51 protein-coding genes and 1 pseudogene (2 of these 52 only partly in view) are annotated in these 57,671 nt (G+C 56.5%); 37 read left to right on the top strand and 15 right to left on the bottom strand.

Annotation, left to right across the window (positions count from 1 at the left end):
• From ppk2 to lpxD, 6 genes are all read left to right on the top strand, one after another.
• Positions 1–529 carry the 3' portion of a polyphosphate kinase 2 gene (gene ppk2 / locus NXF97_RS01560; protein WP_022372316.1) on the top strand. It extends 542 nt beyond the left edge of the window, so 529 of the gene's 1,071 nt are visible here — the last part of the coding sequence; the start codon falls outside the window, past its left edge; its stop codon occupies positions 527–529.
• Between the two features lie 261 nt (positions 530–790).
• Positions 791–1,966, top strand: a complete 1,176-nt coding sequence (locus tag NXF97_RS01555) for a 1-deoxy-D-xylulose-5-phosphate reductoisomerase (RefSeq protein WP_274956715.1) — start codon at positions 791–793, stop codon at positions 1,964–1,966.
• A gap of 40 nt (positions 1,967–2,006) precedes the next feature.
• Complete coding sequence (rseP, locus tag NXF97_RS01550) at positions 2,007–3,362, top strand: RIP metalloprotease RseP (RefSeq protein WP_274956212.1); 1,356 nt, start codon at positions 2,007–2,009, stop codon at positions 3,360–3,362.
• Positions 3,363–3,467: 105 nt separating this feature from the next.
• Entirely contained in the window at positions 3,468–5,768 is a 2,301-nt protein-coding gene (bamA, locus tag NXF97_RS01545; RefSeq protein ID WP_274956211.1) for an outer membrane protein assembly factor BamA, read from the top strand.
• Positions 5,769–5,900: 132 nt separating this feature from the next.
• Entirely contained in the window at positions 5,901–6,404 is a 504-nt protein-coding gene (locus NXF97_RS01540) for an OmpH family outer membrane protein (protein ID WP_274956210.1), read from the top strand.
• Positions 6,405–6,494: 90 nt separating this feature from the next.
• Complete coding sequence (lpxD, locus tag NXF97_RS01535; RefSeq protein ID WP_274956209.1) at positions 6,495–7,568, top strand: UDP-3-O-(3-hydroxymyristoyl)glucosamine N-acyltransferase; 1,074 nt, start codon at positions 6,495–6,497, stop codon at positions 7,566–7,568.
• 76 nt (positions 7,569–7,644) lie between these two features.
• Here the strand turns inward: lpxD and NXF97_RS01530 are convergent, their stop codons facing one another.
• A complete protein-coding gene (locus NXF97_RS01530) occupies positions 7,645–8,235 on the bottom strand; it encodes a thioredoxin fold domain-containing protein (RefSeq protein ID WP_274956208.1) in 591 nt (196 codons plus the stop codon).
• A gap of 376 nt (positions 8,236–8,611) precedes the next feature.
• On the opposite strand from NXF97_RS01530, the gene NXF97_RS01525 reads away from it, so the two are divergent.
• From NXF97_RS01525 to NXF97_RS01510, 4 genes are all read left to right on the top strand, one after another.
• Positions 8,612–9,628, top strand: coding sequence for a LysR family transcriptional regulator (locus NXF97_RS01525; protein WP_274956207.1), 1,017 nt, complete (start codon positions 8,612–8,614; stop codon positions 9,626–9,628).
• Positions 9,629–9,733: 105 nt separating this feature from the next.
• Complete coding sequence (locus NXF97_RS01520; RefSeq protein WP_274956206.1) at positions 9,734–10,849, top strand: porin; 1,116 nt, start codon at positions 9,734–9,736, stop codon at positions 10,847–10,849.
• Between the two features lie 72 nt (positions 10,850–10,921).
• On the top strand, positions 10,922–12,307 hold the full coding sequence (dcuC, locus tag NXF97_RS01515; protein WP_274956205.1) for a C4-dicarboxylate transporter DcuC: 1,386 nt from the start codon (positions 10,922–10,924) through the stop codon (positions 12,305–12,307).
• A 127-nt stretch (positions 12,308–12,434) separates the two neighbouring features.
• Positions 12,435–13,811, top strand: coding sequence for a lyase family protein (locus NXF97_RS01510; RefSeq protein WP_274956204.1), 1,377 nt, complete (start codon positions 12,435–12,437; stop codon positions 13,809–13,811).
• A 182-nt stretch (positions 13,812–13,993) separates the two neighbouring features.
• Here NXF97_RS01510 and NXF97_RS01505 read toward each other — a convergent pair whose 3' ends face one another.
• Both NXF97_RS01505 and NXF97_RS01500 read right to left on the bottom strand, forming a co-directional pair.
• Positions 13,994–15,526 (bottom strand): alanine/glycine:cation symporter family protein, encoded by a 1,533-nt coding sequence (locus NXF97_RS01505; RefSeq protein WP_274956203.1) that lies wholly within the window; start codon positions 15,524–15,526, stop codon positions 13,994–13,996.
• 127 nt (positions 15,527–15,653) lie between these two features.
• Positions 15,654–17,300 (bottom strand): formate--tetrahydrofolate ligase, encoded by a 1,647-nt coding sequence (locus NXF97_RS01500; protein ID WP_274956202.1) that lies wholly within the window; start codon positions 17,298–17,300, stop codon positions 15,654–15,656.
• A gap of 352 nt (positions 17,301–17,652) precedes the next feature.
• On the opposite strand from NXF97_RS01500, the gene NXF97_RS01495 reads away from it, so the two are divergent.
• Both NXF97_RS01495 and NXF97_RS01490 read left to right on the top strand, forming a co-directional pair.
• Positions 17,653–18,402 (top strand): electron transfer flavoprotein subunit beta/FixA family protein, encoded by a 750-nt coding sequence (locus NXF97_RS01495; RefSeq protein ID WP_274956201.1) that lies wholly within the window; start codon positions 17,653–17,655, stop codon positions 18,400–18,402.
• Positions 18,403–18,420: 18 nt separating this feature from the next.
• Positions 18,421–19,362 (top strand): electron transfer flavoprotein subunit alpha/FixB family protein, encoded by a 942-nt coding sequence (locus tag NXF97_RS01490; RefSeq protein WP_274956200.1) that lies wholly within the window; start codon positions 18,421–18,423, stop codon positions 19,360–19,362.
• A gap of 431 nt (positions 19,363–19,793) precedes the next feature.
• Here the strand turns inward: NXF97_RS01490 and NXF97_RS01485 are convergent, their stop codons facing one another.
• Complete coding sequence (locus NXF97_RS01485) at positions 19,794–21,068, bottom strand: ammonium transporter (RefSeq protein WP_274956714.1); 1,275 nt, start codon at positions 21,066–21,068, stop codon at positions 19,794–19,796.
• Between the two features lie 30 nt (positions 21,069–21,098).
• On the bottom strand, positions 21,099–21,437 hold the full coding sequence (locus tag NXF97_RS01480) for a P-II family nitrogen regulator (RefSeq protein WP_274956199.1): 339 nt from the start codon (positions 21,435–21,437) through the stop codon (positions 21,099–21,101).
• A gap of 274 nt (positions 21,438–21,711) precedes the next feature.
• Between NXF97_RS01480 and NXF97_RS01475 the strand changes: the two genes are divergently transcribed.
• From NXF97_RS01475 to NXF97_RS01460, 4 genes are all read left to right on the top strand, one after another.
• Positions 21,712–22,524, top strand: a complete 813-nt coding sequence (locus NXF97_RS01475; RefSeq protein ID WP_274956198.1) for a MetQ/NlpA family ABC transporter substrate-binding protein — start codon at positions 21,712–21,714, stop codon at positions 22,522–22,524.
• Positions 22,525–23,002: 478 nt separating this feature from the next.
• Positions 23,003–24,499 (top strand): anthranilate synthase component I, encoded by a 1,497-nt coding sequence (trpE, locus tag NXF97_RS01470; RefSeq protein ID WP_074009573.1) that lies wholly within the window; start codon positions 23,003–23,005, stop codon positions 24,497–24,499.
• Positions 24,500–24,502: 3 nt separating this feature from the next.
• Positions 24,503–25,081, top strand: coding sequence for an anthranilate synthase component II (locus tag NXF97_RS01465; RefSeq protein WP_074009539.1), 579 nt, complete (start codon positions 24,503–24,505; stop codon positions 25,079–25,081).
• A 48-nt stretch (positions 25,082–25,129) separates the two neighbouring features.
• Complete coding sequence (locus tag NXF97_RS01460; protein WP_274956197.1) at positions 25,130–26,434, top strand: CapA family protein; 1,305 nt, start codon at positions 25,130–25,132, stop codon at positions 26,432–26,434.
• A gap of 98 nt (positions 26,435–26,532) precedes the next feature.
• Here NXF97_RS01460 and NXF97_RS01455 read toward each other — a convergent pair whose 3' ends face one another.
• Positions 26,533–27,684, bottom strand: a complete 1,152-nt coding sequence (locus tag NXF97_RS01455; protein WP_274956196.1) for a porin — start codon at positions 27,682–27,684, stop codon at positions 26,533–26,535.
• Between the two features lie 296 nt (positions 27,685–27,980).
• Positions 27,981–29,117 carry a porin gene (locus tag NXF97_RS01450; RefSeq protein ID WP_274956195.1) on the bottom strand — a complete coding sequence of 379 codons (1,137 nt, stop codon included), beginning with the start codon at positions 29,115–29,117 and terminating at the stop codon, positions 27,981–27,983.
• A gap of 578 nt (positions 29,118–29,695) precedes the next feature.
• Between NXF97_RS01450 and NXF97_RS01445 the strand changes: the two genes are divergently transcribed.
• The 5 genes and pseudogenes from NXF97_RS01445 (at position 29,696) to NXF97_RS01425 (ending at position 33,858) form a co-directional block, all read left to right on the top strand.
• Positions 29,696–30,259: a hypothetical protein gene (locus NXF97_RS01445; protein WP_274956194.1), complete on the top strand. Its 564-nt coding sequence runs from the start codon at positions 29,696–29,698 to the stop codon at positions 30,257–30,259.
• A 57-nt stretch (positions 30,260–30,316) separates the two neighbouring features.
• Positions 30,317–31,273 carry a Mu transposase domain-containing protein gene (locus NXF97_RS01440; protein ID WP_274956193.1) on the top strand — a complete coding sequence of 319 codons (957 nt, stop codon included), beginning with the start codon at positions 30,317–30,319 and terminating at the stop codon, positions 31,271–31,273.
• A gap of 9 nt (positions 31,274–31,282) precedes the next feature.
• Positions 31,283–32,053: an ATP-binding protein gene (locus tag NXF97_RS01435; RefSeq protein WP_274956192.1), complete on the top strand. Its 771-nt coding sequence runs from the start codon at positions 31,283–31,285 to the stop codon at positions 32,051–32,053.
• A gap of 220 nt (positions 32,054–32,273) precedes the next feature.
• Positions 32,274–33,563 (top strand): annotated as a pseudogene (locus tag NXF97_RS01430) (AAA family ATPase).
• Positions 33,556–33,858, top strand: coding sequence for a hypothetical protein (locus tag NXF97_RS01425; protein WP_274956191.1), 303 nt, complete (start codon positions 33,556–33,558; stop codon positions 33,856–33,858). Before NXF97_RS01430 ends, NXF97_RS01425 begins: the two are co-directional and overlap by 8 nt.
• On the opposite strand, the gene NXF97_RS01420 is transcribed toward NXF97_RS01425, so the two are convergent.
• Complete coding sequence (locus tag NXF97_RS01420; protein ID WP_274956190.1) at positions 33,846–34,322, bottom strand: TIGR04076 family protein; 477 nt, start codon at positions 34,320–34,322, stop codon at positions 33,846–33,848. The two genes, NXF97_RS01425 and NXF97_RS01420, sit on opposite strands and share 13 nt — an antisense overlap.
• A gap of 130 nt (positions 34,323–34,452) precedes the next feature.
• Between NXF97_RS01420 and NXF97_RS01415 the strand changes: the two genes are divergently transcribed.
• From NXF97_RS01415 to NXF97_RS01385, 8 genes are all read left to right on the top strand, one after another.
• On the top strand, positions 34,453–35,973 hold the full coding sequence (locus tag NXF97_RS01415) for a flavocytochrome c (protein ID WP_274956189.1): 1,521 nt from the start codon (positions 34,453–34,455) through the stop codon (positions 35,971–35,973).
• Positions 35,974–36,357: 384 nt separating this feature from the next.
• Complete coding sequence (locus NXF97_RS01410) at positions 36,358–36,921, top strand: helix-turn-helix domain-containing protein (protein ID WP_274956188.1); 564 nt, start codon at positions 36,358–36,360, stop codon at positions 36,919–36,921.
• Complete coding sequence (locus NXF97_RS01405; protein WP_274956187.1) at positions 36,851–37,459, top strand: IS630 family transposase; 609 nt, start codon at positions 36,851–36,853, stop codon at positions 37,457–37,459. Before NXF97_RS01410 ends, NXF97_RS01405 begins: the two co-directional genes overlap by 71 nt.
• A gap of 19 nt (positions 37,460–37,478) precedes the next feature.
• Complete coding sequence (locus tag NXF97_RS10760) at positions 37,479–37,646, top strand: ATP-binding protein (protein ID WP_423767305.1); 168 nt, start codon at positions 37,479–37,481, stop codon at positions 37,644–37,646.
• A 374-nt stretch (positions 37,647–38,020) separates the two neighbouring features.
• The gene (locus NXF97_RS01400) at positions 38,021–39,082 is read left to right on the top strand and encodes a hypothetical protein (RefSeq protein WP_274956186.1); all 1,062 of its coding nucleotides are present in this window, start codon (positions 38,021–38,023) and stop codon (positions 39,080–39,082) included.
• Positions 39,083–39,158: 76 nt separating this feature from the next.
• A complete protein-coding gene (locus tag NXF97_RS01395) occupies positions 39,159–39,623 on the top strand; it encodes a hypothetical protein (protein WP_274956185.1) in 465 nt (154 codons plus the stop codon).
• A gap of 13 nt (positions 39,624–39,636) precedes the next feature.
• Complete coding sequence (locus NXF97_RS01390) at positions 39,637–39,963, top strand: DUF6804 family protein (protein ID WP_274956184.1); 327 nt, start codon at positions 39,637–39,639, stop codon at positions 39,961–39,963.
• A gap of 27 nt (positions 39,964–39,990) precedes the next feature.
• The gene (locus NXF97_RS01385; RefSeq protein ID WP_274956183.1) at positions 39,991–40,401 is read left to right on the top strand and encodes a copper resistance protein NlpE N-terminal domain-containing protein; all 411 of its coding nucleotides are present in this window, start codon (positions 39,991–39,993) and stop codon (positions 40,399–40,401) included.
• Positions 40,402–40,533: 132 nt separating this feature from the next.
• Here NXF97_RS01385 and NXF97_RS01380 read toward each other — a convergent pair whose 3' ends face one another.
• The 3 genes from NXF97_RS01380 to NXF97_RS01370 form a co-directional block, all read right to left on the bottom strand.
• Complete coding sequence (locus NXF97_RS01380; protein ID WP_274956182.1) at positions 40,534–42,537, bottom strand: autotransporter outer membrane beta-barrel domain-containing protein; 2,004 nt, start codon at positions 42,535–42,537, stop codon at positions 40,534–40,536.
• A gap of 303 nt (positions 42,538–42,840) precedes the next feature.
• Positions 42,841–43,404 (bottom strand): adenine phosphoribosyltransferase, encoded by a 564-nt coding sequence (locus tag NXF97_RS01375; RefSeq protein WP_274956713.1) that lies wholly within the window; start codon positions 43,402–43,404, stop codon positions 42,841–42,843.
• Positions 43,405–43,516: 112 nt separating this feature from the next.
• The gene (locus NXF97_RS01370) at positions 43,517–44,929 is read right to left on the bottom strand and encodes an ATP-binding protein (RefSeq protein WP_274956181.1); all 1,413 of its coding nucleotides are present in this window, start codon (positions 44,927–44,929) and stop codon (positions 43,517–43,519) included.
• A gap of 445 nt (positions 44,930–45,374) precedes the next feature.
• Here NXF97_RS01370 and NXF97_RS01365 point away from each other — a divergent pair, with 445 nt between their 5' ends.
• The 7 genes from NXF97_RS01365 (at position 45,375) to NXF97_RS01335 (ending at position 52,490) form a co-directional block, all read left to right on the top strand.
• Positions 45,375–46,142: a molybdopterin-dependent oxidoreductase gene (locus NXF97_RS01365; RefSeq protein WP_274956180.1), complete on the top strand. Its 768-nt coding sequence runs from the start codon at positions 45,375–45,377 to the stop codon at positions 46,140–46,142.
• Entirely contained in the window at positions 46,118–47,896 is a 1,779-nt protein-coding gene (locus tag NXF97_RS01360; protein ID WP_274956179.1) for a molybdopterin-dependent oxidoreductase, read from the top strand. The genes NXF97_RS01365 and NXF97_RS01360 overlap by 25 nt, the downstream gene beginning before the upstream one ends.
• A 12-nt stretch (positions 47,897–47,908) precedes the next feature.
• Positions 47,909–48,493: a 4Fe-4S dicluster domain-containing protein gene (locus NXF97_RS01355; protein WP_274956178.1), complete on the top strand. Its 585-nt coding sequence runs from the start codon at positions 47,909–47,911 to the stop codon at positions 48,491–48,493.
• On the top strand, positions 48,490–49,371 hold the full coding sequence (nrfD, locus tag NXF97_RS01350) for an NrfD/PsrC family molybdoenzyme membrane anchor subunit (protein ID WP_274956177.1): 882 nt from the start codon (positions 48,490–48,492) through the stop codon (positions 49,369–49,371). The genes NXF97_RS01355 and nrfD overlap by 4 nt, the downstream gene beginning before the upstream one ends.
• 286 nt (positions 49,372–49,657) lie before the next feature.
• Positions 49,658–50,056, top strand: a complete 399-nt coding sequence (locus NXF97_RS01345) for a hypothetical protein (RefSeq protein ID WP_274956176.1) — start codon at positions 49,658–49,660, stop codon at positions 50,054–50,056.
• 184 nt (positions 50,057–50,240) lie between these two features.
• On the top strand, positions 50,241–50,906 hold the full coding sequence (gene purN, locus NXF97_RS01340) for a phosphoribosylglycinamide formyltransferase (protein ID WP_022373329.1): 666 nt from the start codon (positions 50,241–50,243) through the stop codon (positions 50,904–50,906).
• A gap of 24 nt (positions 50,907–50,930) precedes the next feature.
• Positions 50,931–52,490, top strand: coding sequence for an RsmB/NOP family class I SAM-dependent RNA methyltransferase (locus NXF97_RS01335; RefSeq protein ID WP_274956175.1), 1,560 nt, complete (start codon positions 50,931–50,933; stop codon positions 52,488–52,490).
• A gap of 159 nt (positions 52,491–52,649) precedes the next feature.
• Here the strand turns inward: NXF97_RS01335 and NXF97_RS01330 are convergent, their stop codons facing one another.
• The 4 genes from NXF97_RS01330 to NXF97_RS01315 form a co-directional block, all read right to left on the bottom strand.
• The gene (locus NXF97_RS01330) at positions 52,650–53,741 is read right to left on the bottom strand and encodes an ABC transporter ATP-binding protein (protein ID WP_274956174.1); all 1,092 of its coding nucleotides are present in this window, start codon (positions 53,739–53,741) and stop codon (positions 52,650–52,652) included.
• 2 nt (positions 53,742–53,743) lie between these two features.
• On the bottom strand, positions 53,744–55,411 hold the full coding sequence (locus NXF97_RS01325) for an ABC transporter permease (RefSeq protein ID WP_274956173.1): 1,668 nt from the start codon (positions 55,409–55,411) through the stop codon (positions 53,744–53,746).
• Positions 55,412–55,498: 87 nt separating this feature from the next.
• Positions 55,499–56,491: an ABC transporter substrate-binding protein gene (locus tag NXF97_RS01320; RefSeq protein ID WP_022373325.1), complete on the bottom strand. Its 993-nt coding sequence runs from the start codon at positions 56,489–56,491 to the stop codon at positions 55,499–55,501.
• Between the two features lie 229 nt (positions 56,492–56,720).
• On the bottom strand, positions 56,721–57,236 hold the full coding sequence (locus tag NXF97_RS01315; RefSeq protein ID WP_274956172.1) for a hypothetical protein: 516 nt from the start codon (positions 57,234–57,236) through the stop codon (positions 56,721–56,723).
• A 174-nt stretch (positions 57,237–57,410) separates the two neighbouring features.
• Here NXF97_RS01315 and NXF97_RS01310 point away from each other — a divergent pair, with 174 nt between their 5' ends.
• On the top strand, positions 57,411–57,671 hold the start of the coding sequence (locus NXF97_RS01310; RefSeq protein ID WP_274956171.1) for a hypothetical protein. 303 nt of this gene lie beyond the right edge of the window; 261 of the gene's 564 nt are visible here — the first part of the coding sequence; it begins with the start codon at positions 57,411–57,413; the stop codon falls past the right edge of the window.

Raw genomic sequence — 57,671 nt, 5'->3', positions numbered from 1 at the left:
GTGGTTCTTTCAGCGGTACGTCAATCAACTCCCGAGCCCCGGGGAAATCGTCTTTTTTGACCGCTCCTGGTACAACCGGGCCGTGGTGGAACCCGTCATGGGCTTTTGCACCAAGGAGCAGACCGAGCTCTTTTTACGGGAAGTTCTGAACTTTGAAAAGAGCCTCGTCGATAACGGCATCCAGCTTTTTAAGTTTTGGCTTGATGTGGGCCGTAAGGAACAGAAGCGCCGGTTTAAGCAGCGCAAGATCGATCCGCTGCGCCGCTGGAAGCTTTCGCCCGTGGATTTGGCGTCGCTTGACAAGTGGGACGAATACACCGCCGCAATTGAACGGATGTTCCGCACGACGGAAGCCCCTTACGCACCCTGGACCATTATCCGCAGTGATGATAAGCGCCGGGCGCGGCTTAACGCCATCCGCGTGGTGTTAAATGACTCGGACTACGGTGAAAAGCGCACGGACTTTGTCGAGCGCATCGACGGGCGGATTGTGCTTTCGGTGCCGGAGTATCTGAGGCTTAAAGCATAAGACGAGGGCAGGTAGCGAGAACGGAAATCCGCCCGGTGCCGGCTTTGCTTGCGGTATTCCCAAAAGGCTTCCTTCCGGAGAAGTCAGAGCGCCTTTGAAATTCTAACTTTCAATGCTTTGCTGGAAACTGCCTTTGATTTTTAAGGAAATTATCGCTCGGCCGCATCGTCTACAATGTACCCGCTCCGCAACTTTCACTGCGGTTGTCTCAGGGGCCGGCAGGACCAAGAGGTCTGAAGGCTCCTCCCATCTATGACGTCACTGACAAACATCGCCATTTTGGGCGCTACCGGTTCGATCGGCCGCAGCGCGCTTGAAGTTATCTCCCGCTATCAGGAGCGCTATCGTGTGTTTGCGCTTACTGCAGGGTCCAACGTGGAAAAGCTCGCGCAGCTTGCAAGCGTCTGGCGTCCCTATATCGTCGCAATTGCCGATGAATCACGCTATAAGGCCCTTGTTGAGGAGATGCGCAAACTCGGCATCACCGGCGTGAGCGTGGCGGCGGGCGCTGACGCGATCAGCGATATTGCCGCGATGCAGGATGTGGACGTCGTGGTGCAGGCCGTGGTGGGGGCCGCGGGCGTTGCGCCGAGCTTTGCGGCGGCCAAGGCAGGGAAGCGCCTTTTACTTGCCAACAAAGAAAGCGTGGTGTGCGGAGGGGAGCTTCTCATGCAGACCGTGCGTGAGAATAAGGCGCTCCTTTTGCCTGTTGACAGTGAACACAATGCGGTAGCGCAGTGCCTGGCATCGGCTGACGACGAGGCCAAACGTGACGCCGTCATTTGGCTTACCTGCTCAGGGGGCCCCTTTCACCATCAGAAGTCCCTGGAGCTCTCGGAGGTGACCCCGGATATGGCCTTGGCTCACCCCACATGGCACATGGGCGCCAAAATTTCCATTGACTCGGCAACCCTCATGAATAAGGGGCTTGAAGTCATTGAAGCGCATCACTTGTTCGGGGTCCCCGCGGAGCGTATCCGCACCGTCATCCATCCGCAGTCGGTGATTCACTCGATGGTGCAGTACGGGGACGGCGCGGTCCTCGCGCAGATGGGGCCCGCGGACATGTGTATGCCCATTGCCTGGTGTCTGGGGTATCCGGAGCGTTTGGACGGCGGCGTGGACCGCCTCGACTTCACAAAAGTGAGTGCCCTGACGTTTGAAGAGCCCGACACCGAGCGCTTCCCGCAGCTTTCCTACGCCTATGAGGCACTTAACATGGGCGGGATTTCCTCGATCGTGTTAAATGCCGCCAACGAAGTGGGGGTAAGGGCGTTTCTGGACGGCAGAATCCGTTTCACCGACATTGCCAAACTCTGCTCGGTGATGATGAGCAAGTTCCAGGGTGAGGCGCCCGCGTCGCTCGAAGAAATTTTGGCTGCCGACAAAGAAGCCCGGCAGAGAGCTCAGCGCTGGGTCACTCAGAAGTCACGCTGATACCCAACAATCTGCAACCGCCATCTATTAAGACGGGAACATGCTCGGAATCATTGGTTTTGTCCTCACGGTAGGGATCATTGTCGTCATTCACGAATGGGGACACTACATTGTCGCCCGCATGGCGGGCGTAAAAATCCTCGCGTTTTCATTTGGCTTCGGTAAGGTTCTTTTAAAGAGAACCGATAAGCGCGGCTGCGAATGGCGGCTTTCGATGTGGCCCCTGGGGGGCTACGTCAAGATGCTTGATACGGCCGAAAAAGAGGACCTTTTAAAAGAAGGGAAGACTTTTTCGGAAGCCGACTGGGCCAATGCCTTTGACCGCAAGTCCGTCTGGCGCCGCTTTGCCGTGGTGTTTGCGGGCCCTGCGATGAACCTCATCCTGGCGGCGTTGATTTATGCCGCTTTGGCAATGCTCGGGACGTATGAACCGTCCGGGAAGATGGGCGTGCCCCCTGCCGGAACCCAGGCGTATGAATTGCGGATTGACGCCGGTGATTCGGTTACCCGGGTCGCAGACGTTTCGGTTAAGACCCGCAACGCCGTGCGGATGGAATTTTTAAACCACATGGGCGAAGCCGACGTTCCCGCGACGGTGACAACCGAAGGGGGCGTGCCGCGCACCGTGCGTTTTGACCTCTCCGCCTTTCACGGTGACGGCCAGACCGATCCTTTGGAGTACCTGGGCCTTATGCCCTATGCGCAGGCCGTCGTAGTGGCTGAAGTCATAAAGGGCGGGGCAGCGGAGGCTGCGGGCCTAGCCCGCGGCGATACGGTTCTCACGCTTGACGGAAAACCGGTCACGGGCGTGCAGTCAATGATTACGGCCATCCGCGCAAAGACCGGAAAAACGCTGGAGATGCGGGTTAAAAACCCCGAAGGTGTTGAGCGCACCGTCGTCACCGAAGTGCGCCCCGAGAATGTAAACGGTCAGACGATCGGCCGCATCGGCGCGAGCCTCGGCTCCGTCGGGGACTTTGTCTTTGAACACGCGGGGCCGGTTGACGCTTTGGGCATCGGGGTCGTGAAGGTCTGGGACACGATCCGGCTTACCGTGAATTCCGTCGCCGGGATGCTTTCCGGCAACGTCAGCGTCAAAAGCATTTCCGGACCCGTTGCAATCGGGGATATGGCCGGGCAAACCCTTCAATACGGGTTTGTGCCGTATGTGCTTTTCCTGGCGCTCATCTCAATCAGCATCGGTGTTTTAAATCTCCTGCCGGTGCCGGTTCTCGACGGCGGACACCTCATGTTTTATTTGTATGAAATGGTGACGGGCCGCAAACCCGCGCCGCAGGTTGCCGAGTGGGGGCAGAAAATCGGTGTTTTTCTGCTTCTTTTGCTGATGGTTTTGGCCGTGGGTAATGACATAACGCGCCTCTTCGGGCTAAACTGACGAAGTTTCTGTGCCCGATAAGCCGTGCCACACGGTTTGCGGGCGCTTCTCCCGGCGTTTTTTCACGACAACGCCGGGCCTTGTTCCATTGAATAAAGAACATAAATGACGGAAAAGTTTTTCTTGCGCAGTGCCGCCGCTGCCGTGCTCGCGGCATTTGCCGTGTCTGCGGCCGCACAGGTGTTTACCATCCGCGACATCCGCGTTGAAGGGATTCAGCGAACCGAACCGGGTACGGTGTTTTCGCATCTGCCGTTTCGGGTGGGCGATGAATACACGCCGGAACGCGGTACCGAAGCCATTCATTCGCTTTACGGCTCCGGGCTTTTCCGTGACGTCTCGGTGGGTGCCGACGGCGACGTGATCGTGATCCGCATCACCGAGCGCCCGGCTGTCGCCTCCATTGAAACAAGCGGCATCAAGGCCTTTGATAAGGACGGCGTGGAAAAAAGCCTCCGTGACGTGGGCCTGGCTGAAGGCCGCATCTTTGACCAGTCCGTGCTTGACCGGGCCGATCAGGAAATGCGCCGTCAGTACCTCTCCAAGGGCTACTACGGCGTGCAGGTGAACACCACCACGACACCGTTGCCCCGCAACCGCGTGCGCGTCACGATGAATGTGGACGAGGGAAGCGCAAGTTCCATTAAGCAGATCCGTTTCGTCGGGAACAACTTGTTTGATGCCGATGAACTCATGGACCTGATGCAGCTCAGTGAGCACAAGTGGTCGAGCTGGTACACGCGGCGCGACCTTTATTCCCGCGAAAAGCTCGCAGCCGACCTTGAAACCCTGAGAAGCTTTTATCTGAACCAGGGTTACCTCGACTTTAAGATCGACAGCGTGCAGGTGTCGGTCGCGCCCAACAAGGCTGACGTCTTTATCACCATCAACATGACCGAGGGTGAGAAGTACACCGTGAGCGGCGTGAAGCTTGCGGGCGATATGCTGGGCCTGGAAAAAGAAATTGAGCCGCTTTTGACTTTTGAAACGGGTGAGACCTACAACGCCGAGAAGGTCAACAACATCAGCCAGGCGATTGTGGACAAGTTCTCGACGCTCGGCTACGCCTTCTGTACGGCCACACCCAACCCGGTGGCAAACGCTGAAAAAGACACCGTCGAAATCGTCTATACGATCGACCCGGGGCGCCGTGCCTACGTGCGCCACGTCAACATCACCGGCAACACCCGCACGCGTGACGACGTGATCCGCCGTGAAGTGCGTCAGTACGAATCGGCCTGGTTTGACAGCGACAAAGTAAAGCTCTCCCGCGACCGCATCGACCGTCTCGGCTACTTCGATTCGGTGACCGCCGAACCCAAGCCCGTGCAGGGCACGCGCGATCAGGTGGATCTTGACATTGCCGTGAAAGAACGTCCCACGGGTTCGATTTCTCTCGGTGCCGGTTATTCCACCAGCGACGGCATCATCTTGTCCGCGGGCTTTGCCCAGGACAACGTCTTCGGTTCCGGTAAGTCGACCTCCATTGAGGTGAATACTTCAAAGAGCCAGAGAACGTACGCCTTCAGCCTCACGGAACCCTACATCACGCCCGAAGGGATCAGCCGCAACTGGGATATCTACGACCGGCGTGTTGACCTCGATGAGCTCGATGTCTCCAACGTTGCCTACGAAACGATCGGCGCGGGCATCAGCTTTGGTGTTCCTGTGACCGAACTTGACCGCATCTTCGTCGGTACCCGCTGGGAAATGACGAAGGTTGATTTAAGAGGCGGCACGGACCCGTCGCCTAAGCGCTACTGGGACTATGTGGATCAGTACGGCGATAAGCCGCAGTCACTGCTTCTGACTTTAGGTTGGTCGCGCGACAGCCGAGACAATGTATTGGCCCCCACGCGCGGGCGCTATCAGCGCTTTAACGCGGAAGTGTCCTTGCCGGCCCTCGATACGCAGTACTACCGCGCGACCTATCAGATCACGCAGTACCTGCCGATCACGAACTTCTGGACGCTGGGTCTGAACATGCAGGCCGGTTACGGCGACAGCTACGGCAGCAAGCGCTATCCGTTCTTTAAGAACTTCTACGCGGGCGGCATCGGCTCGGTGCGAGGCTACGAAAGCTCAAGCCTGGGTCCGAAGGACACGAACGGCGACAACCTGGGCGGCAACCAGCAGCTTGTTTTCTCCGCGGAACTTCTGATGCCGCTGCCGGGGGCCGACAAGACCCTGCGCGGATTGATGTTCCTGGACGGCGGCAACGTCTGGGGCTACAGCGGAAGCGGCGAAACGAACTTTGCTCTGGATGACCTCCGTTACTCCTGGGGCTTTGGTATTGCCTGGATTTCGCCCCTGGGGCCCCTGAAGTTCTCGCTTGCCTTCCCGATCAACAAGAAGGACGGCGACAAAACGCAGCGCTTCCAGTTCCAGATCGGTACGGGCTTCTAAGAGTTTCTTCCGTCCGGGCGCACAACCTGCGTCCGGACAAATTCTTAAACAACCGGCCTGGTTTGACCCAGTCTCAGACGGGTTACAATCCGGCCTATCGGTTTTCTGACACGCATTACACAGGTTTGACTCATGTTTAAAAAGGGTTTGATCGCAGCGGCAGCCGCCGCGTTTCTCGCAACCGGCGCCATGGCCGCTGACTTCAAGGTGGGGGTGGTGAATCCCGGAAAGATCCTTGCGGAATCGGCGCCCGCCGTTGCCGCGCAGAATAAGCTCAAGAGCTACTTCAAGAGCCGTGAAGACGAATTAAACCGTCGCGTGCGCGCCTTTAAGGATAAGGCGGGCAAGTTTGAAAAAGACAGCGCCGTGATGACTGAGAGCGAACGCTTAAGCAAGCGCCGTGACCTCGCCGAAGAAGAACGCGAAATCACCCGCATGCAGCGCGCGCTTCTTGAAGAGCGCAACCAGCGCGCTCAGGAAGAAAGCCAGATTATTCTCTCGCGCGCCAACCGCATCATTCAGGATCTCGCCAAGAGCCAGAAGTACGACCTGATTCTTCAGGAAGCTGTCTGGGCGAGCCCCAAGGTTGACCTCACCGACGAAGTCATCAAGCGCCTCAACAAACCGGCGAAGTAATTCTCGAGCGTTTGTTCCCGCGGTGAGTTTCAGGGGAGATCCTCTGAACGCGCCGCGGTTTGTTTTTATCTGCCCGAAAAGGGGGTACATATGTCGTTTCCCGTTGCCGCACTGACGGCTGAAATTGAAAAGCGCTCCGCCAACCGTCTCGGCTGCCGTTTTTTGGGCGGCGCCGAAAAAGTGTGCGTTGAGCGTCTTGCCCCCCTGGATCACGCGGGTCCCGAGCACGTCGCGTTTCTTGCGCAGCCGCGTCTGAGGGATGCGGCGAAGGCAAGTCATGCGGGCGTCATTGTTTTAACGGAAGCCGACGTCAAGGCCATGTGGCCCGAAGGGGCGCCCGCCGACCGGCCGCTTATTGTCTGCACAAACCCCTACGCCTGGTTTGCCTGGGCTCTACAGGTGATGACAGAACCCAAGCGCCCCACAGGCTTTATTCACCCGAAGGCCGTGGTGGAAGAAGGCGCAAAGGTCTCTCCCGAGGCTGTCATCGAAGCGGGCGCCTACGTGGGCGCGGGCGCCGTGATCGGCGCGCGCACGCGGCTTTTTCCCGGGAGTTACGTGGGCGCCGGCACCACGGTGGGCGAGGACGCCATCCTGTACCCCAACGCCGTTGTTTACCACGGCTGCACAATCGGTAACCGCGTGATTTTGCATTCAGGCAGCGTGATCGGCGCCGACGGCTTCGGGTTTGCGCCGTTTGCGGGCGAATGGGTCAAAATCCCGCAGATCGGGGGCGTAACGATTGAAGACGACGTCGAAATCGGCGCCAATACCACGGTTGACCGCGGGGCCCTTGAAAATACGGTGATTGCCAAGGGCAGTAAGCTAGACAATCAGATTCAGATCGGCCACAACGGGCGCGTGGGAGAATACACCGTGATGGCGGCCTGCACGGGTGTTGCCGGTTCCACCACAATCGGCAGCCACTGCATGATCGGGGGCGCCGCTAACATCAACGGCCACATCGCCATCCCTGACGGCAGCGAAGTGGGTCCTGCCACCTCCATCATGCACTGGCAGGAAGGCGCAAAGCAGTTGATCGGCATTTTCCCCGCGCAGGAGCGTCGCGCCTTTGAGCGTACGGCCGTTCTCATGATGCGTCTCGGGGACATGCGTAAACGCATTCAGACGCTGGAAGCGGAAGTCGAAAAACTTTCAAAGTGATGTAAGAACGCGCAGCAACGCGCAACAAAAAGCCCCGGACCGCGAAATCCGGGGCTTCGCATTTCGGGCAAAAGTGTTACTTCAGTCCGAAGATCGCCTTGAGTTCCTCGGTCTTGAGGTTTTCATCAAGCGCAATGTACTCACCCTCGGGGTTCTTATAAACCCCGAAGGGCACCGCGCGGCACCCGGAGCGGCGGGCAAGCTTCGTGTTCGTCCACACCTTGTTTCTCACGTCCTCGGGGATCTTGGCGAGGTCATAGCGGAAACCCCGGAAACCGGCGTCCCGGAAGTGCAGGTGCTGCTCCATGAACTTTTCAGCCGGGTTCTTCGCAATCAGAATCGCTGCGCCCTGGGGGTCCGAATGGATGTTTAAAAACGCAATCGGGCACCAGACGAGGTTGATGTTGTCAAGAAGCGGCGCGATGTTGTCATAAAAGCGGATGCAGTCCGGGCACTGCGTGTCAAAGGTTACATAGGCCTTGGGGCTGCCCGGTTTATGCGGGAAAGAAAAGCCCGTGCCGTCTTTTTCAAAGGTCTCCCACATCTTTTTGCCGTCCCAGATCACCGGGACATTGGCGGGTTTTGCGGCGACAGCGCCGGGGAAAACCGCGGCCGCGGCGGCTGCAGCTGTCCCGAGGGCAAGCGTTCTGCGTGAAATCTCAGCCATGATTGCAATCTCCTCACATGTTTGTTTTCATTGTGTCGAACCTACCACGCGGATCACAATAGCAGGATTAGCCGTGAGTGGCACAGGTAAATTGATTTATCATGGAAAGAAATTTTGGCAACTAATGAAGTCTGCGTCTGGCTTGCGCGGCTTATATCCCCGCCCTGAACGACGGGGCTTTACGCCGCTGTTGGTAAAACAGAGGAGGAGAATCGATTCTCATCAGAAAATCTCATTGTTCGTCGTGCACAACGAATGACGAGGTCGCAGAAACGGATACCATTCAGGCATTCGGTTGGCTTTGACTTGGCTTGAGTGATGCAGGAGTGCCTGTGAGCACTGCCGAGCGAAGCATCATGACAAGGGTCAGGATATTATGGAACAAAGCGACGATCTCAGAAGATGGCGGCTCTTTGCAACGGTTGCAAAGACGGGAAGCATTTCTTCCGCATGCACCATTTTTCAGACCGATGCGGCAAATCTTAGCCGACAGTTGGCGCAGTTTGAGAAGTCGCTTGGAGCGGGGCCCTTGCTTGATCGTTCCGTGCGGCCTCTGGTACTCACGGAAAATGGAAAGGCGGCCTTCGAGTGCGCCTTGAAAATTCTTCAGCTGCGCGACGAACTGACGCAGAATCTCAAATGTGATCCGAATGCCCTGTCAGGAGTCGTGCGCGTGGGGCTGCCTCCGATGGTGCTTCGAGATCTGCTGACACCTTTTTTGGTGTCATTTTCTGAAGCCTATCCCGACATCGATCTGCGCGTGGACGAATATACGGCAGGCCTGCCGATAAATTTCGAAAACTGGCGGGGCGATCTTTTTGATCTCGTCGTGTCCTACGGGCCGAGTCCGTCGAATCACAATGCCGTTCAGATTCGCTATGGCCAGGGTTTGTTCCTCTCTTGCGCGTCGCCGTCTTATCTTCGCCGCTTTGGAATCCCGAAGACGCCGGAGGATCTCGCGGATCATGTCGGAATCGTAGTGGCGAACGGCTTGAGGCAGGCAGCGCCTGCGCTTGTGAAGGACGGACAGTCGGTTCCCATTCACTTCAAGCGTCTCATTCGCTTCAACTCAGCGTCCGCAGCAAAGACTGCCGTTTTGCTCGGATCGGGGATTCACGTCAATCTGCCTTCGCTTCATTGCTACCGCGATGTCAGGGACGGCACGCTCGTGCCGCTCTTGAGGGGGTGGGAGCAGCCGAGTCTTCCTCTCTATATATATTCGCGACCGGAATGCGTGAAACTTGCGCGTGTACGGCTTTTTGTTCGCCGTTTCAGGGAGGTGATGTTTGACTTCCATCATCAGTGTGCCGAAGTGCTTGATCCTTGGGTGACGGATGCATCCAAGGACATTCTACGTCCGGTTCCAGTGAACTCTGACGAAGCCATCCTGTAAAAAACGACAAGATCGTATTGTTCGTTCTGCTATTTTCATCAAGTTCTTCCGCCGACATAATGGCTGAGCCTCAGTAATTATCTGAGGCGGAAAAGGAGAATCTTTATGAAAAAGGCATTGATGGCTGCGGCGCTTTTCGCTGCGGTGACCTCGGCATCAGCAACGACCGTTTCCGTCTACGGCGTCATGGACATGGGCGTTTCGGTTTCCAAGAAGAGCGGCGCTACGGGCGACAATCGCTGGAACCTGCAGATGAAGTCCGGCATGCGCAACTCTTCCCGCTTCGGTCTGAAGGGGGTTGAGGACCTTGGCAACAACTACAAAGTTGGTTTTATTCTTGAAAGCCAGTTCCAGGGCGACTCGGGTGCGCTTCAGACGTCAGGCATTCTTTGGGAGCGCGAGTCGTCGCTTTGGGTCTCGGGCGATTTCGGCAAGGTGACCGCCGGCCGAGTCGGCTATCTCAAGGGCGTGGTGGGCTCGACGGCCCTTTTGAATTCCTACCGAGTGAATCCCTTCGGCTCGCAGATGAGCAATTTCGTGACCGGCTTCAAGGCGTACACGACCGGTACGTCCTGGTACTGCAACAACGGCATCGTCTATGAAACGCCGAACATGGCCGGGCTGAAGGGATACCTTCAGTATTCGAACGGCGTGTCGAGCGAAGGTGAAAAATACCACGACAAGGATCGCTATGCGGCCGCGGCCGTGCGCTATATGAGTGGTCCGCTGCTTTTGCAGATGATTGCTGATACGACGATGCGCGGTCATCAGGAGGCTCAGTTCAGCGGCGACAAGTATCGCGATGCCATGTCTCTTGGCGTTCAGGCGGCATATGACTTTCAGTTTGTGAAGGTCTTCGGCATGGTCGAAGGCTTCAAGGACAGCGCCCTGAATACGATAGGCCAGCATCTCAGCGGCGACGGCCAGCTCTATGACGGCGCGGGAGCAACTCTTGTAGCACAGTGGCCGGTCGGCAACGGCAAGATGAAGGTGGGCGGCGGCTTCCTTAAGGCTTCTACGGTTGACGGAACGCCTGCGGACAAAGACTATGACGTGACTCGTTTCGGCGTGAGCGTGGGCTATGACTACGTGCTTTCAAAGCGCACTCAGCTTTATGCGAACTACGGTTTCGCGCAGCAGAATCAGGAGAAGACCTCCGATGATACGGTGAAGCGCAACCGCGGCATGGAATTCACGGCCGGCATGGTTCACTACTTCTGATCTTCTTATCGCTTCGGCTGACCACCGGAGACGACAAGTCCCGGTGGTGACCATTTCGCAATGGATGCTGCTATGCAGACACTTCTTCCTTATCTGGCAATACTCGTCGTGATTCTCACGGGGTGGGGTATTGCCAAAAAGCTTCAGGTTACGACGCTTCTACTTTTCGCCGGGCTTGCTCTGAATCTGCTGGCCATTTTGGCCGGCGTTGACAACATTCTTCCGCGCGGCGCAAAGACCACGGGCTGGATCGGCTTCGATCTTTTTGAACTCTTGCGTGCGCTCTCTCGCTCGCAGATCGCCTCCACCGGCTTCATCATCCTGGTGGCGGGCGGCTTTGCCACCTACATGGACAAGATCGGTGCTACGAACAAGCTTGTTGCTCTCTGCACGAAGCCCTTGTCCAAGCTTTCCGCACCGTATGTGATTCTCGGTGCGGTGTTCCTTCTGGGACATTTCCTTGGCTTGGTGGTGACGTCCGCCGCCGGCCTCGGCACGCTGCTTGCGGTTTCCGTTTTTCCGCTCCTTTTGGGCGTGGGCGTAAGTGCCGTCGCAGCGTCGGCGGCAATCGCATCGGCGCTCGTCTTTTCCTATGCTCCGTCGAGTGCCATTGCCGTGCTGGCAGCCAAGACGGCAGGCGCCGAGCCGATGACTTATCTCATGCAGTACCAGATTCCTGTGGCTATCCCGGCTGTTCTGACGGTGCTTGTTCTGCATATTCTTGTTCAAAGGTATTTGGACAAGAAGGACATGGCTGAAGGCAAAATCGAGGCTTTTGATATGGCTGAAATCGAAGCCAAGAAGACGGCTTCCGCCGATACGCCCTGGTTCTATGCTCTGCTTCCGCTCGTGCCGCTGGTTCTGCTTTTCGTTTTCAACAAGATGGTTTACAAGACCATCGTTCTTGATGTTGGCACTGCCATGTTCATTGGTTGGGTCTTCGCAATTCTGGTTGATCTAGCAACGCGCCGCGATCTTGCCAAGGTGTTTACCGACGGTCATGCGATGTTCAAGGGCATGGGCAGCATGCTGACGAACGTCGTCGGCCTGATCTTTGTAGCGGCTCTGTTTGCCGACGGTCTCAAGAACACGGGGCTCGTTGCGCTTCTGATTGAAGGAGCGAAGTCTCTGGGCTTGGGCATGTCTGGCACGGGCTTGGTTGTTTCCGCCGTGATTGCCCTGGTGACGCTTCTGACGGGTTCCGGTGTTGCGTCCTTTACCGGGCTGGTTCCGATTGCGCCGTCCGTGGCCGCCGGTCTTGGCGGCGATCCGGTCGACCTCGCCATGATGATGCAGCTCGCAAGCGAAATGATGCGTCCCGTGTCGCCTGTAGCGGGCATCGTGATCATCATGGCGGGTTTTGCCAAGACAAGTCCTCTGGCGATTGTTCGCCGTACCTGGATTCCCTGCACGGGCGGCTTGATCGTCTCCCTTGCTGCAACGATTTTGATGATGTAAGGAGTTTGTGATGACGTTGGGTTTGATGTCCACCGGCGCCGCAGGTAAGGCTGAAGATCTGCTGCCATGGCCCGGAATTCCCGGACGGGACGAGTTCTTTTGGATTACGGAAGTCAACAAGGCGACCTTGCTTACGAATTTGGCCAAGGGCCTTCTCACAGAAGACCAGGCCGCGCAATTCGGTCGTGCCGTGAAGGCGGTAGCTGAAGAATGTGCTGCAGTCGGAAGCGCTCGCCCCAAGATGTACATTCGCTACGAGCCGCTGGTTGTCGCCAAGGCGGGGCTTGAGGCCACTCTGATGCATGCCGGCCGCAGCTCGCAGGACATTCATGCAACCTTCCAGCGCGCCATTCTGCGCGACGAGACGCTGAAGCTACTCACTGCCCTGGCGTCCGTTGTGACGGGACTTCTGAAGATGGCAGAAGAAAACCGCGATACGTTGATTCCTTGCTATACGAACGGGGTCGCCGCACAGCCTTCCAATATGGCGCATGTTCTGCTGGCTCATGCCCAGGCCTTCCTGCGCGACATGGAACGTTCGCTTGCCTGCTATCGCCGCCTGAATGAATCTCCGATGGGCGCGTGCGTTCTGAACGGCACGGGCTGGCCGCTTGACCGCGACGGAATGGCTGCGTATCTGGGCTTTGACAAGCCCGTGGCCAATACATTTGATGCCGGCCAGGTTGCCGGCACCGACGTGTGCGTGGATGCAGCGCTTGAGCTTGTGCATCCGATGCTCCATGTCGGCCAGTTCATTGCTGAACTGATGCAGCAGTATGCGCAGCCGCGTCCGTGGATTCTCGTTTCCGCCACCTATGCCTCCAGCGCCATGCCGCAGAAGCGCAATCCCGGTCCCCTGATCGACATTCGCCGCGATGCCGCGGTGGTGCTCTCCGAGCTCAATTCTGTCGTGATGCGCACGCACAATCTTCCCACCGGCATGTATGACGCGAAGGATGAAAAGCTCAACCGCGAAATCGTGGGTGATGCCTCCTCTGTCGTCGAACGGTTCGCTACCGTGCTCGGCATGCTTCGCATCGACAAGAAGCGCGCGCTGGAAGAGCTCAACCTCGACTGGACGGCCACTCAGGAACTCGCCGACGTTCTGATGCGCCGCTACGGGATTCCGTTCCGCGTGGGTCACGGCTTCGCGAGTCGCATGGTGACGGTCGGCCGTTCCGAAGGCTACACGCCGAAGACCTTCCCGATCGAGAAGGCCAGGGCCATCTATGCCGAGCTTTACGCAGAGCTCAAGCAGGACGTTCCTGAACTCCCGGCGGACTTCCCGCTTGACGAAGCCGGGCTTCGTGCGGTGCTCGATCCGGCTCACATCATTCTTGAGCGCGCCGTTGCCGGCGGTCCGCAGCCGGTGGAGCTCGAAAAACTGTTCAAGGCTGTAGAGAGCGAACTTAAGGAGCGCGAATCGAACGTAATGATGTTCAAGGGCAAGATCTCTGCTGCTCAGAAGAAGCTGAATGCCGATTTTGAGGCATTGATTGCCTAACGGGAGGTGCAAATGAAGATCTCGGAAACGGTTGAATTCCTTCATGAAGTCGGAGGTGTGACGATTCGTCTCATGCTTCAGCAGGCCGGCCGGGATCTTCTGGTTCTTTTGACGCCACCTTAATGCATCAGAAAAAACGGCCGGAAATGTATCCGGCCGTGAAAAGCGCAAAACCCGTGCGGTTAATCCTTGTTGTAGAACCTCTGAATAAAGGCTCGCACGCCCCGGGAGGCGGGCTGGTTTTCCACGCCTTCGGCCTGTTCGACCGCAAGGTTTTCTTCCGCGGTAGTGCCCTGCCAGTAATCGGCGTGGGCAATGCCGAGTTTCTCGGGGTGGAAAACGGGTTCCGTGATTCCGTTTTTAAGCTGCGTTTCGTAGTCTTTGAGCGTTAAAAACGCGGTGTTGTGCAGACGCAGAATTGCAAGGATGTTCACCCAGGCCATGAGCCCGATGCCGATATCGGCACAAAGCCACACGATGCTTGAGGGCTTGATCGTGCATACGCCCACCGAGAAGATGAGAATTGCGCGTTCGATATAAAGGAGCCACGGTTTTTTAAGCGTGCGGTTGATGTACTTGATGTTGGTTTCAGCCATGTAGGCGTAGGCAAGAATCGTCGTAAACGCAAAGAAAAAGAGCGCGCACGCGACAAAGGGAGAGCCGAAATCGGGCATCACCGAGTCAATGGCTTTCTGTGCGTAAACCGGGCCTGCTTCGATACCGGTGAGGCCTGAAAACAAGGGCTTGCCGTCGGGGTTTATGACGTTGTAGCAGCCGGAGGAAAGAATCATGAGGCCCGTGGCAGTGCACACAAACCACGTGTCGATGTAGACGGAAAACGCCTGAACTAGGCCCTGCTTTGCCGGGTGCGAGACGCTCGCCGCCGAAGACGCGTGGGGACCGGAACCCTGGCCCGCTTCATTGGAGTAAAGCCCGCGCTTTACGCCCCAGCTCACAGCGGTACCCACGATACCGCCGAAAATCGAATCCATGCCGAAGGCGGACGTGAAAATCAGATGAAAGACCGCGGGGATCTTGTCGACGTTATAAAAGACCGTGATCAGAGCCACAACGATGTAGGAAAGCGCCATAAAGGGCACCACCACCGTCGTAAAGCTCGCGATACGCTTTAAGCCGCCAAACACGATGAAGCACAGCAGTGAGCAGATCACCGCCGCCGAAATCGGGGTTTCAATCCCGAAGGCACTTTCCATTGCTGCGCCGATGGCGTTACTCTGAACGCCGGGGCAGAGGACGGCGGAGGCTAAAAGCGTAATGATTGCAAACACCCAGGCAAAGAATTTGCTTCGTGCACCGTGCTCAATATAAAAGGCGGGGCCGCCCGTGCATTCGCCGTTGATGCGCTCCTTGTAGATCTGGCCGAGCGTTGATTCCACAAAGGCACTGGAGGCGCCTAAAAACGCCACCACCCACATCCAGAAAAGGGCACCGGGGCCGCCGAAACAGATGGCGGTGGCAACGCCCGCGATGTTGCCGGTACCGACGCGCCCGGCAAGCGTCATCGAAAGCGCCTGAAAGGAGGAGACGCCGGAATTGTCGTTTTTGCGCTGAAACATGAGGCGCAGCATTTCGCCCACCATTCTCAGCTGCACAAACCGCGATCTCAGGGAAAAGTAGAGCCCGGTTCCTAGAAGGATATAAACGAGAAAGGGACTCCAGACAATCTCGTAAACCTGATTGGCAAACTCAGTCACAACAAAATTCTCCGCTGTATTTTTATTCGTTTTTTTATGAGGGCACCAAGGGCAGTGCCCTTAAAAGATCAAACGGCGAAAGTGCAAAGATACTGCGCTTTCGCCGTTTGTGCGTCAGGAATTAATGTTAGGCAAGGCCCGTGATTTTGCCGTCCTTCACATCAATCTGAAGCGCGGCCGGGACCTTGGGCAAACCCGGCATGCGCATGATGGAACCCGTCGTCACAACCACAAAGCCCGCACCGGCATTAAGAATGAGGCGCGCCACCGGCAGCGTAAAGCCCTTCGGGGCACCGAGCTTTTTGGGGTCCGCGGTAAGGGAGAAGGGGGTTTTGGCGATACAGACGGGGAGCTTGTCAAAACCAAGATCCGTGATGCGCTTTAAGTCCTTCTTGGCGGCATCTGACAGCGAGATGCCTGCCGCGCCGTAAACGCGCTCGGCCACCATCTTCGTCTTGGTGACGACGTCGGCGTCTTCGGGGTAGACGTAGTTAAGGGGTTTCGGATCTCCCTCACAGGCTGCAAGCACCTCGCGGGCGAGGTCCTCGGCACCCTTGCCGCCCAAAGCAAAACCGTCGGAAAGCGCAATCCGCACGCCCTTCGCCTTGGCGCAGTCAAAGAGCACCTTGAGTTCGGCTTCGTCGTCCCCGGCAAAGTGATTCACGGACACCACAACGGCGGGCCCGAAAGCCTTGAGGTTGTCGATGTGGGCTTCAAGGTTGCAGAGCCCCTGCTTTAAGGCCTCCATATTGGGTTTGCCGATTTCAGGCAGCGCCACACCTCCGTGCCAGTGCAGCGCGCGAAGGCTGGTGACAAGCACAGCAGCAGAAGGCGTCAGGCCCGCAGCCCGGCACTTGATGTCGTAGAACTTCTCGGCACCGAGGTCTGACCCGAAGCCCGCTTCCGTAATCGCAAATTCCCCCAGCGTGAGTGCGGCTTTCGTGGCCGCGACCGAGTTGCAGCCGTGGGCGATGTTGGCAAAGGGGCCGCCGTGCACGAAGGCGGGTGTGCCTTCCAGGGTCTGCACGAGGTTTGGTTTGACGGCTTCAAGCAGCAAGGCCATCAGCGCGCCCGTGGCACCGAGTTCCTTACAGGTATAGGCCGTGCCGTCACGCTTGATGCCCACAACGAGCCGGTCAATGCGTGCGCGCAGGTCTTCTTCGCCCGCAGCAAGGCAAATCACAGCCATCAGTTCGCTAGCCGCCGTGATGTCAAAACCGGTTTCGGTGGGGATGCCGTTGGCGGGACCGCCCAAGCCGTCAACAATGTTACGGAGCTGACGGTCGTTGACGTCCAAAACGCGCTTCCAGATCACTTCCTTGAGGTCTACCTGACCCTGGTGACGGGCGTTGTCAATCAAAGCGGCCAAAAGATTGTTTGCGGCCGTGATCGCGTGAAAGTCTCCGGTGAAATGCAGGTTGATTGATTCCATCGGCAGCACCTGCGAGTAGCCGCCGCCTGCGGCGCCGCCCTTCATGCCGAAGACGGGCCCAAGTGACGGTTCTCTGAGCGCCAAAACCGCTTTTTTGCCGAGACGGTTCATGCCCTGCGCGAGAGCAATCGAAGTCGTGGTCTTACCGGACCCGGCGGGCATCCCGGACGTTGCCGTCACGAGAATGAGTTTGCCCGCTGCCTTACGGCAGGGCTTGAGGGTTACCTTGGCCTTGTCGCGCCCGTAGGGTTCGAATTCGGCATCTTCAAGGCCCCATTCGTGCGCAAGATCATCGATGCGTTTGAGTTTGGCGGCCTGGGCAATTTCAATGTCAGACAGCATGTGCTGCTCCTTTAATAACAAAATAACGAAAAAACCGAAATCTTTTTGGACGCAACCGGACGCGGGCAGGGGGGCGCTTTGCAGACAGGCACGCGTGCGGGGTCAGAGTTAATTTTCTAAGTGTGCCATAGACTGCGCCGTTTGTCTGTAGAACTTTCGGGGTACAGTGCGTTTTGTGACGCAGTTTTGCGCCCGAAATCGTGCGTTTTGCCGAGGCGGGGCGGGCGTCGGCTTCGTATAATCGCGGACAGTTTGGAAAAAAGAAAGTGTGTTTTCTTTTTTCCGGTGCGTCCTGCCGGCCGAAGTGCCGCGCCCGACACACCCGAACCTCTTTTTTGCAGCGGAGTTCTCTGTGAAAGTATTAGTGACCGTCAAGCGCGTCGTGGACTACAACGTCAAGGTCCATGCCAAGGCCGATAAAAGCGGGCCCGATATTGAAGCGGCCAAGATGTCGATGAACCCCTTTGACGAAATCGCCGTGGAAGCCGCGGTGCGTCTGAAGGAAACGGGGGCTGCCGACGAAGTGGTGGCGCTTACCGTGGGGCCCGCCAAAGCCGTTGATCAGCTGCGCACCGCCATGGCAATGGGCGCAGACCGCGCAATCCACGTAACGCTTGAAGCCGCAGCGGACCCGGCTGCCGCAGCCCGCATCATTGCGGCGGTCGCAAAGAAAGAAGCGCCGGACCTGATTCTCATGGGTAAGCAGGCCATTGACGACGACAGCGCCCAGGCCCCGGCCATGGTGTCCGCCATCCTTAATCTCCCGTTTGCGGCCTGTGCCGACGCCCTGCGCGTTGAAAACGGTACGGCCTTTGTGCGCCGGGAAACCGACGAGGGACTCATGGAAGTCTCATCGGCGCTTCCCTGTGTGGTCTCCGCGGACTTGAGGCTTGCCGAACCCCGCTACGTGACGCTCCCCAACATGATGAAGGCCCGCAAAAAGCCCGTGGAAACGCTTGATGCGGCAAGCCTCGGCGTTGATCTCACGCCCTCTGTGACGGTCATTGAGGCCGAAGACCCGGCCGCCCGCGCTGCCGGTCAGATGCTCGCAAGCGTTGATGAACTGATCGACGTTCTCAAAAACAAAGCCAAGGTTCTTTAAGACGGACGGGAAACGAAAATGACAGTACTTGTGATTGCCGAACACGATAACGCCGGTCTTAAGGGCGCGACGCTTTCTTTGGTGGCGGCCGCCAAAAAGCTCTCGGGCACCGTGGACATCCTCGTTGCCGGTACGGGCTGCGGCGCTGCGGGCGAAGCCGCAGCGAAAGTTGCTGGCGTAACCAAGGTGCTCGTGACCGATGACGCCAAACTCGCGCACTTTGAAGCCGAAGCCCTCGGGCACGCCGTTGCCGCAGCGGTGAAAGCGGGCGGCTATACGCACGTTTTGTTTGCGGCCGGGAGCAGCGGCAAAGCCGCCATGCCCCGCGCGGCGGTGGAACTTGCGGCTCCCGCCGTTTCGGAAGTAACCGACGTGGTCTCGGCCGACACCTTCAGGCGCTTTATCTACGCGGGCGGAGTGCTCGCCACCGTGAAAGTGACGGGAAGCCCGGTTCTGATGACCGTGCGCCCGACCGCCTTTGAACCCGTTGCGTCTGAAGGCGGGTCGGCTGCGGTTCAATCTTTTGCCGTAACCTTTGACGGTATTCGTCAGTTTGACTTTGTGAACCTCACGCAGACTAAGAGCGACCGACCGGATTTGGTGAGCGCCAAGCGCATTGTGGCCGCGGGCCGCGGCGTTCTGGACGAAGCCGGTTTTGCGGCGGTTGAAAAACTTGCCGACGTTATCGGTGCTGCCGTGGGTTCCACCCGTGCACTCGTTGACCAGCAGATTGCGCCGAGCGAAACCCAGGTCGGCCAGACCGGTAAGATCGTGGCGCCCGAGCTTTACTTTGCCTTCGGGATTTCCGGCGCCATTCAGCACATCGCCGGCATGAAGGACTCCAAGGTCATCGTGGCTGTGAATAACGACGCGGAAGCGCCCATTTTTGAAATGTGCGACTACGGCCTTGTCGCGGACGCCAACACCGTTGTGAAGGAACTCACAGAAAAGCTCGCTTAAAGAGCTGACGCCCGGTGTTCTGAGACGGCTGTCGCGTTGGAGTAAATCCCTGCGGCAGCCGTTTTTTCCGCTTTGCTGGTTCGATTGGAAAAGACGACGGCAAGATCGGATTTGTAGGCTCTTACAAATCGTGGCAACGCGGTTTCCGGCTTCAAAATATTTGACGTGCCGAAAAGTCTTACCGCGGGCATGTTGCGGTCTGTTAATATCCAGAGTAAGGGCGGTCAGAGACGTCTGATCGTTTTGGGCTGGTCGAAAGCCCCGGGTCCACCTGTCGGCGGGGAAGTGCCCCGCCATTTTTGTGCCTGCCGCTTTTGCGTCTGTCTCCTTCGGGCATAAAAAACCTTTCCCGCCGCCAGTGCGTTCTTCAGAACGCACCCCCGCGGCAACGGGAAAGGGGAGTAAAAGCAAGCAGACGGTTGAAAACCGGATTAACCGAGACGTTCGCCCTGCTGCGTGAGGTCAAGACCCGTGAGTTCTTCCTCTGGCGTCACTCTGAGGCCGATCGTCTTGTCGATAATCTTGAGAATCACGGCGCTCACGATGCCACCGTAAAGCAGCGTCGCCACCACGCTTGCGGCCTGGATGCCGACCTGCGTCATCATCGGGGGAAGTTCAGAACCGGTGACGGCGCTCGTCGCAAAGACGCCGGTTAAAAGCGCACCCACAATACCGCCCACGCCGTGCACGCCGAACGCGTCGAGCGAATCATCGTAACCAAGCGCCCGCTTTAAGCTCGTCGCACCCCAGAAGCACACGCACCCGCCGATCAAGCCCATCACAAGCGCAGGCATCGGCTCCACAAAGCCGGAAGCCGGCGTAATCACAACGAGGCCGCCCACGGCGCCCGAGAGCATCCCCAAAAGTGAGGGCTTGCCGCGCGCAATCCATTCGCAGGCCATCCAGGCGCAGCCCGCAGCGGCTGCGGCAATCTGCGTCACAATCATCGCCATCACGGCGCGTTCGTTGGCAGCAAGGCCTGAGCCGCCGTTAAAGCCCATCCAGCCCACCCACAGAACCGAGGCGCCGATCATCGTAAGCGTCAGGTTATAGGGGCTCATCGCTTCACGACCGTATCCCAGGCGCTTACCGATCATGATGCAGGCCACAAGCCCCGCAATACCGGCGTTGATGTGCACCACGGTGCCGCCTGCGTAATCGAGCGCTCCCATATCAAAGAAAAAGCCCCCGGCGCACCACACCCAGTGGCAGATCGGCGCGTAAACGAGAACGGACCACACGACCATGAAGATAAGCATCGCGGAAAACTTCATGCGGCCCGCAAAGGCGCCGGTAATAAGCGCCCCGGTGAGCACCGCAAAGGTCATCTGGAAAAAGACAAAAAGAAGCGTCGGAATGGACCCTGTCATGCTCTTAATGTCAATGCCCCTCAAAAAGGCCTGAGAGAAGTTGCCGATCCAGGGGTTGCCTTCGGTAAATGCCAGTGAGTATCCGACCACCACCCAGACCACCGACAGGGCGCAGCAGATGACGGAGGACTGCGCCAGAATCGAAAGAATGTTCTTTTTACGGGCCATGCCGCCGTAAAAAAGGGCAATCCCCGGAATCGTCATAAAAAGAACGAGAATCGTCGCAACGAGCATCCAGGCGACGTCGGCCTTATCAAGTGCCGGAGATGCCGCAAAGGCGCCTTCGCACGTCCCTGCAAGCACTGCCGCGGCCGCAGCGTATTTTCCCCGCATCATCATTTTCATTGTCTCCCAGTGGTTTGTTTCTTAAACAGCAGCGGCATCGGTTTCACCGGTGCGGATCCGCACGGCTGAGGCAAGATCCATTACAAAGACCTTGCCGTCACCGATCTTTCCGGTGTAGGCGCTTTTGACGATTGCTTCGACGGCGCTTTCGGCGACCGCGTCGTCAACGGCCACTTCGACCTTCACCTTGGGCAGAAAGTCCACAACGTATTCGGCACCGCGGTAGAGCTCGGTGTGGCCCTTCTGGCGCCCGAAGCCCTTGACTTCGGTGACGGTCATGCCGGAAACCCCGAGGTCGGAGAGGGCTTCACGGACTTCGTCGAGTTTGAAAGGCTTGACGACGGCAATGATGTACTTCATGGCAAATTCCCTGTTGGTTGTTTTTCTCTGAAGAACGGTTGTTCTTCTTCTGCGGGAATTAATGCAAAAAGCGTGCCAAAACGCGAAAACGCGCGGTTTCTGAAGAAGCGTGCGGATGCACCGGAAACGTGCATGGATTTGGGGAGAGGACTGCACCAAAAAGGCGCATGCGGTATTACCACGGCACAGTAACGCACTTTGCCTTAAACTCAGCCGCACACAATTGAAAACCGGGGGATGCTTCCCGGTAAACCAACATTCGGAGAAAAAGACAATGCAGCGACGCACTCTCACGGCCGCCCTTTGCGGTGCAGCCGTTCTGGCTTTCGGACTCACCGGTTGCGGGGAGAAGGCCCCTGAAGCCCCCAAGGCCGTCACGCTCACGGTGGGCGCAACACCGGTGCCCCACGCAGATATTCTCAAATTCATTGAGCCCACACTCAAAAAAGAGGGCGTCAATCTGAAGGTCGTGGAATTTTCCGACTACGTGAAGCCGAACCTCGCGTTGTCCGATAAGGAACTCGATGCGAACTTCTTCCAGCACAAGCCCTACCTTGATACGTTCTCGGCGGAGCGGGGTCTGAAGCTCTCCGTTCTCTGCTCGGTGCACATTGAACCGATGGGCGTTTATTCCCGTAAGGTGAAAAGCCTCAAGGATCTCCCCGAAGGTGCCAAGATTGCGATCCCGAATGATCCCACCAACGGCGGCCGTGCGCTCAAAGTTCTTGCTGACGCCGGGCTTTTCGGGCTCAAGGATGGCGTGGGCGTGAAGGGGACGCCGGCTGACGTCATCAACAACACAAAGAACTTTCAGCTCGTGGAACTGGAAGCCGCAACGCTGCCGAGAACACTCGACGACGTTGACGCCGCGGTCATCAATTCCAACTTCGCCATGGGCGTGGGCTTAAATCCCGCCAAGGACTCGCTTGCGATTGAAGCCAAGGACTCGCCTTACGCGAACGTTGTCGCCATCCGCACCGGGGACAACCGTCCGGAATTGAAGAAACTTGCGGACGCCCTGCGTTCGCCGGACGTGAAGAAGTTCCTTGAGGAAAAATACAAGGGTGCGGTGGTGCCGGCCTTCTGATGTGCATTCCTGCATCCAACTAAAACGCCTTAGCCTGCTTGACGAAATGCATAAACCGGCTTTAAAGCCGGTGTAAGGCGGAAAAAGGGCTCCGCGCGGGCCCTTTTCTTTGGCACAATCTGCTGACTGCGTGAGGCTTACTCGCGCTTCATTTATCAACATTTCGGACTGTCATGACCAAACTTTCCTTTGCTGAGAGTTTTACCCGGGCAATCCGTGCCGCTAAGCCTGAAGGCTGGTATGCACGGGGGGCTTGGTCATGGCGCCGCTTGTCCTGACATCTTCCTGCGCGTTGCGTGTCGTACCAGCCGCAGTGCCTGCCGGCCTTCAGGGGTTTTTGTCCCTTCGCTGCCGGCCCCGTTTTCCTCCTTTGAAAACCCATTTTTTTTCCCAGGCCGCTTTGTGCCGTTATGTCTGCCCCGTGATCCACAGAGGGGCGGACGGCGGGTGACCGAGGCGGCTGAATCGGAGAAACCCGATGCTCACAGAAAATGAACTGAAAGCGCTTGCCGACGAAGGTTACAACCGTATTGCGGTGGTGGAGCAGTGCCTCGCGGACCTTGACACCCCGCTTTCGATTTACCTGAAACTTGCCAACCGCGCAGAGAGCTTCTTACTCGAAAGCGTGGAAGGCGGCACGCGCTTTGCCCGGTACTCCTTCATTGGACTGCCTGCACGCACGAAGATCACGGTGAAACTCACCGAAACCGGGCCCGTCACCGAAGTCATAACGGACGGCAAAGTAACGGAACGCGTGACGGACACCGATCCGCTCGATTTTATTGAGGCCTTTCAGAAGCGCTTCAAAATTCATACGCCGGCCGGATTGCCGCGCTTTACCGGGGGGCTTGTGGGGTACTTCGGCTACGACACGGTGCGGCTTATTGAACCGGGGAAACTCGGTAAACCGAAGGCAGACGACTTGGGCGTCCCCGACATCGAGCTTTTGTTGTGCGATGAACTCGTGGCGGTAGATAACCTCGCAGGGCGCCTCTACTTCATTTTGAACGTGGATCCCCGTGAACCGGACGCATTTTTGAAAGCCCGCCGCCGTCTGCGCTTTTTAAAGGAAGAGCTCGCTAAGAGTGTGCAGGCCCCTTATAGCGGCGCAGGCACCGCGCACGAAGCCGAGCGCCCCTTTAAAAAGGACGACTACTTAAAGGCCGTCATCCGCGCCAAGGACTACATTGCCGCCGGGGATCTGATGCAGGTGCAGATCGGGCAGCGTATTGAGCGGCCTTTTACCGAAAACCCGATCACGCTTTACCGGGCTCTGAGAACGTTGAACCCGTCCCCTTACATGTACTACTACAACTTCGGGGACTTCTACGTGGTGGGGGCCTCGCCCGAAATTCTCGTGCGGGAGGAAAAGCGGGACGGCCGCTTCATTGCCGCCATCCGTCCGATTGCGGGCACCCGTGCCCGGGGAGCGACGCCTGAAAAAGACGCGGCGTTGGCTCAAGAACTCAAAAATGATCCCAAAGAGCGTGCCGAACACTTAATGCTTATTGATTTGGCGAGAAACGACATCGGGCGCATCGCCAAGACGGGGACCGTGCATGTGACGGAACAGTACGCCATTGAACGGTACTCCCAGGTGCAGCATTTGGTGAGCCACGTTGAAGGCGAAATGAAGGACGGCATGACCCCGATGGACGTTTTAAAGGCGACATTCCCGGCGGGGACACTCACGGGCGCTCCGAAAATCCGCGCGATGGAAATCATCGATGAATTGGAACCGGTGAAGCGCGGCATCTACGGCGGCGCCGTGGGGTACTTCTCTTACGCGGGCGAAATGGATATGGCAATTGCGATTCGCACCGCGGTGATTAAAAACAAGGTGCTTTACGCGCAGGCGGCCGCCGGTATTGTGGCGGACTCCGTCCCGGAATTTGAGTGGAAGGAAACCGAGATGAAGGCGCGCGCCGTGCTGCGCGCTGCGGAAGAAGCCGAATTCGGCCTGCAGGGGAACTAGAAAATGCTTTTGATGATCGATAACTACGACAGCTTTACCTATAACCTCGTGCAGTACTTCGGGGAGCTCGGCGAAGACGTGCGGGTGGTCCGTAACGATGCGGCAGACGTGGCGGCCCTGGCTGCCATGAAGCCGGAGCGCGTCTGCGTTTCCCCGGGGCCCTGTTCTCCGAAAGAAGCCGGCGTAAGCCTTGAGGCGATCAAATATTTTGCCGGGAAGGTCCCGGTTCTCGGAGTGTGTCTGGGGCATCAGGCAATCGGCGAGGCATTCGGGGGCAAGATTGTGCGCGCCAAGCGCCTCATGCACGGAAAGACCGACGTGATTACCGCCGACGGCAAGGGCGTTTTTGCGGGGTTACCGGAAAAAATCACGGTTGCGCGCTACCACTCACTCGTGATTGACCGCGCAACGTGCCCGGCGTGCCTTGAAATATCGGCGGTCAGTGACGATGGCGAGATTCAGGGCGTGCGGCATAAGGAACTCATGGTTGAAGGCGTGCAGTTTCATCCCGAGTCGGTTGCGAGTGAATACGGGCACGAGATGCTCGCAAACTTCCTCAAAATGACGGGCGGCACGCGTTAACCGCTTTTGCTAATCTCTTCTCTGTAGCAACACAAAGGAGAAGAGGTTATGGCTGTCCGGATCATTGCGGCGGGTGACAGTTTTATCACGCGCCGGCTGCCCGAAAAGGGTTACGAAGGGTTTGAGGAACTCGCGGGGCTCATCCGTACCTTTGACGCGGCCTTTGTCAACCTCGAGTCCACCTTTCAGTGGCACGAGGGAACGCCTGCGGCCACAAGCGGCGGCACCTGGGCGATGTCGCCGCCGGAAACCTTGGATGACATCCGGCGCTTTGGGTTTAACCTCTTTAATACCGCGAACAACCACACCGGTGACTACAGCCAGGACGGGGTCTTGGCGACGCTGCGGCACCTTGAAGAGCGCCAAATGGTCTATGCGGGCACCGGCCGCAACCTCACTGACGCTACGCGCGCAGCCATGCTTGAAACGCCCCGGGCCCGCGTTGCAATGATTGGTGTTACCGCGACCTTTGCGCCGGAAGCTGCCGCTGGCACCCAGGGGCCCGATGTGAAGGGGCGTCCCGGTTTGAATCCTTTACGCTTTAAGCGCATCCACCACGTCAATGCGCAACACTTTGCAATGGCCAAAGAATTGGCGGACGTGACGCTCATTAATGCCGCCAAAGAACTTTCGATTGCCAACGGCTACACCAATCCCTTCCCGGAAGGTTCCTTTACGCTCGGAAACATTGAGTTTCGACTGACCGACGGCGCCGAACACGTGGAGACGGTGCCAAACGCCCGGGACCTCGCACGCATTACGGCAGAAGTGCGGGAAGCAAGGCGCCAGGCCGATGTTGTACTCGTTAGCCTGCATGCGCATGAGATGCGGGCGAGAAAAAGCAACGAACCCGCAGAGTTTCTCGAAACCTTTGCACACGCCGTGATCGATGCCGGGGCAAACGCCGTTATCGGGCACGGGCCCCATGAGATGCGCGGCATTGAACTCTATAGGGGCGGCGTCATTTTCTACAGTATCGGGAACTTCATCTTTGAGACCGAGACCGTGGCGGTGCAGCCGGCGGACGCCTTCTTAAACAAGGGCTTTACGCCGGAGACGAAGGTCGGCGAATACATGGATCAGCGAAGCCTTAACGGCACGCGTGGTTACGTTGTGCAGGAAAACATTTGGCGCGCGGTGCTGCCGGGCTTTACGGTGGACAATGGGCGCGTGACGGAAGTGAAGCTCTATCCCGTGGATTTGGGGCAGAAGTTGCCTCGATCGCAGCGGGGGCTGCCGCGGTTAACCAAGGCGAGGGAACCGATGCTCTATTTGGCTGATCTCTCCAAACCTTACGGCACGGAGATCACGGTGGATGAAGAGGGCGTGGGAACCGTCAGACTCAGAAACTGACGGGCAACGAAAAAGCTCCCGAACCTTGCGGCTTGGGAGCTTTCCTTTTTAAGCTCTGTCACGAGGGGCAGGGCTTATCAGCAATCACGCAAGTCGGATTAGAACTTGTGGATCATGCCGAGCAGGAATTCAACAGAAGAGGGTTCAACATCCTGCAGGGTCTTGCGTTCCACTTTATCCTTGGTATAGCCGAGGGAGGTATACATGCTGGTACGCTTGCTGAAGCTGTAGCTGTAGCCAACAGTAGCTGTGTAACGCTTAACGCTGGCATCGTTGCCGGCGGCATCATTGTCAACGGAGTCAGCGTCCATGTAGCCGAGGTAGGCGGCAGCCGTACCACCGAAGGCGGGAACACCGACACCGAGGCCGAGACCGAAGCCATCAGCACCATTGTAGGCGGTAGCGTCATAGCCGTCTTCGAACTTACCAACACCGGCATACTTCGCCCCCACCTTTTTGGCGTTCTTGAAATACTGGCCGCCGAAGTAGACCTTAGCAACCTGGAAGTCGTAGTTACCGCCGATGGTAACCGTCAGACCATCGTCCATAGCCTGGTTGGCAGCAGTGGACGGCCAAGTGGCGTAGTTGGTGCTGTCAACGACGCCGACGAGGGTGAGGCCGGCGCCAACGAACTTGGCACCAATGCCGTAGGCACGGTCGGCGCTGGATTCGTTTTCAACACCGGCAGCCTTGTCGTCTTTCTTCGTAGTGTACTGGGCATAAACCGTCAGACCACCAAACGACGGAGTCACATAAGTGACGGCATTGTCATAACGGCCAAAACCGTTGGCAGAGACAAACTTAAGGCCGCCGGTGGCATCACCCCAACCAGTAGAGAAGGGGCCTGTCACACCGAGAAGACCGTAGGAGCCAAGGGAGCTGGCGAGCTGGCCGAAACGACCGAATGCAACGCGACCAAAGGAGCCTTCAACAAAGAGCTGGGATTCACGGTCGAAGAGACGGCTACTGTTGCCGAGAGCACCGCTATCGGCGGCGAAACCGTTTTCAAGGACGAAGCCAACCTTAACGCCGTTACCGAGGTCTTCCGTACCCTTCAGGCCGAAGCGGGAGCCGCTGTTCGCACCGCTTCTAAGCTGTGTTGAATCAGTAGCATCCTGAGTAGGAACGTCACTGTCAAGGTGCTGATAGTTCAACGAATAATCGACCAAACCGTAAAGGGTCACGTCAGCAGCGACAGCGGAACCGGCAAAAGCGCCGAGAACAGCAACTGCAGCAAGTGTCTTTTTCATTTTAGGAGATCTCCAAAATTCTTAGCTAGCCGCCGGTGTAGTCATGCCGCTTCAAACTCTTGCAGTAAAAGCGGCCGCCAGCGGGCCTTTCTAGGCATCACCATTATGTGTTTAATCATTACTGCCTACAAATATTCGCAGATTTGTTAAAACGCCTACAGTATTAACCCTGAGACACAAATTGCACTTTTCTATGAAATGCAGGCAGGGCGCGGTTTTCGGGTATTAAAAAATCCCCTCAGACGTTGTTCTGAGGGGATTGATGTTCAATTAATAGCGTCAGCTGACGCAGTTAATTAGAACGAGTGACGCAGACCAACAAAGACGTTGGTGGAAGTCGGCTTGGTGGAAGTCGTGCCGGTGTCGATCTTGTCCTGATAGTAAGCTGCAACGGCGTAAACGTCGGTACGCTTGCTCAGATTATAGTCGTAGCCGGCAGAGATACCCCAGCGGGTGAACTCAAGATCCTTCTTGGCAACCTCATCCGAGGCTTCTTCTGCATTGCCGTAACCAACAGCGAACATAGCCTTGCCTCCGGCAACCGGAGCGTCAACACCGGCCATCACGCCGTAACCCTTGGCCTGGGTGAAGTTGGCATCACCGAAGAACGTGTAGCCGTCCTTATCAACATTCTTCGTGGCACCGGTCTTATCGAACATATTGTCGAAGTACTGGGCACCGAGGTAGGCCTTGGCAACACCGAAGTCATAGGAACCGCCGAGGGTGACGGTCAGGCCGTCATCAAGCTTTTCCATCTTGCCGTTGCTGGAATTCCAGTTGTAGGAATCCACTGTACCGACGAGCTTGAGAGCACCGGCATTAAACGTAGCGCCCAAAGCGTAGTAACGGTTCGAATCACCCTTGTTTTCGGTACCAGCCACCTTCGTGTTCATGTCAGAGGAGTACTGAGCATAAACGGTGAAGCCGCCGAAAGTCGGGGTCTTATAGACAACGGTGTTGTCCATGCGGTTGTAGCCGACCATGTAGGTGGAGCCTTCAACAGAACCACCCCAGCTGGTGCCGAACGGAGAGAGGTTACCGGTCAGACCGTAGGAGCCGTTGCCGCTCGTGAGCTGGCCCATGCGGCCGAAAGCAATTTCACCGAAGGAACCGCGAACAAAGAGCGTGGACTGACGGCCGAAGAGGCGGTTGTTGTTGCCGAGAGCACCGGTATCAGCGCTGAAGCCGTTTTCGAGAACGAAACCGACTTCCACGCCGTTACCGAGCTGTTCAACACCCTTCAGGCCGAAACGGGGACCTGCTTCAGAACCGGAAGCCATCTGCAGCTTGTCGGTAGCGCCGGCAGCCGTGTCCGGATCGGAGTGGGTGTACTGCAGACCAAGGTCAACAACGCCGTAGAGCGTGACATCGGCAGCGAGAGCGGAACCGGCGAAGGCGCCGAGAACTGCAGCTGCAGCAAGAGTCTTTTTCATTTGAGGAGATCTCCAAAATATGAATTCTTTGCTATCCGCCGGTGCAGGATAAGCACAAAAGCCTTTCCTGAAAAAGCCAGCGGGCCCTTTTTCATCAGGCCCCTCATTATTAACAGCAGAACATGAGGAGACAACAAAATGTACACATGCAAAGGGATTAGGGTGGGATAACCCTGAGAAAAAACGGGGACATAGTGCGAAAGGCTTAATAGAAGTTAATAAGGAACTAACCTTATAAACAGACCGTGCTTTATTTGAAGAACGGTTCAGCTTTTTCTAATGCTCAAGCATGCATGGCGGTAAACGGCCGTTTAGCCTGTTTGTTTCCTGAACAAATAATCAAGGTTCAAAAGCATGCCGTTTAATCACACTGATCTTCTGGCTTTTCTTATTTATTGGCACGGCGCTTCTCAAACACTGGGACGGGGGTTTCTTAAAGATTGGGACAGAAGCCTAAATTTTTGATTCTTATCTACTGGGACACTGATTCTTAACCATTGGGACACAGGTACACACATTCCGTCCGCTAATGATTGATGCTAAACAAAAAGTGCTCTTGTTAACCTACAGGAGGCTTTATGCAAAAGCATCAAATTGAGCACATCAGGGCTGTCTTGCAGGCCCTTGATGAAAACATGTCCTATCGTGAGATTGAAGCATGGCTTCATATCTCCAAAACCGCAGCAGGCCGCATCAGGACGGCGGCAGTCAATTCCGGTTTGTCTACTCAAGAACTTTGCGGGCTGGATGATGAAGAACTTCAAAAGATCTTTTATCCGCCGACAGGCAAAGTACGTGTTGATCCGGACTGGGAACAGGTTCACAGCCTTCTCAAACGAAAAAAGGTCACACTTCAAATGCTTTTCGCCGAGTACGAAAAGCAGGCTGAAGGGGAAACCTACACTTACGCGTCATATTGCAGACGCTACAACGAGTGGAAGCAGGCCAACGGCATTTTCCGTATCGAAGGCAACACACAACGCTTGCCCGGCGAGAGAATGGAAATCGACTTTGTCGGTGATGACATTCCCTGGGTTGACTCCTATGGAGAGATCCACAAATCGAGGCTCTTTGTCGCGACATTGCCCTTCAGTTGCTTGATTTTCTGCAAGGCTTACCAGGATGAAACACAAGCCAGTTAGCTCGACGGCGTCATCTCAGCCTTGGAATACTTCGGAGGCTCTCCCCAGGTCCTGGTCATGGACAATGCCCGAGCCCTGGTTCAAAGAGCTCACTGGCATGAGCCTGACATCCAGCCGGCAGTGCGCTCAGTCTGCGCTTACTACTCAATGCAACCATGGGCTTGCCGGCCGGCAAGCCCCAAACAGAAGAATCGGGTAGAAGCCGCTGCCGGGGATGTTGAGCGATGGATCATCGCTCAACTGACTCTGCACCAGCCGCATATTCTGGCTCCGGATATCGATACGCTTAACAGCCTGATTCGCAGGCGCATTGATGAAATCAATGCCCAGCCGTTCAGATCCAAAGGCTCAACCGGATCACGCCTCCAGAAATATGAGGAAGAAGAACGATCCTGTATGCGGGCTCTGCCGCCGTTGCGCTACGAACTGGGGCAATGGCGCTTGCTCGTTGCTGACAAGGCACACTGCATTCGTATCTCTTCTGATGCCGGGCACCGCTACAGTGTTCCTGCCGCCTATGCGCATAAAAAAGTTGCTGTGCGCATCTGCAGTGACACTGTCGAGATTTACGATCCGGACAGCAATCAAATGCTGGGGCGGCACATTCGCTGCACGAATCAGCATGGTGAGAAAACACACATTCTTGAAGAACACCTGACTGCGGCAGAAAAGAGTTATCGAAAGACTCCGGCTGACTGGATAAAGATTTTCATCCAAAAAGGATTCTCCGAAGCCTTGGCAGATCGGCTGGTATCTGTGCTGCAGGACAAACAGGGCAAATTTCCCGGCAGCCGCACTTGTTGCGCACTTCTGAGGCTTACCAAAACCTATACGCCGGCCATTCTGCGCAAAGCCGTAGCGCAAGCTCTGGAAGACGATGTCGTGAGCTACCGCTACATAAAGCTGCTCAGTGAAAAGTACAGCGTTGCTGCGGCTACTAACCGCAGTCTCTTTGTCAAAGAAGCAGAGCCGGTTGACATCCGGCACGAAAACATCCGCAATAACTATGAATAAGGAACAGAAATGACTACGTCATTTATTGATTTGAAGCCGCTGTTTAAGCGGTTGCGCATGAGCAGTGTCTGTGAGCATGCCTGGGAACTGGACAAGGATCCCGCAACAGCCGCCCTGACACACGCTCAATGGATCGAAACCCTCTTGAGAGCTGAAATCGTCCGCCGTGAAGATAAAGCGCTCAAGCGTCGCATTCAGGATGCCCAAATTCGCTACGTCGATGCCTGCTTCAGTGACGTTGACTATGACCCCGCCAGGTGTCTGGATAAGGCATTCATTGCCCAGCTGGCCAGTTGTGACTGGATCCGGCACCACCAAAACCTCATCATCACCGGGAAAACCGGCTGCGGTAAGACATGGATGGCATCAGCCGTGACAAGGGCGGCTTGTTTAGCCGGTTTCACTGCCAGAACATACCGACTTGCTCACCTGCTGGCTGCAATTAAGGCCGGAGAAACTGCTCTTTTGGAATACAGGAAGCTCAGTAAAGAGTTGGAACAAGTAGACCTCTTGGTTCTCGATGATTGGGGAATCGGAACCGCTGACCGATCAGCTCTGGCCGGCCTGTATGACATCATAGACAAAAGGTGTCACTGTAAAAGCACGCTGGTTGTCAGTGTGCTGCCGGTAAGGCATTGGGCTGAATTTCTTAACGATGCGACACTGGCCGATTCAATTTTGGACCGACTCGTTAAATCCAGCCATAGACTGGAAATGGACGGTCCTTCCATGAGAGATAAAGCACAGTACGGAGCAATTCCAAGAATTAAACGCGACTGATTGAACCGATAACACGACTTTCCCACCGCTCTCCCGGCCTACGGCCCACTTAGTAGGGTGAGCGGCCGGGAGAGCCGTGGAAAAGTCTGCGCTGTCCGTACGCCGTCGTCCTGCGTTCCTCCAATAAAAAAGCGCCGAAGCTTAACTCGCTCGGCGCCGTAACGGACTGTCCCAATGTTTGAGAAAGGGGGGGTCCCAATGTTCGATATACACCGTCCCAATGTGTGTGAAATTCCATCTTCCGCTACTTCCCACGTTTTCCGATTTTCCGACCCTGCGTAAGGTCGGTGAACTCTACTGCGACTGCTCCGTGCAAATTGCGGAGCTTGCTGCCCGTAAACCTGGACTCTTTTATCTCGGCCGCCCGAGAATGTTCGGGCGCACGTTTCTTTTGACCACACTGAAGGCGCTTTTTAAGGAGGGTGCCGCGGTGTTTGAAGGGCTTGCCGGCGAAGGCCTCTGGCACGAGAAGCCCTGCGAAGTCGTGGAAATCCAGCATATGAGTCTGTGTGCTCATTTCTCATCAGACGAAGACTTCCGGAAAAGACTGCAGTCCTACATCCTTCGGACCTTTGAGCCGTACGGTTTTAACCGGTAGGATGACGTCGGCAGCCGCTCCTTTTGGTATGCCTTTGGACAGTGGCTCGAGAGACAACCGCCCCAAAGCATCGTGCTTCTTATCGATGATTTCGCGTTCCCGTTTATTGACACGGCTGACAGCCATGGGTTTCGAAGCGAAATAGCGTCGGAATACACGGCGTTTTTCGAATGCCTCCGAGAGAACGAAGACCGCCTGCGGTTTTTGCTGATGACCGGAACCACCCGGTACATTACGACGGGTTTTGACTGGGTGTTCCGGTGGCTTACCGACATCACGTTTGACGCGGACACAAGTGACATCGTCGGCTTTACGCGCAAAGATCTTGAAACCACTTTTTTGCCGTGGGTTCAACGGGCGGAGCAAACGACAGGCTTAACGCCGGTAGACGTCATGGATCGCCTTGAAGCCTGGTACGGAGGCTGGCGCTTTTCTTTTGAGGAAAAGCCGCCGGTGCTGTGTCCCTGGATGGTTAACTCCTATCTTCGTGATCCCCACGAACGGGTAGAGGTTGACTGGCAGTGCTACGGGCGGCAGCGCACGGTCGTTCTGAAATTTCGGGATGCCTGGCTTGAGCGCAATATCCTGACGCTCACGGACACCATAAGGCTCACGAAAAAGGAACTCACCGAGCACGAGACAGACCGCGACTTCCGCATCGAACTTCTGATGGCGCAGGCCGGGTTTTACACAATTAAAAGCGTGGACCGGGAGCGCATGGTGACGCTCAGATGGCCCAACGCCGAAGGGCGCCGGGCGATGCTGGCAAGCCGCGCCCACCGTCTGCTCGGCCGGACCATGTTTGCGGGCTGGGCTCGGGCTGAAGACGTACCGTCCGATCCCCTGGCTGCCGCCGACTACTTTTCAATGCTCATGAACGGAATTTCCCGGCAGAGGTTTTTCGGTGACTGACGCTTTTTACTGTCTGCGGTATCTCGCGGTCCTGCTTGCCGATCACGGTTTTGCCGTTGAGGTTTCAACGGACACGGATCCCATGGAACTGAGACTTGCTTCCCAAAAGCGCCCTGCCGTGTTTCTTTTTGCCTGGGCGGTCTTGGAGGAAGACGTTGAGACAGCTTTATCCGCCCTTGAACGCCGGATTGCGCAGCGGCCGGAGGAGAAAGGCGATCCGGTCTTTCCTCTCATTTGGTGCGAGGAGACGGAACGCTTTGTTTCCCGGGGTGCATCGGAGCATCAGCCCGTGTAGGCGTTGTCTTTTGTGTTGCGGCAGTTTTGCTTTGCGAGCCACTCACGCTCTTCTTCCGTTTCCGGAATATCAATGCGCTCAATTTTGAAAATCACCGGACGCGTGCCGTCGTTGCAGCAGGCGATCATCATGCGGTCGTCGTTGGTCCACTTGCGCATGATGGTCCCACCCTGAAGCGCCGCGTAGATGTAGCGGCTCACCGCGTACCAGGCTTCCGCGCACGGCCAGTTGCCGCCGCCCACGCGCGTAGCCTGACCGAGATGATAGAAGCTGTCGTTTTCCGGCGTGCGCTCAAACAGAAACTCCTGTCCGGCTTTAAAGCAGGGACAGGGGCCGCTTTCGGAATCGGCGAGAAACTTCTTCTGCAGGTCCGGAAAACACTTCGTCTCGAGGACCGTAACTTTGCATTGATACTGCAGGGTCTTTTCTCCTGTGGGTACGTTTTCCATCATCGTGCCGACCATGGCGCACTTGTGTCAAGTGAGCTTTACGGCAAAGATTTCAGGTGACATTTACCGTGAAAGCGCGTAAAACCCGGGCTACATCGTCCGCACCCCGCGTGGACACGCAAAGACAATACAGAAGGAGTCAACCATGACAGAACTCTCCCGCCGCCGTCTGATTCAGGGAGCTGCCCTGACGGCAGCTGTTGCGGCCGTCCCCGCAGCAAACGCTGCCGGTAAACCCAAGTTTGACGAAATGCACGACGTCGTTGTCGTGGGTTCCGGGTTTGCCGGGCTTGCCGCAGCACTTGCGGCCCGTGAGGCCGGCGCCGATGTCCTTGTCATCGACAAGATGGCCTTTGTAGGCGGCAATTCCTCGCTTTCAGGCGGCATGATGGCCGTGCCGGGTTCAAGCGTACAGAAAGAGCAGGGCATCGAGGATTCGCCCGCGCAACTCATGGCCGATATGACCCGCATCGGGCTGGGCTTAGGTGATCCCGACCACATCCGTTTTGTCTGCGAAAAGGCTTCAGACACCTTTGAGTGGACGCGGCGCTACATCGGCGTTGAATGGAACGAACACTTAACCGGCAAGGGCGGCCACTCGGCCTCGCGCTGCATGATCACCAAGCAGGGGACTGGCCAGGGGATCATCGTTCCGGCTGTTGCTAAACTCGAAAAGCTCGGCACCGAAATCCGTACGGGTGTTTTCATGGAAAAAATCCTTCGGTCTGACACCGGCCGCGTCACAGGCATTGAGGTCCGTGAGGACTATGAGTTCGGGGACGCCAAAAGCGGCAGGGTGAAGCGCATCGGCGCTCGCAAAGCCGTGATTCTTGCCTGCGGTGGGTTCGGTGCGGACGTCACCTACCGCAAGCGCCTTGATCCCAAGCTCGGCGAGAAGTTCCTCACTACAAACCAGCCCGGTGCGACCGCAGAAGCCTGGCGTGAAGTAAGCCGCATCGGCGCCCGTGTGATTCAGGCCGACTGGATTCAGTGTCTGCCCTCGTGTTCTCCCAAGGAGCAGGGGATGGGCATTGCCACGCACTTTGCCTCGATTTCCGCAACGCTTTTCGGCTTCTGGGTTTCAAGCCTCACAAGTAAGCGTTTTGTGAACGAATTCGGTGACCGCAAGCTCTGCACCGATGCGATTCTGAACGTCATCAATGCCGGAGGCGAAGCTTTGGCTTTTGCCGATGACGACGGTGTGCGGCACCTGGAAGTCCTCCGGCCCGGACTTTTTGCAAAGATGCTCGCCGCAGGAACCGTGGAAAAGTTTGCCGACGCCCGCGCTTTGGCCCGCGCCTACAAAATGAATGAGCGGGAACTCAGGGCTACGATTGCCCGTTATAACGCGCTGCTCGCGAAAAAGCAGGATACCGACTTCGGCCGCCCCTTTGATAAGGCCGCCAAACCGATCGGAGAGGGGCCCTATTACGTCTCCCGCATGAGTCCCAAGGTGCACCACTGCATGGGCGGCGTTGTAACCGACATTCATACGGCTGTGCTTGATGTGACGAACGACAAGCCCATCCCCGGGCTTTTTGCGGCCGGGGAATTTGTGGGCGGCATTCATGGTGCGGTGAGAATCGGCGCCTGCGCCGTGCTCGATTGCCTTGTGAACGGCCGCGAAGCCGGACGCGCCGCGGCAGCGGTCAAAGCCTGGGCGTAAGTCCTGAGAGGAGCCGCTTTCTGTCTGAGCGGCTCCGTCAGTGGTCAGTGACGTAAGGCGCCAGTCTTTGGGCCGGGCAAAGTCCGAGACGGGTTCTTCGCAGGAGCAAAGCCACTGCCAGACACCGTCAAGACTTGCGGAGCGTACGCGCACGAGGCCGTCTTCGGTCACCAAAATTCCTGCGGTTTTAAGTTCCGCTACGGAGCGCTTAATCTGAATGAGGCTTGCGGCAACGAGGCGCGCTAGTATAACGTTCTGCAAATAAAGCCATTAAATAGCTGGTTCTGGTATAATTGGAGGCTCCTCATCTACTGGAGCCTCCTCATGCCTCGCGGCCGCCCCATCGTTACCCCTCTAACTCTCACTCCAGAACAAGTTACCTCATTGACTCAGATCGCCAATTCACGCACGGCAGAGCATCGCCAAGTGCAACGCGCCCGAGTTCTGCTAGGCGCGGCCAGCGGAAAGCCACAAAAGGAGCTTTCAGTGAGCGCGGTCGCCCGTTTTCTGCGGAAGGCATTACAGATCGGTCCAATGATGGCTCTGGAGGATCTCAAGCGCAGCGGACGCCCTGCAACGATCAGTGATGATGCGCGTACTTGGGTACGTTCTCTGGCCTGCACGCCGCCGAAGGATTTGCCGGATGGGCCGACGCAAGCGCTTTGGTCAATGGAAACTCTTGCGGTCTACGTACGCAAGCATGCGGAGGAACACCACTTTGGGGACTCTCTTGGGAAAGCCTCCAAGTCTACGATCTGGACAATTCTCGAAGAAGGTGAGATCAAGCCGCACCGTATCCGCTATTACCTGGAGAAAAAGGAACCTGATTTTGAAGCTAAAGCGCAGGAAGTCCTTCTTCTCTACAAGCGAGTAGAGATTGACCTTCGCTTCATCGATACGCTCGAGGGGGCATCGCAACCGAACGGCACCGTCATATATTTCTTATGACGAGAAGCCGGGAATTCAAGCTATTGGGAACATTCATCCCGATCGGTCGCCGCAACCCGGGAAGGGCTTCACGCGGCGTGACTACGAATATCGCCGCCACGGAATGCTTTCTCTGCTTGCCGGCATCGATCTGATTACAGGCAAAGTACACAGTCTGATCCGCGAACGTCACAAGAGCTCAGACTTTGTCGACTTCCTCAAAATGATTGATGAAACGTATGCCAAAGAATGCAAGATCTTCATTGTGTTGGACAATCATTCGATCCACACGTCGAAAGAGACGCGCGCTTACCTTGACACGAGGAAAGGCCGCTTTCAGTTCATCTTCACACCGAAGAATGCATCGTGGCTCAATCTCATCGAGGCTTTCTTCAGTAAGATGGCACGCCAAAGCTTGCGCGGTCTTCGTGTCAATTCGAAGGAGGAGCTGAGAGATCACATTGCGAAATGGATCGATGAAACCAACGTAGACCCCGTACCTTTCCGTTGGCGATGGAAGCTTGACGAGGTCCATGAGTTAATTAATAGCCTTATTTAGCAAACGTTATACTAGGTATTTGGGCAATGACAAAGATTGCTGCGGCGCAATTCTTGACCGCTTCTTGCACCACTCAATACGCGTATGTTTTAAGGGCCAAAGTTACCGGCAGAGGCATATGAGGCAAGAGCGATTGTCCGCCAATCCTGACAAAGCCGCATTTGCCAAGAAAATGACAACTGAATAGCGAATTTGCCGCCGCCTCGGCTGTAGCCGGTGCGGCGGTCTGCCCACGCTCAAGAGTGTTAATTTCTGACGCACCACAGCGTTAGTTTTTACTGCACCTGCTGTGTCTCTTTTTATCAGACAGACGGCATCATTTTTTAACGCACTTCTGTATCTGCTATTGACGCACTTTTGCATCATTTTTAAGCGCACGTGCGTATCAGCTTTTAACGCCCATTTACCGTCAGAACTGACACAGTTAACGCACCAACTGTGTCAATTCCTCACGCTCCATAACAGCCCCGGGAGGAATGCGGGCTTTCGAAATTTTTTAATCTTGGCCCAAACGCAGCCAAACCATGCACATAGTTTTCGCTTAAGGTATATTCAGCCGCTATGAAATCGCGCACACCGTCCTTTGTCATCGAGCTGGGCCTGAAAACCGGAGAGGATCAGGAAAGTGCACTGGAGACCTACTTCTCCGATGCACGCCAGCTCTTCAATGCTGTTCTTGGAACAGCAAAGAAACGCGTGCGCGCCATGAAAAGCACTGAAGCATGGAAGCTGACGGCCGCGATGCCCAAGGGCAAAGACCGTAACAAGCGGTTTAAGGAAATTCAGAAGTCCGCCCTCCTTTCCGAGTATGCCCTGCATGATGTCGTGAAAGAGCACCGTGCCAAGGGCGGCTTTACAAAGCGCATCGGCATCAACGAAGCGCAGAAAATTGCCACACGTGTCTGGCAGGGCATTGAGCGCTGGCTGCTTCATCAGGGCGGTCAGCCGCGGTTTAAGAGTGCTAAACGGGGCTTGCACAGCGTTGAGGGAAAATCAAACAAAACAGGGTTGCGCTGGAAGGCCAAGACGTGGACGCTCGAGGTTCTGGATCTGGTGATAAAGGCTGAAGCGCCGGATGCCTGGCAGAAAGAAGCTCTTCTTTCAGCAACAGATCCGTCCGGTTTTAAGCGTGTCAAATACTGCCGTCTTGTCCGGCGGATGATCCGCGGCCGTATGCGCTACTTTGTTCAGCTCATTGTCGAAGGCGTACCGCCCGTCAAGCACGTTTATGCTCCCAAGGATCTCAAGGTGGCTGTTGACCCGGGCCCGAGGACCATGACTTTTTACAGCCCCGAGTGGCAGCAGAAGATTTTGGTGAGCGCGGGCACTGTCTCTCAGGAAAAGGAGATGGCGCGTCTTTTACGTGCCATGGACCGCTCCCGCAGAGACACGAATCGGGAGTGCTACAACGCGGACGGCACCGTTAAAGCCGCTGGAAAAAAGATTGTCTGGAAGGAATCCAAGACCTATAAGGCAACAAAGGCAAAACTTGCGGATCTGTACCGCCGCCAGGCGCAAACCCGCCGTTGCCTGCACGGCGAAGTGATTAACCAGGTGTTCGGCAGGGCAGGCACCGTCATTGTGGAGAAGAACTCATACAAAGCATTTCAGAGAGCCGGATAAGGCAAGAGTTTGGGCAAAAGCGGTATTGCAGGATTGATAACCCGGATGACAAGTAAGGCTGAAAGCGCCGGCTGTTGTGTGGTGGAAGTCAGTCCCCGCAAAACTGCGCCCGAGTCAGCACGATCCCGAAACGGGAACGTACCGTAAGAAGGCTCTTTGGGAGAGAAGTCATCAGTTGGGAGATACGGGCTGGTACATGGACCGCGATGTCGCGGCCGCCATGAACCTGTATTTTGCGGATCCCGCCACTGACAGCTACGATCTGAAGGCTGAGCAATCAGCGCTTGCGAGGCTCAAACAAGTCTCAGGGAACGCCGGATCGATAGTGCAGTACAAACCAGCGAATCGGCAAGACGAAGCAGTCCTTCGCCGGAACCGACGGATCGAGCTGATGAAGCCCGTGCCCGTAGAGCGGTTGCGTTTAAAATGTTCCTGTGGTGCAGGGGACGCCCGGGCAGACAAGGCCTCAAAAACCTTGCCTGTTACGGGAAAGCCTGCACCGTGTCAGGAAACCCCGCGCTTTCAAGCGCGGGTTGTTTAGTGGATTTGCTGTCATGCCCGTTAAAGTCATGTACATCGTCGGGATCGGCCTCATCATGATGTCGTTGCCCGCACGTGTTGAGAGTCTGTATCTTCCGCTTGCCGCAGGCGTTGCCTTCGGCTTCATTATCCTTACGTACGCGGCCTGGAAGGTCTTTCCCAAATCAATCCTTCCCTGGCTTTTTGCGCTCTGCGTGCTTGTTTTCAATCCCTTTCTGCCGCAGGACCTGATGAGTCAGGAAAACTGGGCGATGGTTCACGGCTTTGCCGGGTGCGCTCTGCTTTTTTATGCGTTTAATCTTGAAAAGCGCATGAAAAACGACAAGAGCGACAGGTCCTGACCGCCTTAACCACCAAGGAGAACTCCCATGCCGATTTCTTTTGTGCGCCGGGCTTTTTTGGGCGGCGCCTGTGCTGCCGCCGCGCTTTTGGTTGCCGGCTGCAGTCATTTGAGTAACGAAGTGAAGACAAGCGATGTGGCAGGTGTCTATGAGGCGCTTTTACCCTGCGCTGACTGCCCGGGGATCCGTATGTCGCTTTACGTGCGTGCCGCGGGCAGCTACACCCGCGTGATGCGCTATGAGGGTTACACCAACACCTTTACGGACGGCGGCAACTGGGAAATGAAGGAAGACGGCGCGATTACGTTTTATCCGGCCGCAGACAACGAAGATCCCTGGTACGCGGTGGCAATTCCGGGCGGCATCCGACTTCTTGACCGCATGGGTAAGCCCATTGAAGGGCGGCTTGCGAAGTTCTACGACTTAAAGAAGAACTGACGCAGCGTTTTTCTTTCGCCCAACAAAAATCCTCCGGGAGACAAGGTTTCCTCGGAGGATTTTTTGGGGATTAAGAATCCCGGAAACGCTTCACGGGGAAGCGCTTCCGGAGGCTTTCGTAAGACCTGAGTCTTAGAAAGCGATTCTCAGCGTGGCATTAATGCCGTGCGTCTTCTGGTCAGAGCCCAGAGAGGCACCGTAGTTAATGCCCACTGTGGCGGATTTGGCCACCTGAGCGGTAACACCCAAGCCGACGTTAAAGAGGCCCTTCAGTTCCGAGCCTTCAATTTCGGCCCAGCCGCCGTTCTTGCCCAACTGCAGGCGCGTCACGCCTTCGGTGTCGCCGAAGAAGTGAGAGTAGCCCGCATCAGCCTTCACAGCCACCGGCATCGTGCCCATCATGAAGGGCAGTGCCGCACGCACGCCCACGCTCGCGATACCGATGTTGTCATCGATTTCGTCGGTGGTCATGGTGCTCTGGTCATACTGATCGGCAACGCTGTCGGTCTTAACCTTGGCCCAAGACACGCCGAAGTAGGGCTGGATCTTGTTTTCGCCGAGGTCAAAGCCCGTGTAGGCCGCTTCAGCAAAGAGCTGCATGACGCTCGCGTCTTCGCTGTGAGCGGACATAAAGCCGCCGAGGCTGCGTTCCGTGTCACGGTCTTCCGTGGTGTAGGCAAAGCCGTAGGTGATGCTCGCAGGACCGACGTCGCTCATACCGTACACACCGAAGTGGACGTTGTCGGCGTCAATCTTGTTGGCATTGGCCTTGTAGTCGCTTGAGCCGTAGCCGAAGTAGGCACCGACCTTGGTGGTTTCGTGAGCCACGAATTCACCGCCGATGAAACCAGCACGGAAATCAACGTCCGTATCGAACTTGTTGCCGTCGGAGGTACCCCAGTGGCCGATACCGGTCGCCCAGATGCGACCCATGCCGTTTTCCATCTCAACAGCACGGCCTTCACCCATACCGCGCGCCTGATCGATCACCGTGCGGGACACTGCGAGCGAATTCATCACGAGGCCGTTACGGGCAGAGGCGTAGAAGTCGTCGTCGAGCTTGTTGTATGTCGCCTGAACTTCGGATTCGGACATGCCGAGGATTTGTTTCACAAGATCATTGCGGCTGCCTTCCAAGGCCCGGCCGATGGAACGAGTGTTGGCATTAGTACCGAAATCCGCAAATGTCACGCCTTCTTTCTTGCTCATCGTGACAGTCAACGTGTTGGACGCGTTGCTGAAACCGGATTCGCTGACACCGAAGAAAGCTGAATCGCTGCCGACAATGTTTTTGACGGTAATGCCGTCCAAGCCGCTGTCAGCGGTGAAAGTACCGGTTACATTGGCAGTTCCAGCCTTGGCCTTATCTCCGTAGTAAAGGCTTGTGAGATCAGACTTATCGACACCAGCCATACCCACAACGATGTTCTTCAGGCCGGTGACTGCACCGACGGAGACCTGGGAGCCGGCGTCAATGTAAAGACTGCCGCCTTCTTTGATATCGATGGCAATTTTTTCCTGGCCCTTGGAGGTAAGCTGGCCCTTTTGGGTGAAGGTGTCGTTGTACGTACTCAAAACACCGAATGTACCGTTCTTTTCAACCGTTACCCTATTGTCGGTACCAATGGACTCGCTGAAAGCCAGCAGAGTACCTTCCTTGACGGTTGTAGCTCCCTTATAGGAGTTATTGCCGGTCATCACCAAAGTACCGGTGCCGCTCTTTGTGAGAGAGCCGTTGTAATCACCGCTGGCAATCTTCGCGCGGATTGCTTCGGCGCGTCTCTGATAGTACTCAAGACGCCACGCTTTAGCTTCCTCAAGCGTCACATCCTTATTGGCAATGCCGGCGAGGTCATAGTTGTGTTTCTTGCCGTCGAGATTGGCGGAACCGTTGCTGGTATTGGTGAGCTTGTAGTCTTTGGGATCGTTGGAAACAACGATTTCACCATCGGTTGTACCGTCTTTCGTGACAGACTTCAGCCACGCGATATCGTCGGCATGACGCTGATCCAGCGCTACCTGGGAGATATCATTGGTCCAGATGTCCTTGCTGTTGAGGGTGTAGTTGAAGTTGCCGTTAAAGAACTGAGCGGGACCGTACATACCCTTTTCAAGATCAGGCACGCCCCAGCCCATACGGTCAGAGACTTCACACGGTCTTGTAAATCTTATTCATGTATAACTCCAGGTGAGATGTTGCGTTCTCAGGCGATCAGGTTTAGGGAAAATATCCTAATCTAAAGAACCTAGAGACTATACAGAGACGATGTGTTTACGCGCTTGACCGAAGTCAAGCGGACAGTCTGATGTCAATAAACACCAGGCTTGAGCGAGAATGCCTTAGTGTCATTTTTTTCAAAGCCGGCAAGAAAAAACGGGCTGAGTCCGAAAAGAACTCAACCCGTTTCGAGAGCTGTTGAATTTTTGAGATTGAAGCGTTTACGCCTCATCGATGCTGTGAATCGGCGTAAACGTCCCGTCCGCATTCGGGCGGAAGACGTAGTGTTCCTGGAGGTAAATAATGTCCTTGCGGTCCACGGCCCCGAGTTCAGCCAGAATTGCAGCACGGGCCACAACCTGAGCGCCCGTCGTTACGGCGAGGTTTTCAATGGCGGCAAGCGACTCACCGGTGGCGATCACGTCATCGATCAAAGCAACACGCTTACCTCTGATTGTGTCCGCATCGCACCCGTCAAGCCAGAGGGTCTGTTCTTTCTGCGTTGTCACCGAGTGCACGCTGTGAGAGACCGGGTTCACCATATAGGGCTTGCGGCTTTTACGCGCCACAATGAATTCCTTCATGCCCATGATGCGGCTCATCTCATAGGTAAGGCAAATGCCCTTAGCTTCTGCTGTCATCAGGTAGTCCACGGGCGGTAGGCGCTTCACAAGTTCCGGCGCCACGGTCTGCACGAGTTCGGTGTCAGACAGACACGCAAAACTCGCAAGAGCCAGGTTTTCAGCCACTTCCACGTAGGGGAGTTTGCGCTTTAAGCCGCAGATTTCAAAGTCGAAGTACTACATGGTCAAGTCAATAGTTCTGCGCCGGGCGCAGTGATGGTGTTCCTTACAAGGTGAATTCACCGACAGGCATGAGGCCGAATCAGTACATCGTTCATCGCACTTCAGGCCACGGAGCACAGAGCTCAGAGAGCGTAAAAAGCTGCAGGTGTTCTTCGGGGGTGGCCGCGAGCTCAATGACCGGGGATTCAAAGCCTTCTTTTGAAAAAAGCGCGTAGAAGCGTTTCCCGGCCGGATACTTTTCGGCTTTGGCTTTAAGCCGCAGGAAGTCTCCGAGACCCATGGGGGCGTTACGGTATTTGCATTCACCGAAAAGCACGGCTTTGCCGGGCGCGCTTTCGGCAACAATATCGACTTCACCCGCGGGATTTTCCCAGCGCCGCACGCTCTGCGCTTTAAAGGGCAGTTGCCCGCAGACACTTAAAACCCGTATGAACTGCCGGCAGAGTTCTTCAAACGGGCCGGAGACAATGCGGTTGAGTTCAGGGGCAATCGTTTCCGTCCAGAAGGTTTCGGCGCCGCCGAGTTCAAGCTGCGCCTGGTTTGGCCAGATGTACTCAAACCAAAATTTCACGAAGTTGTCCGCGGGTACCCACAAGCCGCCGCGGACTTTGGCCGTGCCTTTATTTGTGGTGCCGGCATTGATTTCCCGCCTGATGAAACCGAGTTCAGCGAGTGTCTCCAGGAATTTAAGCGCATTGGGAGGCGCAATATCGCTTTTGGAGGCAATTTCCGAGAGATTGGTTGACCCAAGGGCGACCGCGCGCATGATGTCGTTGTAGCGCGCGGGTTCCCGGCACTCCTGCCGCAGAAGTGTCATCGGCGCGTCCCTCAAGGTAAATCCCGGCGTGAGGACGGCATCAATGATGTTGTCCTTAAGTGACTTTGCCGGATCAAAGGCCGTGAGGCACTGCGGAGAACCCCCGAGGATTGCCCAGGCGGCGGTCTTGTCGGTGAGGCTGTAATTCGGGAAAAACGCGCAGGCGTCGTGAAAGGCAAGGGGGCCGAGTTTTAATAACGCCGTGTGCCGCCCGAAAAGCGGACTTTCTGCTCCTAAAAGCCCCTCCATAAAGGAAACGGCACTGCCGCAGAGAACGAGCATGACGTTACCCTTTGAAAGCGCGTGGTCCCAGACGTGCTGCAGAATTGAGGCAAGCGCTCCGTTTTGTTCTGCCATGTAGGGAAACTCATCAATCACAACGAGTTTTTTACCGGCTCCTGGCAGATAGGCCGTTTCCGATAAAGCCGTATCCCAGTCCTCGTAACACTCCGTAAAACGGGTCGACGGAACGCCCGCCGTCTTCAGTGCCGCGGTAAAGCGGCAGCGCTGACTCGTGTCGTTAGTCTGCAACGCACTGTAAAAGAGGGCGTTTTTGCCGCGGCAGAATTCCGTGAGAAGGCTTGTTTTTCCGATACGGCGGCGTCCGGAGACAATGACAAGCTCCGGTTTGCCTGACTGCCAGGCGTTGTTAAGCAGCGCGAGTTCGCGGTGGCGGCCGATGAACATAATTATCTTTAAATATAATTATTACGTACAATAATTATATAACGATATAAAAGCTGACAGCTGCATCACAACCTTGACATTCCACACACAAAAGACCTGCTGTGCTTTGCCGTAAAAGCCCAAAGGATATCCCTATAACCAATATGGTAAAACGCTTGCGCGGCAGGTCTTGCTGCCTTGGTCAATCCATTGATTTTGATTGTTAACTGTTCCTCGGAAACAGTGTTTTCCGCTGGGGCCGGTGCATCGGCAAACTTGTTCGGAAATCCCTCAGAGTTGACTCAGGTCAATTACCTGGAACAATCCGATTGGTTTAGCTCCTCCGGCGGTCAATAATCTGCAGAGAAAGCATTGCTGAAATGCATTCAGAAAAAGGAATGCTGCCAAAAGAGGAGCTGAAGCTCCCGAACGCGCGTTCCCGACAAAGACCCTGTTGGAGAAAATTATGGAAAAGGTGACACACCGTCCTCAAACGCCGACGGTCTCACGCCGTACGCTTTTGGGTGCGGCAGCAGCCGTAGCCGGAGGCGCGTCGGGCGTTTTGGGCTGGACAGCCGCAGACGCCGCAACGGCCCGTGAAGTGGAGGCTCTCAAAGCCGAAGGCTGGGAAGCGCATCCCTGCGCCTGCATGATGTGCGGCGGCTACTGCGGGCTTTTGGCCATGCATAAAAAGGGCGCGCCGGTATCGCAGGAAACGGTCCGCATCATGCCCAATCCCACGCATCCGCAGCGCGGCTGCTGCGCCCGCGGGGCCTCTGCCATGTGGGTGTGGAATCATCCGCTGCGCTTAAAGAAACCCTTAAAGCGCGTGGGCGAGCGCGGTGAAGGAAAATTTAAGGAAGTCACCTGGGACGAAGCGTTGGACGACATCGCCGCGCGCGTTAAAAAGATCGTCGAAACCGACGGCGAGCGCGCCGTTTCGATGACAAGCCACAACTACACGGGCCTTCAGAAGTGGTTCGGGTGTGCTTTGGGCACTCCCAACATCATCAGCCACTCTTCTACCTGCAATTCAGCTTCCATTGCCGGCCGCCGCATGGTTTTCGGCAAGGGCTTTGACGGCGCGGGTAAAGTCGAACCCGACTACGCGCGCTGCAAATATCTTCTCTGTGTGGGCCGCACCCTTAACTGCGCGATGGGCGTTTCTGCCGTTGTCGCACGCGCCCGGGCACGGACTCGGCTTTTCTGTTGTCGCTTATTCACGTGGGCCTGAAAGAGGGCCTCGTTGATACCGGATTTCTCGCGCACCACACCAATGCCCCGTACCTTGTTGAAGAAGGCACACTGCGTCCGCTGGCAGCTTCCGAACTAATCCAGGGAGCCCCGGCTGACGCGTGGGTTGTGACGGACACGGCTAAAGCCGCTTTTGCGCCGATGGGCGTTGTCAAAGACGAAAAGGGGACGGTGAAGGGCTTTGCCGAACCTGAAGGCGTGATGCCGGACGTTAACTGGAAGGGCACCGTCACCACCACCGACGGCAAGACCCTTAATGCCGAAACGGTGCTCACGGCCTTTAAGCGGGTGTCGGACAAGTGGACGCCCGCGGAAGCCGCGAAAGTCACAGGGATTCCCGCCGCCGTCATCACCCGCATTGCGCGTGAGTTCTTCACCAGGGGCGGTGTGGCCGACGACGGCTGGTACGCGTCCCGAAACGGCAACGACACCCGCGACTTTGCGCTTCTTTCCATTATGAATGTCTTTGCGGGTAACCTCGACAAAGAAGGCGGATTCGTTGTCACGCAGGGCGGGGGCTTTAAGGCGCCGGGCGTGAGTTTCTCAGGCGGCAAAGGCAAGGGCCCCGCGGGACAAACCTGGACCGGGACCAAGGAAAAGGCGCTTGATAAGGTGCTTTATCCCGAAGGCTCCGGAACCTACTCCGCTATTTTTGAAGCGATTGAAACAGGCAAACCCTACCCCATCCGCGCGGCCTTTATCACGGGCACCACGATGTTTCACCGTGAGGCCAATTCCGCGCGCATGGAAAAAGCGTTGAAGGCACTGGACCTCGTGGTCGTGCAGGATATCCTGCCGCATGAGATCTGTGACTGGGCTGACTACGTGCTTCCCTGCACGTACTTCCTTGAGTGGCATGAGTACGGCGGCGTGAAGTGGGCGTTAAACGGGAACGTCCAGATTAATGACGCCGGTATCAATCCCCCCGAAGGGTGTGATGCCCGCGAAGAAGTCTGGCAGTTTGCCGAGATTTTGCGCCGCGCCTTCCCGGAACGCGCCCGCGAACGCCTAGGTTACGACCATGAAATGAAGACCCGCGCGGAATTTAAACAGTGGTACAACGCCTTCCAGGACAAGGCCTGGGCGAAATTCATCGCGGCTAAAAACGAGGCCAAACCCGGCGAAGGCGACAGAATTGCCGCTGACGTCGCCAAACAGGGGTGGAGTCAGACGGCCGTCAAAAAGTTCGGGGTCTATCCGTACAAAAAGCCCTTCGGCACCTTCACGGGTAAGCCTGAAATCATCTCCTTTATGTTTGAGGCGAAGTACGGGAAGAAAGGCGCTTCGGGTCTGGCTGACTGGGTGCAGGCTCCGGGCTACACGCAGCCCAAGCCGCTTTCTGACGAGTTTTATCTCGTAAGCGGCAAAGACAGTGCCTCAAGTTCCGGGACCTGCATCTTTACGTGGCCTCAGAAGTTCCTCGGAGACAGAAGTCTCTGGATGAATCCGACGGATGCCGAGCGCCTCGGGATCACCTCGGGCGATACGGTGGAAGTTACCGGCATTGACACGGGGGTTAAGGGCAGCGTGACCGTGAAGGTCACCAACCGCGTGATGGCGGGTTCTCTCTTTTCACATTCCTTCTCCGGGGGTGTGCGAACGAAGCATCTCATTGATGCCAAGTACGCCTGGGTGAAGGAAGGCATCAATTCGCACTGGTTCTGTACCGGTTACCGCGAACCCGTCACCGGGGTGCTTTCCAACAACAGTTCCGTGCGCATCCGCAAAATCTAAAGAGAGGACACCATGACAAACGCAAAAAAGAAACTGGTGCATCTCTTTGATGTCACCCAGTGCGTGGGCTGCAAGGCCTGCATCGTTGCCTGCGCAGAAACGAATTACCCGGATATGTTAAATGAGGAGAATTCCGCCTGGGACGGGCTTCCCGCCAACATCCGCGTGATGACGCTGGAAAAAGCCCGGCGTCCCGTGCAGCTTCTCGTTCAGTGCCAGCAGTGCGATAACGCGCCCTGCGTCACCGTGTGCCCCTTCGGCGCGAACTTTCACGATCCCGCCACCGGCAACGTCAAAACCGATCCCAACCGCTGCATCGGCTGCGGCTACTGCGTGACGGCCTGCCCGTACGATGTGCGGTGGCTGCACCCCAAGACCGGGCTCCCGGTGAAATGCATGGGCGAGGGCTGTGAAAAGCTCACCGCGGCGGGGCAACTGCCGGCCTGTGTGTCGGCGTGCCCTGCCGGCGCGCGCAGCTGGGGCGACATCAATGACCCGGCAAGCGAAATCTCCCTTCGTGCCGCCAAGGGCCGCACCGAACGGCTTTTGCCTCAGAAGGGCACCAATCCCAACTTCATCGTGGTGGTCGCAAAATGACAGCAGACATTCTTACCAATCAGGCTGCGGCAAGCCACTGGGCCTGGACTATTGCGCTTTTCCTGTGGCTGGTCGGTCTTTCGGGCATGGCGCTCTTTTTAAACCTCTGGCTTAAATCCCGGCGCGTGTTTTATACGGCAACCGCGGCAGCGGTTCTGGGGACGCTTCTTGTGCTCTCGCACCTGGGGCGTCTGCTTAACCTACCGGCGGCCGCATGGCACGCGCTCACCAACTGGAGCCTTAACTTCTCAAGCTGGATGTTTATCGGTATCTGCATTCTCTCGGTGCTCTGCATCGTGACGATACTGCAGTCGGCTGCGCTCTGGCGCGGCGCGAAAGCCGGTAAAGACTGCCCATGGGCAACGTCCTCGGGAATGGCCTGGTTTGATGCGGTCTTGGGCGTAGCGGCAACGGCCTATTCTGGCTTTCTGTTGACGCAGGCTGTGGGCGTGCCGCTCTGGAACACCGCAATCATTCCGGTGCTTTGGATTTTCTCGGGCCTTGCGTGCGCCGTGGGACTCGCGGAAATTCTCAACGCCGGTCAAAAGCTTGAGCGCGGAGAACCCGCCTGGCTTTACAACGTCTCTTGGGGCGTACATATCGGCGAAGCCTTTGTGCTCTTTGCCTTTGTGATGACCGCTTTTAACGGGTCGACCGCGGCTGTGGCCGGAGCCCAAAGCCTGGTTTCGGGCGACGCCGCCTGGCTTTTCTGGGGCGGTGCGGTTGTGCTGGGGCTGATCCTGCCGATGGCGATTGCCTGGATCGCCAAGGGGTGCCGCATGATGGCTTTTGCTTCGGGCGTCTGCGCTATTTTGGGCGCTCTCGCGCTGCGTGCGGCGGTGCTTTTTGCCGGGTACTTTGAACCGGTGATCTGGTAAGCGTGAGTCTTGGCCGTTAAAGGCCGGACACAGAAAACCGCAGTTCGGGATTTTTCCCCGGCTGCGGTTTTTTACTTCAGTTGCAGGAAACAGGCGGATTTCTGAGTCAATTAAAAGACGGCTCCGGCGGCGCCTGTGCTGAAATGCTCCTGACATAACCTTTCTTCAGGGAGACGAACCGTGACCATCCGTAATAATTTAGCCAGCCTTGCCGCAGCCTTCCTGGCGGCCTCTGTTTTCACAGTCTTAGCAGCCGAAACGGGAGAGCCGCCGAGCGAAGCGCTGGGTGACGCAATCCGCGCGTCGCGCGCCAAATTTCAAGCGCGGGTTGTTTAGAAAGCCCGTTGTCGTGATGATGGCCGAGCACGACTCGATCGTGGATACCGAAGAGCTTCTTCCTCTTGTTTCCCGTCAGATGGTCAATCCCCAAAGCCGCATCCTATGGTACGGAAATGAGAAGACCGTTCAAAAGCTTGCCGCGAGCGACACGCGCGTCATCGTGCGCACGGACGTCGTGCCCGAGTACCGCGTTACGAGCTTTTCGCACATGGGGATGCTCTACCGCCCCGAAAACCCGAAGTACGGCGCGGCGGGCTCCGACCGCATCTGCCGCAAAGAAGGCGAAAAAGCTTCCGGCAGGCTTTGCCTTGAGGCTCCCGAGGACGCCGTCTTTTACGGCGCCTAGGGTGATAAAAGCGCGGGAACGGTGAGGGCGCGCCTCACCTTTAATCCCTGGTACGCAGCGCAGGAAGCCGATATCCGTTCCGTCATGCGCTGAAAAAAAGGCCGTTGACCTCGTTTTCAGCGTCTTGAGCGGCTAAAATTCCCGGCATCGCGGCGTCAGTCGGCTTTCTATTTTTTCCAAAACCATGAAAAACATTGTCATTCTTCTGTCCGGAAGAGGCTCGAATTTTGTCTCCATCGTCAAGGAAGCGGAGCGTGCCGGCTGGGCAAAAGAGGGGCTCAAAATCGCCTGTGTGGTGAGTAACCGTCCGGGCGCAGCGGGCCTTGAGCGCGCCAAAGAGTTCGGCATCGACGCTTTCTGCGTGGACCATAAGACCTATGAAACCCGTGAGGCTTTTGAAAATGCCGTGATCGACATTCTTGACCGCTATGATCCGGCCGTGGTGGTTCTGGCGGGCTTTATGCGCGTTCTGACGCCCAACTTTGTGAATCATTTCGGCGGCCGGATCCTCAACATTCATCCGGCGCTTCTGCCCTTGTTTAAAGGCCTTGACACCCATCAGAGGGCATTGGACGCCGGTGTGCGGCTTCACGGCTGCACTGTGCACTTTGTGTCCGCGGAGCTTGACGGGGGCAGCATCATCGGGCAGGCCGCGGTGCCGGTGCTAGCAAGCGACACCGCTGAAACTTTGGCTGCGCGCGTCTTACGCCTTGAACACATTCTTTACCCCCGCGCCGTTTATGCGGTGGCAAGCGGCCGCGTCAGAATCGAAAACGGCAGGACCGTAACGGACGATGAGACTGCAAAGTACCTCGCAATCTTTGATAAGGACAACGCCTCTGCGGCCTAAATCACCAGCAAAAAGGACAAAGCCATGACGGAAACCAAGAAGAAACCCGCAAAGAAGATGCCTTTTGCGCCGGTACGCCCCCGCCGTACAAAGACGGAAGACTCGCCCCGGATGACCGAGCGTCAGAGGGCCGCGAGAAAGCGCCAGAACATCGCCAATCAGCAAAACCGCAGTGAAAACCGCTCAAGAAAAGAGGGCCTGCACCGCGGCGCAAAACTTGTTCCCGGCGAGGTCCGCATCACTGGGCTTATTGCCGATGAACTCACGCGCGCCTTTGCTGTGATTCTGAAGCTTGACGGCCCGGCCGATCAGCTGATGAAGGCTTTCTTTAAGTCCAATCCCAAGCTCGGGGCCCGCGACCGTCAGATTTTGGCCGAAGCCATTTTCTTTGGCCTCAGACACTTAGGCGGCATTGCCTGGCGCATGAAGCCCATGAAACCGGCGCGTGTGCCGCGAGTGTCCGCGCTTTTAACGCTCATGCTGCAGTACGGGCCCGACTGCATGAATAAGGCCGTGTTAAAGGGAGACGCCGAAGTCGTGGAGCGCCTCTACAAGACCGACATCACCAAGGCTCCCAAGCACATTCAGGACGAGATGCCGCAGTGGATTTATGACCGCCTGGTCGAGCAGTTCGGCCCGGAGGAAGCGCACGCGGTCTGCACGGCTTCAAGCGGTTCGGCCCCTCTGGATCTGCGCGTGAACACCCTTAAAGCCAAGCGTGAGGATGTGCTCGCGGAACTTGCTGAACACGGAATCGTTGGTTCTCCGATGCGTTTTGCTCCGGACGGCATCCGTCTTGCAGACAAACCGGCGCTTATCCGCTCTCCCATGTATCAGGAAGGGCGCATTGACGTGCAGGATGAGGGGAGTCAACTCATTGCGCGCCTTGTGGGTGCCAAGCGCGGCGACATGGTCTGCGACTTTTGCGCCGGCGCGGGCGGCAAGACCCTGGCTCTCGGAGCGCTGATGCGCTCAACCGGACGCCTCTACGCGTTTGACGTGAATGAAAAGCGCCTGGCCGGGCTCACACCCCGCATGAGGCGTGCGGGCCTCTCCAACGTCTACCCGATGGCAATCCGCGACGAAAAGGACAACCGCATTAAGCGGCTGCGCGGAAAGTTTGACAAGGTGCTCATTGACGCCCCCTGCACGGGCACGGGGACATTGCGGCGCAATCCGGATCTTAAGTGGCGTCTGTCACCTGAAGAACTTGCACGCATCAACGGTCTGCAGCACTCGATTCTTGAAGAAGCGGCAAAACTTGTGAAGGCCGGAGGGCGCGTGGTGTACGCCACCTGCTCGATGCTTAAAGTCGAAGACCAGGACGTCGTGGAAGCTTTCCTTGCGTCGCACCCTGAGTTTGAGCTTTTAAACGCCGCGGAAGTCCTTGCCAAGCTGGGGATTGAACTGCCCTCCTGGCAGACCGGGCGCTTCGGCAATTACTTCGTGATGCTTCCGAACCTGCACGACACCGACGGCTTTTTTGCGGCTGTGCTGCAGAAAAAGTCGGATGCGGGCGTTAAGGCTGAGGAGAAGGGGGAAAAACGCCCTGCAGAAACGCAGAGGAAAGAAACGCTTTCCTGATATCGGGGGTCGCCTGAGGTAAGTGACCCGTGTCAACGCTCCGCGGGCCGATGGGAATTCCTGTGCAGAAATTGCGGAGCTTTTTTCCTCACAGGAGTTTTTTAACAAACGCCGCCGAGCTCCGAAGGCTCCGGTGGCGTTTGACTGTCGTGTGTTCCGTTAACCCCGGATCACAACGCCTGCGGTGGGTACAAATCCCGCTTCCACCATCGTTTCCGTCTCAAGAAGTCGTGTGCCGGGCAAAAAGGGCACCGACATGCTGTAGGGCTTGTCCTCGTTAACCCCGGTCTGCACGACCTGATAGTCAATGCGGTCGCCTTCAAAGAGACGGTTTACGATTTTCACCGGGAACGTGTTGGTGTTGCCGGCAAGCCGCAGGTTTTCGGGGCGCACCACAAGAAGCGCCTCTTCGCCCACTGACGGTGGATTTTGTTTGCCCATGCGCGCCGAGAGCGTGCGCCCGGCGGTCTCAAACTGCGCAAACCCAGCGGCATCAATGCCGGTGAGTTTGCCGCGGATGAGGTTTGCCTGTCCGATAAAGTCCGCCACAAAGGCCGTGGCCGGATCTTCGTAGAGGTTCATCGGTGTACCGATCTGCTCGATGTGTCCGCGGTTCATGACCATGATGCGGTCTGACATCGTGAGCGCCTCTTTCTGATCGTGCGTCACGTACAGGCACGTGATTCCGAGACTTTGCTGAATGCGCCGGATTTCGGTGCGCATGTGCAGTCTCAGTTTGGCATCGAGGTTTGAAAGCGGCTCATCCATCAAAAGCAGTTTTGGTCGCAAGACCAGGACGCGCGCCAACGCCACGCGCTGCTGTTCGCCCCCGGAGAGCTGGTTCGGATACCGCTCTTCGGCTTTGGCCAGGCCCACCATTGCAAGCGCCTCCCGGACCTTGTCTTTGATGACGGAAGCCGAATCCCCGCGGATTCTGAGGCCGTAGGCGACGTTATCAAAAATCTTCATGTGCGGGAAAAGCGCGTAGTTCTGAAACACAAACCCCAGACCGCGCTCGTTGGCGGGCACATGCGTGATGTCGGCGCCGTCCACCAGAATCTGGCCGGACGTGGGTGTTTCAAAGCCCGCCACCATCCTGAGCGTTGTCGTTTTGCCGCAGCCCGAGGGCCCAAGGAAGGTGAGAAACTCACCGGGTTTCACCTCAAGGTTGACGTTATCGACGGCCGCAAACTCCTCGTTATCCTTGACGTAGAGGCGGCGGATATTTTTCAGTGTGAGTGATACGGTCATGATCAGCGGGCTCCGATGTTGTCACCCGTGCGGCAGAGCGTGCGGGCAATGAGGGCCATCAGGCCCGAAGCAGTAAAGACGAGAAGAATGAGGACAACCGAGAAGGCGCAGGCCTGCGCAAACTGCAGTTCCGTCATGCATTCCAGAATGCGGGTGGTGATGAGCGTCCAGTGCACGGACACCAGAAAGATCGTGGCACTGATCGCGGTCATCGAATGGATGAAGAGGTAGCGCATGCCGGCCAAAACCGCCGGAAGCACCATCGGAATCGTAATGCTTGTGAAGGTCTTAAAGGACGACGCTCCGAGACTGCGGCTTGCTTCTTCAATTGAAGGATCAATCTGCGTTAATGCGGCAATGACGTTGCGGATCCCGGCGGAGGAATAGCGGAAAAGGTAGGCCGCCACCAAAATCCACACGGTACCGGTGAGAACAAGCGGCTTATCGTTAAAGGCGATGATGTAGGCAATACCCACAACGGTGCCCGGCAGCGTGTAATTTAAAAGCGACACGGTTTCCAGGGTCTTGTGGCCCCGCACTTTAAGGCGCGTGGCGGCGTAGCCGATGAGAACCGCGAGAAGCCCCCCTAAGGGCGTGCCGATGCAGGCGATGATGAGCGTATCCTTGATCGCCTTCATGCCGTGGGTAAAGACGTATTCGTAGTTTTCAAAGGTGAGGGTGTTGTTGACGCCCCAGACCTTGATGACGGAACCCAGGAAAATAATCGCGTAGATAAAGCAGATGAACGCAATCACCGCAACGACCGTACCGATGATGACGGACGATAAAAGCGGGCCCGGTCCCTTAATCGAACTTCTGCCGCCCGCTTTGCCGCTCACCGTCACGTAGCTCTTGCGGCTGATCCAGTAGTGCTGCAGGCCGTAGACCACCAGAGCCGGAATGAGGAGCATAAAGGAGAGCGCTGCGCCCCCCTTAAAGTCATACATCCCCGTGATCTGCAGATAGGCCTGCGTGGGAAGCACCGGGAAGGAGTGGCCTCCCAGAACCTGCGGCGTTGCAAAGTCCGCAAGTGAGCAGGAGAACACGAGCAAAAAGGCATTGGCGATACCGGGGGCCGCGAGGGGCAGCGTTACCGAGCGAAACACCGTAAAGCTTGAGGCGCCGAGCGAGTAGGCGGCGTCCTCAAGGTTCGGATCAATGCGCGCAAGGATTGTCGAAAGCGTCATAAACGCCACGGGAAAGTACGTGAGCGTCTCGGAAATAAACGTTCCCCAGAAGCCGTAGAAATTGAAGTTGTCGAGCCCAAAAAACTGCAGCAGGATCCCGTTGGGGCCCAAAGAAAGCGTCAGCGCAATGCTGCTTGTAAAGGGCGGAGAGATAAGAGGGAGAATCGTGACGCCCCCGATCACTAGTTTGAGCCATCCCGGCATCGCAAGGCGCGTGACGGCAAAGGCAAAGATAAAGCCGAGGACGGTGCCCGCGGCACCGACGGCGCAGCCCAGCAAAATGCTGTTGACCGCAGCCTGCCGGTCGTACCAGCTCGAAATAAAGGGCTTTAAGTTGGCCAGCGTAAAGCCGCCGTCAGCCCAGAAGGTCATCGCGAGAAGGCGCGCCAAAGGATAGACGACAAACACGCCCAGCAAAAGCCACAGCATGAGGACCGTGAGCTGTGTGGTTTTGTCGCGTCCCTTGAGTGTGAGGTTGGTCATACGGGAAACTCAGAAAAAGCGTACGGCGAAAACCCGGGGGCGGCTCTGAAACACGCATCCCCGGGCGAAACACAACGCAGTCAGGCCTTACTTGATGACTTCGTTGATCCAGCGCTGCGTGTACTCCTTGCGCTTTTCACCCTTCCAGGCGGTGTCAACCTGCACGGTGTGAATCTTTGAGAGGTCCAGAATCGGGTTGCTGGTCTTGACGTCCGTGCGCGTGGGAACGTAGTTAATCTTGTTGGCGACAATAAATTCGGCAAACTTTTTGCTGGCGGCCCAGTCCACAAACTGCTTGGCTTCGGCGTTGTTTTTCCCGCCCTTGATGACGCCGGTGGCTTCAATGCCGAAACTCACACCGTCTTCGGGGTAGGTGATCGTCACGGGGTAGCCCTGCTGCGCGATATCGAGCGCATCCACAATGTAGAAAATGCCGGAAGCGCACTGGCCCGTTGCGATGGGCATGGCGCCGCCCGCACCGCTCTTGGTGTACATCTGAATGTTGCCGTTTAATTTTTTCTGGAACTTAAAGGCTTCGTCTTCACCCATGACCTTTACGAGCGAATAGATGCGTTCGGTGGCGGTGCCGGAGGTACGGGCATCAGCCATCTGAAGATTATTCTTATAGCGGGGATCGAGGAGGTCCGCCCATTTGGACGGGGCCTTCATGTTGTTTTTGGCAAGAAACTTGGTGTTGGTGAGGAAACACAGAGGAATGACGCCGATACCGGTCCAGTAGTTTCCGGGGTCGCGGAGGTTTGCGGGAATCGCGTCGGAATCCTTCGGGCGGTAGGCTTCAAAAATACCGTCCTTCATGCCTGCGGCATAGGTGTCGGCCGGTCCCCCGAGCATGACGTCAACCTGGGGGTTGCCGCGTTCGGCCGTGAGTCGCGCAAGCGCTTCACCGGAAGAAAAACGCAGGAAATTAACCTTGATGCCGGTGTCTTTGGTGAATTCGGCAAAGATGCGGGAAGCATACTTTTCCGGCATGATCGAATAGGCGTTAAGTTCGGCAGCGCTCACGTGGCCGGCTGCAGTGAGTGCAACAGCGATCAAAACGGCAGAGACTTTTTTATTCATAAGACATTTCCTTCGAGTGATTCTCTCCGCGGCGGATGCGGGGATGCGCCGCGGACTTTTGAAATTTTAACCGTCCGCGCGGCATCGGGAAGCCGGAAAGGGGGACTTTGTCCTCGTGTAAAACCGGCAGCACTTCAAATGAAAAAAGCCCGCGGCTTTATTTGCAGGACCGCGGGCAATGAGGAGATCTCGGTAGCCCTTTATTGCGGCTGCCTGGTGTGGGGATTTTTTACGCGAGTGACTTTACGGTCGCTGAAACCTCAGCAATCTTCACGGCGACGTCCGCGGCTTTTTCAAGTGACTTCACCGGGATGCATTCATAGATGCCGTGGAAATTCATGCCGCCCGTAAAGACAATGTCTTCGCCCTTGTATTTCGCAATTTCCGGACAGTTTTTCACGGGAAAGACGATGTTTTTTTCAGCGTTAAGAAGAACGTCATCACCTGTAAAGCGCAGGATCTGGGGCTTTACGTCCGTGCCGCTTGCGTCAGGCGACGTATCCATATGCGCAATAAACCCCACGGCCGGGCACTCTTCACAGCCCTTTGTTGCGGGAATCGTTGCGTAAACAACGCCGCCTTTGCCGATTCGGGCATCAGTGATTCCGAGGTCCTTAAGTTCCCTGACGAGTTCTTCGGCGAGAACAAGTTCTTTGGCCGAAGACGGTTCCGTGTCGCTTTCCCGCACGGACTGGGTGTCATAGCGGACGTACTTTAAAAAACGGTTCAAAACGCTTTCAGACATGGTGATTCCTGTTGCATGACGGAAACGAAGATGCGGCAATTATGCACAGAATTTCCCGCATTCCTCCCGGGGCTTGAGTCCCGGGAGGAATGCGGGCTTTCGAAATTTTTTAATCTTGGCCCAAACGCAGCCAAACCATGCACATAGTTTTCGCTTAAGGCATATTCAGCCGCTATGAAATCGCGCACACCGTCCTTTGTCATCGAGCTGGGCCTGAAAACCGGAGAGGATCAGGAAAGTGCACTGGAGACCTACTTCTCCGATGCACGCCAGCTCTTCAATGCTGTTCTTGGAACAGCAAAGAAACGCGTGCGCGCCATGAAAAGCACTGAAGCATGGAAGCTCACGGCCGCGATGCCCAAGGGCAAAGACCGTAACAACCGGTTTAAGGAAATTCAGAAGTCCGCCCGCCTTTCCGAGTATGCCCTGCATGAT

This window comes from Duodenibacillus massiliensis, assembly GCF_928721995.1.
GTDB classification, from domain to species: Bacteria; Pseudomonadota; Gammaproteobacteria; order Burkholderiales; family Burkholderiaceae_F; genus Duodenibacillus; species Duodenibacillus massiliensis.
The sequence above is the reverse complement of the archived record's forward strand: the minus strand, read 5'-3'. Positions and strand labels throughout refer to the sequence as shown.

What these genes read in the sequence shown, in the direction of transcription:
- rseP (WP_274956212.1), top strand. Translation starts at nt 2,007, where the DNA reads ATGCTCGGAATCATTGGTTTTGTCCTCACGGTAGGGATCATTGTCGTC.
- bamA (WP_274956211.1), top strand. Translation starts at nt 3,468, where the DNA reads ATGACGGAAAAGTTTTTCTTGCGCAGTGCCGCCGCTGCCGTGCTCGCG.
- NXF97_RS01540 (WP_274956210.1), top strand. Translation starts at nt 5,901, where the DNA reads ATGTTTAAAAAGGGTTTGATCGCAGCGGCAGCCGCCGCGTTTCTCGCA.
- lpxD (WP_274956209.1), top strand. Translation starts at nt 6,495, where the DNA reads ATGTCGTTTCCCGTTGCCGCACTGACGGCTGAAATTGAAAAGCGCTCC.
- NXF97_RS01530 (WP_274956208.1), bottom strand. Translation starts at nt 8,235, where the DNA reads ATGGCTGAGATTTCACGCAGAACGCTTGCCCTCGGGACAGCTGCAGCC.
- NXF97_RS01525 (WP_274956207.1), top strand. Translation starts at nt 8,612, where the DNA reads ATGGAACAAAGCGACGATCTCAGAAGATGGCGGCTCTTTGCAACGGTT.
- NXF97_RS01520 (WP_274956206.1), top strand. Translation starts at nt 9,734, where the DNA reads ATGAAAAAGGCATTGATGGCTGCGGCGCTTTTCGCTGCGGTGACCTCG.
- dcuC (WP_274956205.1), top strand. Translation starts at nt 10,922, where the DNA reads ATGCAGACACTTCTTCCTTATCTGGCAATACTCGTCGTGATTCTCACG.
- NXF97_RS01500 (WP_274956202.1), bottom strand. Translation starts at nt 17,300, where the DNA reads ATGCTGTCTGACATTGAAATTGCCCAGGCCGCCAAACTCAAACGCATC.
- NXF97_RS01490 (WP_274956200.1), top strand. Translation starts at nt 18,421, where the DNA reads ATGACAGTACTTGTGATTGCCGAACACGATAACGCCGGTCTTAAGGGC.
- NXF97_RS01485 (WP_274956714.1), bottom strand. Translation starts at nt 21,068, where the DNA reads ATGATGCGGGGAAAATACGCTGCGGCCGCGGCAGTGCTTGCAGGGACG.
- NXF97_RS01480 (WP_274956199.1), bottom strand. Translation starts at nt 21,437, where the DNA reads ATGAAGTACATCATTGCCGTCGTCAAGCCTTTCAAACTCGACGAAGTC.
- NXF97_RS01475 (WP_274956198.1), top strand. Translation starts at nt 21,712, where the DNA reads ATGCAGCGACGCACTCTCACGGCCGCCCTTTGCGGTGCAGCCGTTCTG.
- trpE (WP_074009573.1), top strand. Translation starts at nt 23,003, where the DNA reads ATGCTCACAGAAAATGAACTGAAAGCGCTTGCCGACGAAGGTTACAAC.
- NXF97_RS01465 (WP_074009539.1), top strand. Translation starts at nt 24,503, where the DNA reads ATGCTTTTGATGATCGATAACTACGACAGCTTTACCTATAACCTCGTG.
- NXF97_RS01460 (WP_274956197.1), top strand. Translation starts at nt 25,130, where the DNA reads ATGGCTGTCCGGATCATTGCGGCGGGTGACAGTTTTATCACGCGCCGG.
- NXF97_RS01455 (WP_274956196.1), bottom strand. Translation starts at nt 27,684, where the DNA reads ATGAAAAAGACACTTGCTGCAGTTGCTGTTCTCGGCGCTTTTGCCGGT.
- NXF97_RS01450 (WP_274956195.1), bottom strand. Translation starts at nt 29,117, where the DNA reads ATGAAAAAGACTCTTGCTGCAGCTGCAGTTCTCGGCGCCTTCGCCGGT.
- NXF97_RS01445 (WP_274956194.1), top strand. Translation starts at nt 29,696, where the DNA reads ATGCAAAAGCATCAAATTGAGCACATCAGGGCTGTCTTGCAGGCCCTT.
- NXF97_RS01440 (WP_274956193.1), top strand. Translation starts at nt 30,317, where the DNA reads ATGGACAATGCCCGAGCCCTGGTTCAAAGAGCTCACTGGCATGAGCCT.
- NXF97_RS01435 (WP_274956192.1), top strand. Translation starts at nt 31,283, where the DNA reads ATGACTACGTCATTTATTGATTTGAAGCCGCTGTTTAAGCGGTTGCGC.
- NXF97_RS01420 (WP_274956190.1), bottom strand. Translation starts at nt 34,322, where the DNA reads ATGGTCGGCACGATGATGGAAAACGTACCCACAGGAGAAAAGACCCTG.
- NXF97_RS01415 (WP_274956189.1), top strand. Translation starts at nt 34,453, where the DNA reads ATGACAGAACTCTCCCGCCGCCGTCTGATTCAGGGAGCTGCCCTGACG.
- NXF97_RS01400 (WP_274956186.1), top strand. Translation starts at nt 38,021, where the DNA reads ATGAAATCGCGCACACCGTCCTTTGTCATCGAGCTGGGCCTGAAAACC.
- NXF97_RS01390 (WP_274956184.1), top strand. Translation starts at nt 39,637, where the DNA reads ATGCCCGTTAAAGTCATGTACATCGTCGGGATCGGCCTCATCATGATG.
- NXF97_RS01385 (WP_274956183.1), top strand. Translation starts at nt 39,991, where the DNA reads ATGCCGATTTCTTTTGTGCGCCGGGCTTTTTTGGGCGGCGCCTGTGCT.
- NXF97_RS01380 (WP_274956182.1), bottom strand. Translation starts at nt 42,537, where the DNA reads ATGGGCTGGGGCGTGCCTGATCTTGAAAAGGGTATGTACGGTCCCGCT.
- NXF97_RS01370 (WP_274956181.1), bottom strand. Translation starts at nt 44,929, where the DNA reads ATGTTCATCGGCCGCCACCGCGAACTCGCGCTGCTTAACAACGCCTGG.
- NXF97_RS01365 (WP_274956180.1), top strand. Translation starts at nt 45,375, where the DNA reads ATGGAAAAGGTGACACACCGTCCTCAAACGCCGACGGTCTCACGCCGT.
- NXF97_RS01355 (WP_274956178.1), top strand. Translation starts at nt 47,909, where the DNA reads ATGACAAACGCAAAAAAGAAACTGGTGCATCTCTTTGATGTCACCCAG.
- nrfD (WP_274956177.1), top strand. Translation starts at nt 48,490, where the DNA reads ATGACAGCAGACATTCTTACCAATCAGGCTGCGGCAAGCCACTGGGCC.
- purN (WP_022373329.1), top strand. Translation starts at nt 50,241, where the DNA reads ATGAAAAACATTGTCATTCTTCTGTCCGGAAGAGGCTCGAATTTTGTC.
- NXF97_RS01335 (WP_274956175.1), top strand. Translation starts at nt 50,931, where the DNA reads ATGACGGAAACCAAGAAGAAACCCGCAAAGAAGATGCCTTTTGCGCCG.
- NXF97_RS01330 (WP_274956174.1), bottom strand. Translation starts at nt 53,741, where the DNA reads ATGACCGTATCACTCACACTGAAAAATATCCGCCGCCTCTACGTCAAG.
- NXF97_RS01325 (WP_274956173.1), bottom strand. Translation starts at nt 55,411, where the DNA reads ATGACCAACCTCACACTCAAGGGACGCGACAAAACCACACAGCTCACG.
- NXF97_RS01320 (WP_022373325.1), bottom strand. Translation starts at nt 56,491, where the DNA reads ATGAATAAAAAAGTCTCTGCCGTTTTGATCGCTGTTGCACTCACTGCA.
- NXF97_RS01315 (WP_274956172.1), bottom strand. Translation starts at nt 57,236, where the DNA reads ATGTCTGAAAGCGTTTTGAACCGTTTTTTAAAGTACGTCCGCTATGAC.